We start from the raw sequence: 57,671 nt of genomic DNA on the forward strand, positions 1-57,671 counted from the left end.
GCCAGCCTCGCCACGGCGACCCGCGTCGCCGCGGAGGTGCGCGACGGGCACCTGCCGAGCCCGGTGCCGACGAACGCCAACGGCATCGACCTGGTGGAGGTGGTCGCGCCGGACGGCAGCGTCGTCGCCGGCAGCCCGGCGGCGCGCGGGCTCCGGCCGTTGAGCCCGTTACGCCCGTCCTCCGACACCCACGTCACCCAGACGACCACCTGCGCGATGCCCCACCGCGACTGCGTGTTCGTGACCGCCATACGGGTGTCCCCCCGGCCCGACTCGGTCGTCGTGTACGCGGGCCGCAGCGCCCCCGCGATCCTCACCACCCCGATCCCCGCCCTGGAGCTCCTCGTCTTCGCCGCGCTCCTCGCCGCGCTGTCCGGGTGGATCGCCTGGAGGGGGACGGGGCGGGCGCTGCGCCCCGTCGAGGCCATGAGGTCGGAGCTCGCCGAGATCACCCCGAAGAACACCGCGTCGAGGCTGCCCCAGCCGCCCGGCAACGACGAGATCGCCCGCCTCGCGAGAACGGCCAACGACGCCCTGACCAGGCTGGACGAATCGATCCAGAAGCAACGGCGGTTCGCCGCCGACGCCTCGCACGAGCTGCTCACCCCGATCGCCGGGATCCGCGCCCAGCTGGAGGGCGCGCGCCTGCATCCGGAGGACACCTGCGAGGCCCTCGACGCGGCGCTGCGCGACACCGAGCGGCTAGAGGGCATCGTCGGCGACCTTCTGCTGCTCGCACGCATCGGAACGGTCCCCGAGGCCGTTCGGGAGGAGGTCGACCTGGGCAGGCTGGTCGCCGACGAGGCGGAGCGGCGGGATCGGCGGGAGGGGCGGGAGGGCCCGCGGCGTGACCGGCTGCCCACGCACGTCGAGATCGAGCCGGGCGTATGGATCATGGGGCTGCGCGGGCAGCTGCGCCGGGTCGTCACGAACCTGCTGGACAACGCGGAGCGGCACGCGGTGACCGCGGTGTCCGTGGAGGTCACCCGCCGCGACCACGACGCCGTCCTGTGCGTGGTGAACGACGGCGACCCGATCCCCGAGGGGGACCGCGAGCGGATCTTCGAGAGGTTCTACCGGCGGGACGCCGCCCGAAGCCGGGTCCACGGCGGCAGCGGCCTCGGCCTCGCCATCGCCCGCGAGGTCGTCGAGGCGCACGACGGCACGATCGCCGTCGAGGACGGCGAGCCGGGTGTGCGGTTCGTGATCCGGCTGCCGCTCGCCGAGCCGCACGAAGTCACGCCCGGCGCGTGACGTCCGGCATGTGACACTCCACACGTGACGTGACACCGCCCGCGGCGGTCACGAAGCGGGGCATTCAGGGGCCTGCCGGACAGGGCCGCGGCGGCGACACCCAAAGTTAAGACCTGCGCCCATGCCTGTTCAACGGAGTTACCCCCGTGGGGCCATCCACCTGGCTAGGTTTCCGGGACACCCCGCCTCGGGGTCCCGTTGTCGCAGGTAGAGGAGTCACTCGTGCGAGTGCTGGCCGTTGTCCCCGCCCGCGGAGGTTCGGCGGGCGTTCCGCTGAAGAACCTGGAGAAGGTGGGCGGCATCCCGCTGGTCGCGCGAGCGGTCGAGGCATGCCTGCGCGCGGAGCTCGTGGACGAGGTCGTCGTCACCACCGACCACGACCGCATCGCCCAGGTCGCCGCCGACGCCGGCGCCCGGGTCGTCCGGCGCCCGGCCGACCTCAGCGGCCCGACCGCCTCCAGCGAGTCCGCCGTCCTGCACGCCCTCGGCGAGCTGGGCGAGGACCCGGAGGTCGTCGTGCTCGTGCAGTGCACCAGCGCGTTCATCGACCCTCGCGACATCGACGCGGCCGTCGCCAAGGTCCTGAACGGCGAGGCCGACTCGGTCTTCGCCGGGACCGAGACCTACGAGTTCGTCTGGAGCGCGGCGGGCGACGGGATCAACCACGACCCCTCCGTGCGGCCCCGCCGCCAGGACCGCGAGCCCGACTTCCGCGAGACCGGCGCCTTCTACGTCATGCGGACCGCCGGCCTGCGCGAGCACGGGCACCGCTTCTTCGGCACCGTGGCCGTGCAGCCCGTCCCGGCCCGGCACGCGGTGGAGATCGACACCCCCGAGGATCTCGAGATCGTCCGGGCCCTGGCGCCGTTCGTCGACGAGCCGCTCCCGATCGACGTCGACGCGGTCGTCACCGACTTCGACGGCGTCCACACCGACGACCGCGCGTTCGTCGACTCGGAAGGGCGCGAGATGGTCGCGGTCAGCCGCTCCGACGGCATGGGCGTGGCACTGCTCCGGCGGGCCGGGGTCAAGGTGCTCGTGCTGTCCACCGAGCGCAACCCGGTGGTCGCCGCCCGCGCCGGCAAGCTCGGCGTCCCGGTGGTGCAGGGGCTGGGGGCCAAGGACGCCGCGCTGCGCGACTGGCTGGCCGCGGAGGGCATCGACCCGGAGCGGGTCGCCTACGTGGGCAACGACGTCAACGACCTGTCCTGCATGGCGCTCGTGGGCTGGCCGGTGGCCGTCCCCGACGCGCACCCCCGGGTCCGCGCCGCCGCCCGCGTGGTGCTGTCGGCCCCCGGGGGCGCGGGAGCCGTACGGGAGCTGTCGGACCGTGTGCTCGCCGCGAGGCCCGCGGTCGCCGAGGCCGCCGAGGGCGCGCCGGTCGCCGCCCGCGGCCCGGTGCCGTCCGCGACGTTCCGGGCGCAGCCGGCGCCGGTGCGGATCGGCAGGTCGCTGGTCGGCCCCGGGCAGCCGGTCTACATGATCGCCGAGATCGGGATCAACCACAACGGCGACGTCGACATCGCCCGCAAGCTCATCGACGTGGCCGCCGAAGCCGGCTGCCAGGCGGTGAAGTTCCAGAAGCGCACGCCGGAGATCTGCGTGCCGATGGAGCAGCGCGGCCAGATCCGGCAGACGCCGTGGGGCGAGATGACGTACATGGAGTACAAGATCCGCACCGAGTTCGGCGCGGACGAGTACGGGCACATCGCGAAGTACTGCGAGGAGCGCGGCGTCGACTGGTTCGCCTCGCCGTGGGACGTCCCCTCCGTGGACTTCCTCGAGAGCATGGACGTCGTGGCCCACAAGGTGGCCTCGGCCTCGGTGACCGACCACGAGCTGCTGCGGGCCCTCGCGGCCACCCGCAAGCCGATCATCTTGTCGACCGGCATGTCGACGATGGAGGAGATCGACGCGGCGGTCGAGATCCTCGGCACCGAGCGGCTCGTGATGATGCACGCCACCTCGACCTACCCGCTCCCCCCGGAGGAGGCCAACCTCCGCATGATCGGCACGCTCCAGGAGCGTTACGGCGTGCCGGTCGGCTACTCCGGTCACGAGCGCGGCCTGCAGATCTCCCTGGCGGCGGTGACGCTGGGCGCGGTGACGGTCGAGCGGCACATCACGCTCGACCGCACGATGTGGGGCTCCGACCACGCCGCGTCGCTGGAGCCCAGCGGCGTGGAGCACCTGGTCCGCGACATCCGCATCATCGAGACCGCCCTCGGGGACGGCGTCAAGAAGGTCTTCCCCGGCGAGGAGGCCCCCCGGGCCCGCCTGCGCCGCGTCACCGCGTGAGCGTGGAGGGGTCGTGATCACACTCTCGGTGATCGTCCCGGTCAGGGACGGCGAGCCGTACCTGGCCGACGCCCTGGCGTCGCTGGTCCGCAACCGGACCCGGGACTTCCAGACGGAGGTCGTCGTCGTCGACGACGGGTCGGCCGACGCGACGCCGGAGGTGATCGAGGACTTCCGGCAGGACCTGCCGGGCCTCACGGTGGTGCGCAACCCGGTGCCGGTCGGGCTGGCCGACGCGCGCAACGTCGGCCTGAAGCTGGCCTCCGGCCGGTACGTGACGTTCCTGGACGGCGACGACTGGCTCGCGCCCGGCTACCTGTCCCGGCTGGTCGCGGCCATCGACGGGCTCGGGTGCGACTTCGTCCGCGTCGACCACGTCCAGGCCGAGGGCCGCAAGCGGGAGACGCACCGGGCGCCGGAGCCCCGGCGGAACGTCGTGCTGGACCCGCGTGGGGCGATCATGCCGGCCGGGGCCAAGACGATGGTCGACTACCCCTACGCGTGGGCCGGCGTCTACCGCAGGGAGCTGGGCGAGCTCCTCACGTTCCCGAGCGGCCTGCACACGGCCGAGGACCGCCCGTGGATCTGGCGGCTCCACCAGCGGGCGGCGTCGTTCGCCGCGGTCTCCCTCGCCGGGGTCTTCTACCGGCGGGGGGTCCCCGCGTCGCTGACCCAGATCGGCGACGAGCGGCAGCTGCACTTCTTCGACGCGTTCGACCTGGTCTTCGCGGAGGTGGAGGAGCAGTTCCGGCCCAAGGCCGTCCGCACCTTCCTCGCTCTGCTGGCCAACCACTGGGAGATGAGGGAGCGCTTCGCCCCCGCCATCTTGGCCGGTTTCGAGGCGCGGGGCAGGGCCGCCCTGGCCGCGCTGCCCGCCGGCCTCGCCGACGAGCTGATCGCCGGCTTCGAGCCCGATCGCCAGGCCCTGCTCCACCACCTGAAGGAGGGCCGGTGACCCAGGTGTTCCACGCCTCCAGGTTCTTCGGCGCCATGACGCTGGCCGCCGCCGTCGACGCGGGCGCTTTCGGCCCCGCCGACCGGCGGCGGCTGCTGCTCGTGTCCAACAACACCGACATCCCGGAGATCTCGGTCCCGCTCGACGAGACCCCCGGGTTCGCGGCGCTGCGGGACCGGTTCGACGACGTCAGGTCCTGGAACGAGATCATCGCGCCCCTGCATCCGTCCGACTGGAAGGCGCGGGCGATCGAGACGCCCATGCTCGGACGGCTGCTCCAGTCGCATCTGGGTGTCGGCGAGGTGGACGAGCTGGTGCTGGAGTCGGTGATCGTCTCCCCCGCCCGCACCCTGCCCGGGCTGTTCAAGGACTGCTCCCTCACGATCTACTCCGACGGCCTCATGGCCCACAGCCCGACCCGTGACGTGCTGCCCGGGGAGATCTCCGCGCGCATCACCCGGCTGATCCACCTGGACCTGGTCCCCGGGCTGACGCCGCTGCTGCTCACCGAGCACGGGGTGCCGGCCGAGGCGCTCCCGGTCGGGGCCTTCCGCCGGGTCGTCGACCAGGTCGCCACCGCCGAGCCCGGCGATGTCGCGGGGGACGCCGTCATCCTGGGGCAGTACCTGGCGTCGCTGGGCATCCTGACCGTGGAGGAGGAGGCCGGCCTGCACGCCGCGATGCTCGGCGCCCTCGTCGCCCGGGGACACCGGCGAGTCATCTTCAAGCCGCACCCGGCGGCCGGACGGCGGCAGAGCAACCGGCTCAAGCAGGTCGCCGCCGGGCTCGGCGCGGAGCTCGTCGTGGCCGCCGAGGACTCCGCCGCCGAGGTCCTGTTCGCCAAGGTACGGCCGGCCCTGGTGGTGAGCTGCTTCTCCACCGCGCTGGTGACGGCGCGCAGGTATTTCGGGCTGCCGGTGGCGACCATGGGCACCGAGCTGCTGCTCCAGCGGCTCACGCCGTACGAGAACAGCAACCGGATCCCCGTCACGATCATCGACGCGTCGCTGCCCAGGCTCGGGGCCGACGGCTCCCTGTCGGAGCCGCCGCCCGTCGACCTCGAGGCGCTGATCGACGCGGTCGCTTACTGCATGCAGAGCGCGGCCCATCCCGGCCTGCGCGAGACCGCGGCGGCCTACGTCCGCGACAACGGGCCGGAGCGCTACTTCAAGAAGCGCAGGCTGGAGGCGCTCGGCCTGGCCGGGCCCCCGCAGCCGCGCTCCGACTCGCGGCTGCGCCGCCTCATGTCCCGCTGAGGGTTCCCGGCGCGACGACCCCGGCACGGCGGCCGCGGCCGCCGTGCCGGGCCCACCAGAACGCCTTGAGGCCGGAACGCTTCGGGATCAGAACGCCTGCAGGTTAGGCCTTGAGGTCAGAACGCCTTGAGGTAGCGGCGCATCCGGCGCTTGGCGCGGTAGCCGTACCGGAGGACCTTGGGCGGCACCTCCAGGCGGAGCCGGGCGCGGCGGCGGGCCGCGGCGTGCTCGGGACCGTCGAGGAGGGACCGCGTCGGCTCCAGCGCGCCCTGCCGGGACCGCGTGACGAGCGCGGAGACCCTCTCGATCCAGTCGGTGGCCACGGCGTCGTGGAAGTAGTTGGCCTGGCACCACTCGGGGGCGGGCGTGCGGAAGTCGCCCTTGGCGAGGTCCTCCATCGTGCCGAGGCAGCCGCTCCCCTCGAACACCAGGTTGATCATCTCGGCGCTGACGCCGAAGTCGGACAGCACGAGCAGCGGCACGTGCTGGGCGATGGCCTCAAGGGCCGCCGTCGAGCTGACCGTGACGAACCCGGCGGCATGGGTGAGGTGCTCGTGCATCGGCCCGGCGGCGAAACGCACGGAGTCCGGGCGCACCCGGCCCTCGGCCGCCATCGACGTCCAGAGCCGCTCGTAGTGGTGACGCTCGTTGTGCGTCTGCCGCTCGGAGTCGCGGGCCCTCAGTTTGACGACCACGTCGAGGTCGGGCCGGGCCTCGCCGAGCGCGGCGAGCGCGAGGAGGATCTCCTCGCGCTCCTCGCGGCGGCGGGGCACCTTGGCCTGCGTGGCGAAGATCACCCGGTCGCGCGGCCCCTGAGCCGGGGCGCCGAGGTCGAGGTACGGCAGGCGGGCCAGGGCGACCGCGCCTCCCCCGCCGAGCTCCCTGCCGATGGCGGAGAACTCGGCGACCTCCCGGCCGCTGTGCACCACGAACAGGTGGCAGCCGCTGCGGTACAGCCACGCCTTCTCGGTTGCGGGCACCGAGATCCCCGGAAGGCCCGACACCATCACCGGGCGGGGGCGCAGGTCCGCGAGGATCTCCGCGGCCAGCGCGTCGACCACCGGGCCGGTGCAGGCGAGCAGCACGGCGTCGGGCCGGAACCGCTCGGCCGCCCTGCGGAGCTGGCGCGCCGACAGCACGGGGGGAAGCGCGTCTCCCGCCGGCCCCGCGCTGCGGGTGCCGCTCACCGCGGCGCCGAGCTGCCCCTCGGACGGCGCGATCGGCGTCCTGACGACGGCCAGGTCCGTCGTCCAGTCCGCCGGGAGCGCGTCCAGCAGGCCCGCGGCCCACTTCAGGTAAGAGTCGGAGTCGGCCACGGCGAGCAGGCGGGTCAAGGAGCGACCTTTCCAGGAGTGTCATGTGCGAACAGCTGTAAGTGGCTGCGGAGCGAGGGGGCCGCCGACGCGGTCCACCAGTCGTCCGGGACGTTCACGGTCTCCACCGAGACCCCGCGGGCCGACAGCAGGACGCGCAGCGACGTGACGGCCGTCGACGGCAGGCTCAGCACGCGCTGCTCCGCCCGCAGGTCGCGCAGCGTCATCTCGGCCGGGATGCCGGCGTCGTAGACCGTCAGCCCCTCGATCCCGCGTACGCGGTCCAGGTCCTTGGGGTCCTCCCGCCGGTGCGGGTAGTAGGCCACCGGCTCCTGTATCCGCTCCAGCCACCCGAGGTAGCGGTCACGGTGGATCAGCCCGTTGCGTACGAGGGAGGTGCCGAGCACCACCGTGCGCTCAAGCGGCGGCCGTGCGGCGGGCTGGGCGCGCAGCCAGGCGAAGTCGTGCCGGACGAGCCGGGCTCCGCTGCCCCCCACCGCCTCCTCCAGCTCCTCGGGGACGGGGAGCGCGGTGAAGATCGTCGGCTTCCTGGTGCGCAGGCGCAGCCCCGCGGCGGCGCCGAGCAGGAGGCGGCCGAGGCCGGCCTTCCCCCGGGCGCGAAGCAGCGGGCGGCGCGCCACGAGCAGCTCCAGAAGGCGGACCGTGGCCAGGCCGTCGTCCACCAGCACCGTGCGGCCGGGCACGGCCGTGACGAGCGCCAGCTGCACCCGGCCGGAGAACGCGTCCCCCACGGCCCAGGTGCGCGACGGCCTCGGCATGCGCTGCGACGGCTCGGCGAACGTCAGGCCCTCGGGCAGGCCCATCCGCTTGAGCTCGCGGCGGGTGAGCCGGAGAGCGGGCAACCCGGCACGCGGCACCACCTGCGTGGTGCCGCCGAGAAGCCCGGCGTGGTGCGCCTCTATGACGCACAAGAGCTGGAGCGGGGACTCCACCCACGCGACGGCCGACCCCTGCTCACCGGCGTGGCGCCGACCCTCGTTCTCCACGCCCCGTAAAGACACGTTCACGACGCGCTTACGATAGCCGCCGGAAACGTCCTGGGCGGGAACTCACGGTGAACAGACCCCGACAGGAGAGATCTGTCTCCTCCAGGGCAGCATGGGGGCATGGAAGTCATCACCTTGAACAACGGCGTGGAGATGCCCCAGCTGGGCTTCGGCGTGTGGCAGGTGCCGGACGGCGAGGCGGAGAAGGCCGTGACCACCGCTCTGGAGACCGGCTACCGGAGCATCGACACGGCCAAGCTCTACTACAACGAAGAAGGGGTGGGCCGCGCGATCCGCGCCTCCGGCCTCCCGCGTGAGGAGCTGTTCGTCACCACCAAGCTCTGGAACGACGAGCACGAGTACGACAAGGCGCTGCGGGCCTTCGACGAGAGCATGGAGCGGCTCGGCCTCGACGTGCTCGACCTCTATCTGATCCACTGGCCCGTCCCGTCGCGCGGCAAGTACGTCGACGCGTGGAAGGCGCTGGAGAAGCTGTACGCCGACGGGCGCGTGCGGGCCATCGGCGTCTCCAACTTCACGATCAAGACGCTGCAGCACCTGTTCGAGGAGACCGGCGTGGTGCCCGCGGTGAACCAGATCGAGCTGCACCCGCAGTTCCCGCAGAAGGACCTGCGCGACTTCCACGCCGAACACGGGATCGCGACCGAGGCGTGGAGCCCGCTCGGGCAGGGCCAGGGCCTGCTCGACCTGCCGGAGCTGGCCGAGATCGGGGCGGCCCACGGCAAGAGCCCGGCGCAGGTGGTGCTGCGCTGGCACTTGCAGCTGGGCAACGTCGTCATCCCGAAGTCGGTCACACCGGAGCGCATCGCCGAGAACATCGACGTCTTCGACTTCCGTCTGGACGACGCGGAGATGGCCGCCATCGACGCGCTGGACAACGGGCGCCGTCTCGGCCCCGACCCGGCGACCTTCGCCTGGATGGGCTAGCCCCGGCACGATTCGCGCTCACCCGGTCACGGAGGGTACGTTTCCCTCGCCGGGTGGGCGGCAATGATCCCTGCCGTGCTCCGACCGCAGAGATCCAGGCGATGGCGGGCAGGGCTCGCCATCGCGCTCACCGTCTGCCTTTCGCTGACGGGCGCCGCGCGGGGCGAGCCCGCCACGCCTCCCAGGCCGAACATCGTGCTGATCCTCGCCGACGACCTGGACACCACGGACCTGCGGCGGTTCCCCAACATCTGGAACCTGCTGGTCCGGCAGGGGGTCTCGTTCTCCCACTTCTTCGTCACCAACCCCTGGTGCTGCCCGTCGCGGTCGTCCCTCCTGCGGTCCCAGTACGTGCACAGCCATGAGGTGGAGAGCAACCGAGCGCCGACGGGCGGCTTCCCCAGGTTCCGGCTGATGGAGGGCTCGACGGTCGGCACCTGGATGCACGACGCCGGCTACCGCACCGGCCTGCTCGGCAAGTACCTCAACCAGTACCCCCTGGGCATGCCGCGCACCTATGTCCCCCCGGGGTGGGACGAGTGGGCGGTCCCCGTCACCCGCCTCTACCAGGAGTACGGCTACCGGCTCAACGAGAACGGCGCCGTCCGCAAGCACGGCGACGCCCCCGAGGACTACCTCGAGGACGTGCTGAGCGCCAGGGCCGGACGGTTCGTCTCCTCCGGCGGCGACCCGTTCTTCCTTTATCTCGCGCCGGTCGCGCCGCACCTGCCCGCCCACTACGCCCCCCGCCACGCGAAGGCGTTCACCGGCGAGCCCGCCCCGCGCACGGCGTCGTTCGACCAGGCGGACATGTCCGCGGAGCCGCTGTGGCTGCGTGAGCGGACACCGCTGTCACCGGCGGAGATCCGGCGGATCGACCGCGTTCATCAGGACCGGATGCGGGCCATGCTCGGCGTCGACGACATGGTCGGCGCGCTCGTCTCCTCGCTCGCCCGGTCAGGGCGTCTCGACGACACCTATATCTTCCTCACTTCGGACAACGGGTTCCATCTCGGCCAGCACCGGCTGCGGCCGGGCAAGACGACCCCGTTCGAGGAGGACATCCGGGTCCCGATGGTGGTCAGGGGGCCGGGCGTCCCGGCAGGCGGCACGATCAGGAGCCTCGCCTCGACCGTCGACCTCGCCCCCACGTTCGCCGACCTCGGCAGGGCCGTCACGCCGGCGTACGCCGAAGGGCGCTCGCTCGTGCCGCTCCTGCGGGGAGGCGCGACGCCGTGGCGCGACGCCCTCCTCGTGGAGTTCGTCCACGCCGCATACTCACCGTCGTGCCCGCCTACCTACAACCTGCTGCGGACCGACCGGTACAGCTACGTCGAGTACGCCACCGGGGAGCGGCAGCTGTACGACCTGTGGACCGATCCGGCGGAGCTGCGCAACGTCGTGGAGACCGCCGACCCGGCACTGGTCAGCGGGCTGTCCAGCCGCCTCGGGCTGCTGCACGCGTGCTCCGGCGCGACCTGCCGGGCCGCCGACGCGGCCCTGACGGAAGGCCTGTCGGCGGGCGTGACGACGGGCCTGGCGGCGCGTACCGCGACGCGCACCACGACCGGCACCACGACCGGCACCACGACCGGCACGGCGGGCCCGGCGGCGGGTCCGGCAGGGGCTCCGCCGCCGGGGCGCGGCTGACGTCTGTGGTCATCGTCCCACAGGGACGGAGGGCCTTAATCATTCCTCCCCTTATGTGAATGGGAGCGCTCCCAGGCCCGATACATGCCCTAGTGTACCTTTTGAGGCCTCTAACCACGCCGGGAGTAACAGTTAGGTTTCAGCATATTGACGCCCGCATTGCTGATAGAGGACCCTTCGTGGGAGCGCTCCCAACAGTGCGAAGCACTATGTAACAGTCACCTATCGCGGGCCGTGAAGTCGGGGACCGGCCTGGGATGCACCTCCCACGAGATTCGGGATACCACCTGAGAGGGGTCCGGAATGATTGACAACTCGCGCCGCGGCAGGATGCTCGCGGTCGCAGCGGTGGCGACGCTGGCCCTCGGCGTCACCGCAGCCTGTGGCTCGGACGACAAGCCCGAGACGCCTTCCGCAGGCGGGTCGTCGGCCGGGGCGGCTCCGGTCACCATCACGGTCCAGACGTTCGGCGGCGGCAAGAACTTCGGTTACGAGGAGGCCGTCAAGAAGTGGAACGACTCCCACACCGACATCAAGATCAAGAATGACAACCTGACCGACCAGTTCGAGCAGGTCTACTGGCCGCAGATGATCCAGTGGCTGCAGTCCGGCGCGGGCGCCGGGGACGTCGTCGGCATCGACGAGGGTGGTATGGGCCTCGCCAAGGCGCACCCCGAGTGGTGGGCCGACCTGGGCGAGCAGGGCCTGGACAAGCGCAAGGCCGACTTCGCCGCGTGGAAGTACGAGAACGGCGTCACGGGCGACGGCAAGCTGTTCGCCCTCGGCACCGACATCGGCGGCATGAGCCTGTGCTACCGCCGGGACCTGTTCGAGAAGGCGGGCCTGCCGGGCGACCGTGACGAGGTCAGCAAGCTCTGGCCCACGTGGGACGACTTCATCAAGATCGGCCAGAAGTTCCAGGCGAAGGTCAAGGACACCAAGTTCGTCGACGGCACCAACACCCTCTACAACGTGGTCCTGGTGCAGGAGGCCGCCAAGAACGGCAACGTCTCCTACTTCGACAAGGACAACAACCTGATCGTCGACAAGAACCCGGCGATCAAGAGCGCCTTCGACTTCTCGGTCAAGATCAGCCAGCAGGGCCTCACGGCCAAGCTGCGCAACTTCACCGACGAGTGGAAGACCGGCATGAAGAAGTCGCAGTTCGCGACGCTGGGCTGCCCCTCGTGGATGCTCGGCGTGGTCAGCGGCGACGACGCGGCCGGACCGGAGCTGAAGGGCAAGTGGGACGTCGCGGCGGTGCCCGGCGGCGGCGGCAACTGGGGCGGCTCGTGGCTCGCGGTGCCCAAGCAGTCGAAGCACCCGAAGGAGGCCGCGCAGGTCCTCGACTACCTGACCGGTAAGGAAGCCCAGGTCAGCGTCTTCAACTTCAGCGGCAACATGCCGAGCAACACGCAGGCTCAGCAGGACCCGGCGGTCCAGGGCGCCAAGAACGAGTACTTCAACGACGCCCCGGTCGGCGACATCTTCGCGAAGTCGGCCTCCTCGCTGCAGCCCGTCTTCCTCGGCATCAAGCACGCCCAGGTGAAGAACGCGGTGGAGTCGGTCATCTCGGCTCTCGACGACGGCTCGGTTCCCTACGGCCAGGCCTGGAAGAAGCTGGTCGACGACGCTGTGAAGGCAGCGGGCTGATCCTGACGCCCGCAAGTTGAGCACCGGTCCGCCGCAGCGGCACTCCCGCCGGCGGGCCGGTCGCCTGCTTCCGAAAGGTAACGCATGAGCCTGCACGTCGACGCGGGAGCGGCGACCCGGACGCCCGCCCCTCCCCCGAGGAGGCACGGCCGGGCCCGGTCCAACCGGTCCTTCCTGTCCTGGCTGGACCTGAAGGCGGCCCCCTACTTCCTCATCTCGCCGTACTACCTGCTCTTCCTGCTCTTCGGCATCTTCCCGCTCGGATTCACCCTCTGGTACTCGCTGTTCAAGTACGACCTCACCGGTATCAAAAAGTGGATCGGGATGGGGAACTACAGCGCGCTGCTGAGCGACAGCGCGTTCTGGAACGCGGTCGTCAACACGCTCGGCATGTTCGTCATCGCGACCGTGCCGCAGATCCTCCTGGCCCTGCTGCTGGCCAACGCGCTGAACAAGCGGATCAGGGGCCGGTTGTTCGTCCGGCTCGGCGTGCTGCTCCCCCTCGTCACCTCGGTCGTCGCGGTCGCGGTGGTCTTCACCCAGCTCTACGGCCGGGACTGGGGCCTGATCAACTGGATCCTGAGCTGGTTCGGCGTCGACCCGGTGAGCTGGAAGACCGAGCGCATCCCGTCCTGGCTGGCGATCTCCACCATGATCGACTGGCGGTGGACGGGGTACAACGCGATCATCTTCCTCGCCGGCATGCAGACCATCCCGAAGGACCTCTACGAGGCGGCGGCGATCGACGGCGCGTCCAGGCGGCGCCAGTTCTGGCGTATCACGGTGCCGATGCTGCGGCCCACGATGATCTTCGTGGTGCTGAACTCGACCATCGGCGGCCTCACGCTGTTCTCCGAGCCGACCACGTTCTACAACGGCAACGTCCACGGCGGCAGCAACAGCCAGTTCCAGACCGTCTCGATGTTCATCTTCGAGCAGGGCTTCCGGGAGTTCGACTACGGCTACGCGTCCGCGGCGGCCTGGCTGCTGTTCCTGATGATCCTCATCGGATCGCTCATCAACTTCCTGTTCATCCGCCGGATCGGGGGCAACAAGTGACCACGCTCTCCGCACCCGCCGACGCCCGGCGGCGTCGCGCGAAGGGGTCGGGAGGGGCCATAAGCCTCTGGACTCCCACACCCCTCACCAAGATCGTGCTCGTCGTCACGATCATCATCTCGGCCTTCCCGCTCTACTGGATGCTCGTCATCGCCTCGCGCACCAACCGCGAGGCCACCGACATCCCGCCGCCGTTCCTGCCGGGCGGCAACCTCGGGCAGAACATCCAGCGGGTGCTCAACAACCCCGACGCGCACTACCTGGCCGGCCTCACCAACTCGGTGATCATCTCCTCCGCGGTGACCATCTCGGTCGTGCTCATCTCGACCTTCGCCGGCTTCGCCTTCGCCCGCCTGCGTTTCAAGGGCGGCAAGTTCCTGCTGCTGCTGGTGCTGGTGACGATGATGGTCCCGCTGCAGCAGATGGGCGTCGTCCCGCTCTACCGCCTGATGGTGAGCCTCGAGTGGGTCGGGACTCTCAAGGCGGTGATCCTGCCGTACCTGCTCAACGGCTTCGGCGTCTTCCTCATGACGCAGTACACCGAGCAGGCCGTGCCGAACGAGCTGGTCGAGGCGGCCCGCGTCGACGGCGCCTCCACCCTGCGGATCTGGTGGAACGTCGTCCTGCCCGCCGTACGGCCGGGCATGGCGGTCCTCGGGATCAACACGTTCATGCTGACCTGGAACGACTTCCTGTGGCCGCTGCTCGTGCTGACCCCCGACAACCCGACCGTCCAGGTCGCGATCAACTCGCTCAACGCCAAGTACGGCACGGACTATGTGCTGATCTTCAGCGGGACGGCGATGTCGATCCTCCCGCTCATCGTCGTCTTCATCGCGTTCGGCCGACAGATCATCGGCGGACTCATGGAAGGTGCAGTCAAAGCGTGACCACGCAAAGCACTCGGCCCGAGACAGACACGCCCGGACTCAGATTCCCCACCGGGTTCGTCTGGGGCGCCGCCACCTCCGCGTACCAGATCGAGGGTTCGACCCTCGTGGACGGACGGGGCACGTCGATCTGGGACACCTTCTGCCGGCAGGACGGCCGTGTCGTCGGCGGGGACAACGCCGATCTCGCGATCGACCACTACAACCGTTACCGGGAGGACGTCAGGCTGATGGCCGACCTCGGCCTGACGGCCTACCGGTTCTCCGTCTCCTGGCCCCGCATCCAGCCCGACGGCTCCGGCGCGTACAACGCGAAGGGCCTCGACTTCTACAAGAGGCTCGTCGACGAGCTGCTCAGCTACGGCATCGACCCGTGGCTGACCCTCTACCACTGGGACCTGCCGCAGGCCCTCGAGGACGCCGGCGGCTGGCCCGCACGCGACACGTCGAAGCGCTTCGCCGACTTCGCCGCCACCGTGCACGCCGAGCTGGCCGACCGGGTCAAGAACTGGAGCACGGTCAACGAGCCCTGGTGCGCGGCGTTCCTCGGCTACGCCTCGGGCGAGCACGCCCCCGGCCGGCGCGAGCCTGCGGCGGCGCTGCGGGCGGCCCACCATCTCAACCTCGCCCACGGTCTCGCCGTGCAGGCCATGCGGGCGCAGAACCCGGACTCGCAGATCGGCGGGTGCGTCAACCTCTACGCGATCTCGCCGGCGAGCGACAGCGAGGCCGACCAGGACGCGGCCCGGCGCATCGACGGCCTGCAGAACCGGTTCTTCCTGGACGCGCTGCTGAAGGGCGCGTACCCGGAGGACGTCCTGGACGACCTGAGCCATCTGTCCGACATGTCGTTCATCCAGGACGGCGACATGAAGACGATCGCCGCGCCGCTCGACATGCTGCTGCTCAACTACTACAGCCGCTTCACGGTGTCCGGCGCGCCGGGAGGCGCCCTGTCGGCCGCCGCGGCCCCCACCGACTCCGGGTCGCCCTGGATCGGCAGCGAGCACATCGGCTTCGTCAACGGCGGCCGCCCGGTCACGGCGATGGGCTGGGAGATCGACGACACCGGCCTGTTCGAGGTGCTGAACCGGCTCGCCGACGAGTACCCGCCGATCCCTCTGTACATCTCGGAGAACGGCGCCGCCTTCGACGACGTCATCGGCGCGGACGGCACGATCCACGATCCCGAGCGGGTGGCCTACATCGAGGCCCACCTGCGCACCTGCCACGCGGCCATCGAGGCGGGCGTCCCGCTCCAGGGCTACTTCGCCTGGTCGCTGATGGACAATTTCGAGTGGGCGTGGGGATACGGCAAGCGCTTCGGCCTGGTCTACGTGGACTACGAGACCCAGGTCAGGACGATGAAGTCCAGTGCCCTCTGGTACGCCGACACCATCAGGCACGGCGGTCTCCTGGGTCGGGCACAATAAGCGCAGGCTCGATAAGGGGGCAGTATAGATGAACGGGGACCGCCGTTCCGGCGGGCGGCCGACTCTCGAAGCGGTCGCCGCTCGCGCCGGGGTCGGCCGCGGCACCGTTTCACGGGTGATCAACGGCTCGCCGAAGGTCAGCGACCGCGCCAGGGACGCCGTGCTGCTCGCGATCCAGGAGCTCGGCTACGTGCCCAACCGGGCGGCGCGCACCCTCGTCACCAACCGGACCGATACCATCGCGCTGGTGGTGTCGGAGTCCGAGCAGCGGTTCTTCGACGAGCCGTACTTCGCCGGCCTCATCCGCGGCATCGGCTCGGCCCTGTCGGAGACCGGGCTGCAGCTGATCTTGACGATGGCGCAGAACCGCCTGGAGCACGACGCGCTGGAGCACTACCTGACCGGGCAGCACGTGGACGGAGTCCTGCTGACCTCGGTGCACGGCGCCGACCCGCTCCCGGGCCGCCTGGAGGAGATGGGCGTGCCCACCGTGCTCGGTGGCCGTCCCGTCGGGCTGAATCCCTACAGCTACGTCGACATGGACAACCGCGCCGGCGCCCGCCAGGCGGTCAAGTACCTGCTGTCCAAGGGCAGGACGCGGATCGCGACGATCGCCGGCCCGCAGGACATGGGTGTGGGTGTCGACCGTCTCGCGGGCTACCGGGACGCCCTGCTCGCCACGGGGATGAGCGAGCGCGTGGTGTACGGGGACTTCTCCGAGGAGAGCGGCTCGGCGGCGATGCGCGAGCTGCTGGCCAGGCACCCCGACCTGGACGCCGTGTTCACGGCGTCCGACCCGATGGCGCTCGGCGCGCTGCGGGTGCTCAAGGAGCAGGGCAGGTCCGTGCCCGGCGAGGTCGCGGTGATCGGCTTCGAGGACTCGAAGGTGGCCCTGCACACCGACCCGCCGCTCACCAGCGTCCACCAGCCGACCGAGGCGATGGGGCGGCAGATGGTGCAGCTCCTGATCGCCCGGATCAACGGCGAACCGCTGGAGCAGCCGGTCGTCATCCTCGACACCCACCTGGTGATCCGCGCCTCCGCCTGAGCACTCCGGCAGGCGGCGGCGCGGACACCCAAGACCCCTCTGAGCTGGGCTGTCCTGATCTGTACGGAACTGTTCCGGACACTTCTGAAGCCTTGTGAGGGCTCCGAAAGGACCTGAATCCTCGTGGTGCCGCGTCACGCGCTCGCCGAGCGCCGACCCCACGGAGGTTCTTTCTGTGCCGATCACCCGGCTGGAAGCGACGAAGAGCCCTGCCGGTCCCCCGGACGACGGCCTGGAACTGCGGTTCAGCCTGCTGGGCCCGCTTCAGGTCACCCGGAACGGCAGTCTCGTTCCACTAGGATCACCCAAGCAGCGCGCCCTGCTGACCGCGCTGCTGCTCGAACCCAACCGCGTCGTATCGCTCGACCGGCTGGTCACGACGATGTGGGACGAGGAGCCGCCCCGCTCGGCCGTTGCCAACGTCCGCACCTACGTCAACCGGCTGCGCGGCAAGATCGGCCCGCATGACCGGCTGACGGCCCGGCCGCCCGGCTACCTCCTCGCCGTACGGGCCGGCGAGCTCGACGTCACCGAGTTCGCCGACGCCGTACGGGAGGGCAGGCGGGCGCTGTCCGGGGGGCGGCCTGAGGAGGCGCTGCGGCATCTGTCGTGGGCGCTCACGCAGTGGCGGGGCGCCCCGGCCGAGGACGTGCCCCGGACGGCGGCGCTCGGCCCGCGCCTGGACGCGATCGCCGAGCAGCGCTGCCTGGCTCTGGAGGCGCTCACGGAGGCGCGCCTCATGCTGGGCGAGCACGCGGAGGCCGTGGCGGAGCTCCGCGAGACGGTGGCCGCCTATCCCACCCGGGAACGGCTCTGGGGCAGGCTCATGCTCGCGTTGTACCGCACCGGCGACTCCGCGGCCGCTTTGGACGCCTACGGGCAGGCGCGGGCGTTCCTGGCGGAGGAGCTGGGCGTGGAGCCCGGGCCCGAGCTGGTCGCGTTGCACAGGGGCATACTGAACCGCGACCCCGCTCTCGGGGCGTTGCACGCGGCCCCCTCCTCACCCACGCCGACGACGGCGGTGCCGGCGGCGGCCGGGAGCCCCGGCCGCCTCGTGGGGCGGGACCTGCAGCTGAAGGGGCTCGTGGTGGCGATCACCGCCTCTCCCCCACGGACCGTCGCCGTGCACGGCCCGGCCGGGGTGGGCAAATCGGCCCTGGCCCGGCACGCCGTCCAGATGGCGGCGCCGGACTTCCCCGGCGGCCTGCTCCATGTCGATCTGCGTGCCCTCCCGCGGCCCGGAGCGTACGAGACGGTGGTGCGGCTGCTCGCCCTCCTGGACGTGGGGGACGACCGGGTCGCTCCGGGCCTGGACGACGCGGTCCACCAGTTCAGGACGGCCACGACGGCGGCGCGCGTGCTCGTCCTCCTCGACAACGTGACCGGCGAGGAGCAGCTGCGACCCCTGGTGGGCGGCTGCTCCGGCACCCAGTTCGTGATCACCAGCAGGACGGTGCTCGCGGCGCTCGACGACGTCGAGCACCTGCCGCTCGGCCCCCTGCCGGACGACGCGGCGCATGAGCTGCTGGCCCGGCTCTGCGGCCCGGAACGGGTCGACGCCGAGCACGCGAGGAGGGTGGCCCGGCTCTGCGACAACCTGCCGCTCGCGCTGCGGATCGCGGGCAAGCGGCTGGCCGTCAGGCGGGAGTGGACGCTCGCGGCGTTCGCCGACATGCTGGCCGACGAGGAGCACCGGCTCGACCTGCTCACCTGTGGCGACCTGTCGATCCGGCAGGCCCTCGACCTGGACTACCAGGCCCTGCGGCGGGGCGCGGGAGGGGCCGGCTGCGGCGCGCTCGCCCTGTTCCACCGCCTCGGCGAGGAGGGCATGGCCGACTGCGGGCCGGCGATCGCCGCCGATCTCCTCGGGTGCGACAGGCGCACGGCGGCGGCGGCGCTCGGCAGGCTGGCCGACCTGCGCCTGGTCGAGCCCCTCTCTCCCGGCCACTACCGGATGAACGGCCTCACCCGCCTGTACGCGGCCGAGATGGCCTCATGCCCGGGCGGGAGCCCGGAAGGGCGGGGAGACCACTGACATACGAGGGCGCGCCCCGGCCTGCGGGACGCGCCTGTCAGGTCAAGCGGGCTGCCGGGTCAGCACCATTGGGTCCAGCCGCTGCAGTAGAGGCCCCCGCCTGGGACCCCCTCGCCGGTACAGCAGGTGCGACGCCAACATCCGGCCCAGTCGTACGAACACCTCACGGCCGCCGCCTGAGTGGCCGGGACGAGGCGGGCGACCATCCGGTCCGCCAGCCGCTGAATCGTCTTCGTCATTCGGTTCCTCCTTCGCATGAGGGCGGAGCGCCCCGGACAGGAGGGCGCTCCGCCATTCGCTGGTTCAGCAGGTGTACTCCCAGCTGTAGCATTTCGAGTCGCAGCAAAGGCGGCGGGCACAGGTCCCTGAGTACATGTACCAGCAGGTCAACGCCTGGGCCTCGGTGGCCGGGACGAGGCGGGCGACCATGCGGTCCGCCAGCCGCTGAATCGTCTTCGTCATTCGGTTCCTCCTTTTGAACGATTGCTCATCCCCGACGTTAGGAGGGCCCTCGATCAGCGACATACCACCCGGATACACGGGCGCCTGTATCGGCGGAGCACGGCACCGGTGCCCGGGGTCTACGCGTCCAGACGGCGCAGCACGACACCCGTGATCCTGCTCTCGGGGAGGAAGCCCCAGTGCCGGGAGTCGGTGCTCCGCCGCGCGTTGTCGCCGAGGACGAGCAGCCGCCCCGGCGGCACCCGGGCCTCCCCCAGCGCCTCCAGCCCGGCGGGGACGGGATCACCGGCCATGGCCGCGACGCGCTTGATCACCAGATTCGTGCCGCCGTCCAGCAGGAACCCCTCGCCGGGGCCGACGCGGGAGATGACGACCACGTCTCCCGGCCGTACGCGCCGGCCGACCTGACGCGGCCGCAGCCGCCTCATGAGGACGCGGTCGCCCGGCCACAGGCCGGGCTCCATGCTCTCCCCGTGGACCTCGACGACGCGCAGCGTCCACCGGGCTCCGGCCACGGCGCCCGCGGCGGCGGCGGCCACGAGTGCGACAAGGATGAGCACGGGCGTCACAGGGACCCCGACAGCGACTCGGGCCGTTCCGGGACGGCGAACGCGTCCACGCTCTCCGGCTGCCGATAACCCCTGGCCTGGAGCTCGAACAGACGGGCGTAGACGCCGCCGCGCGCCAGCAGCCCGGCGTGCGTGCCCTCCTCCACGATCTCGCCCCCGTCGAGGACGACGAGGTGGTCGGCGTCGCGCACGGCCCCGAGCCGGTGGCTGATGAGCACGCTCGTGCGGCCGTGCCGGTGCTGCCGCAGCCCCTCGTGGATCTCGTGCTCGGCCTCGGCGTCCAGCCCGGAGCTGGGCTCGTCGAGGATCAGCAGATCACGCTCGCCCCGCAGGTAGGCGCGGGCGAGGGCGAGCCGCTGCCACTGCCCGCCCGACAGGTGGACGCCCGCCTCGGGCTCGCCGTCCTCGGAGGGCTCCCCGAAGATTCGCGACAGCAGGGTGTCGTAGCCGCGGGGCAGCCCGGCGACGGTGTCGTGGACACCCGCTCTGCGGGCCGCCGTCTCGATCCTCTCCCGGTCGCCCATCGCGGCGAGGTCGCCGAGGCCGATGTTGTCCGCCGCGCTCATGTCGTAGTGCATGTAGTCCTGGAAGACCGCCCCGATCCGGCCGCGCAGCTCCGCCGGGTCGAGCTCCCGCAGGTCCACCCCGTCCCACAGGACGGCGCCCCGCTCCGGGTCGTACATCCGGCACAGCAGCTTGACCAGGGTGCTCTTGCCCGCGCCGTTCTTCCCGACGAGCGCCACCGCGGCGCCGTGCGGGATGGTCAGGTTGACCCCGCGCAGTGCCCAGGGATGGCCGGGCGAGTAGCGGAACCACACGTCCCGCAGCTCGATCCCCTGGCGCAGCGGGCCAGCCCGCCGGGGCGCGGCCGGGACCGGCAGGTCCGGCTCGGCGTCCAGCACGGCGAGGTAGTGGCCGAACAGCAGGAGTTGCTGATGGGCCGTGACCCACTCGACGACGAGCCCGGCGGTCGCCGCCTGGACGCCGGCGACGGCGGCCACGAAGAGCGACACGTCGCCGACCCCGCCCCTGCCGCCGGCCGCGGCGACCAGCACCCACAGCAGGCCGCCGCCGGCCGCGAGCGCGGCCAGGATCGCGGTGCCGGCCTGGACGCGCAGCTCCCGGATGTCGGTGCGTCTCCGCTCGGAGTTCGCGCTCCGCCGCTCCGCGTTCATCAGCCGCCGCAGGTGCGCGCCGACGCCGAACAGCCGCAGCTCCTTGGCGGCCTGCACGTCGACCAGGAGCTGGGTGAAGAAGAACTCGCGGCGCTCGGCCGGGCCTATGCGCCACAGCATGTCGGCGCGCCGCCGGGACAGCCACAGCTCAGCCGCCAGCGTGGGCGCCGCGGCGCCGACCACGGCCAGGGCCGTCCACGGGCTGATCGTGAGGAGGGAGACGAGGAACCCCGCCCCCGTCACGGCCGTCCGCACGACGCCGAGCGCCGCGGAGACCACCAGGCCCGGGGTGGACCCGCCGTACTGCTGGGCCATCCGGAGCCGGTCGAGGAAGGCGGGGTCCTCGAACCTGGCGAGGCCGACGAACCGCTCCGCGGAGTGGAAGAGCCTGTCCTGGGCGACCAGGCCGACCCTGCGCCCTGTCTCGTCCCTCACGTACTGGATGAGCTGCGGCCCGAGAGCCGCCAGCACTCCGCACGCGGCGAGCGCGGCGCCCAGGGCGGCGGCCGCCGCGACCCTGGGGTGCCCCCCGGCGATCTCGTCGAGCACCAGCTTGGTGAGCCAGGCGATCGCCACCGGCAGGGCGGCCGTCAGCAGGGTGAGCGCGGCGAAGGCGGCGGTCAGCCCCCTGCACGCCCGCCAGGCCATCCCGAGGGCGATGACCGCGGCACGCGCCCCCGCGCGGCCCCGAATGTCGCCTGTCACGCGTTCGCGGGGATCTCGCCGAGATCCTCCAGGGCCGTCCCGCTGGCGACCACCTTGCGCCCGTCCACCACGGCGAAGGAGGGGAACGCCTCGACCTGCAACGCCTTCGTCAGGCCGGTGCCGAACTCCTCGACGATCACCAGGGCGACCGGCTCCAGAGCCCGCCGCTGGGCCGCGACCTCCTCCTGCGTGCCGACGAGCACGGCCAGCACGTTGTCACGGCCTCCCGGGAAGGAGCGCGCGCGGCCAGCGAACAGCGGCAGGCCCTCATGGCAGGCGGGGCAGTCCGGGGAGAAGACGCCGACCAGGGTCGGCTCGCCCATGGTCCAGTCGGAGACGTAGACGCCGTCGGCGGTCACGACGGAGAAGCCGCCGATCTCCGCCCCCGGCGGGAGCACGGGCGGCGGGAACGTCGACGGTCTCCCCGACAGCATCTGGTCGTGCAGCCGCAGACGGCGGATCACCCCGATGGTGAACACCAGGTCGATCAGGCACAGGACGCCGACACCCAGGACGAGCGCGATCAGGAACGGCATGAAGGACTACCTCCGTCAGGGGGGACTCGTGAAGAGGCCGGCGATGTCGCCGGCCGCGGACAGCAGGACGGCCGCCGCCCCGGCCGCCAGGGCGACCGCGGCGAGGCCGGCCGGCCCGAGGTCCGCCGGCACGCCCGCGGTCCCGGCCTGGACGGCCCCCGCCGACGCCGCGGCGATGAGCGCCGCGTTGCGCACGAGATGACCGGGACCCACAGGGGCGGTGGATGCGCCGAAGCAGCGGCAGGGGACCCGCCGTCCGCGCCGCAGGGCGAGGACGATGGCCGCGGTGAAGGCGGCGAGGAGCCCGAGCGCGGTGACGAAGCCGGCCGTCACCGTGGGCCGCCAGGCCAGCAGCGGCGCGACGGCGACCTCGGCGGCGACGACGAGCGCCGCGGCGGGACGGGCGGGCAGGCGGGGCGCGAGGGCGCGGGTCGCCGCCGTGAACTCCTCGTAGGCCGCCCGCCCGCGCAGCTTGCTCACGGCGGACGTGACGAAGACGATCCCGACGAGCAGCCGGCAGACGGCGAAGACGTAGTCCATGGGCGCCTCCTCCACGGCCGGGCGAGCGGGTCGCCACCACGGTAGGAACAGCCCGGCGAAGCCGGGTATACGCCGGCTACACGTGGCGATGTATCGGCGACGCACGCGGCCTTGCGGTGACGTGTGATCTCGCCCTAGGGTTTCACTCGCCTCCTTCATGGGAGCGCTCCCAGAGGCGAGAGGAGAGCCACTCCGTGGCCCTTACGTCAGCCCTCGGCCGCCCGGCCCCGCACGGCGTCGCGGACGAGGACCTGGAGCGCATGCTCCTCATCCGGCACTTCGAGCGGGCCCTGCTGCGCCTGTTCGAAGAGGGGCTGGTCAACGGGACGACCCACACCTGCCTCGGCCAGGAGTACATCCCTGTCGCCGTCAGCGCACTGCTCGGCGAGCAGGACTTCGTCTTCAGCAACCACCGGGGTCACGGGCACTTCCTCGCCAGGTACGGCGACGCGCACGGGCTGCTCGCGGAGATCATGGGCCGTGAGGGAGCGCTGTGCAACGGCGTCGGCGGCAGCCAGCACATCTATCACCGGCGCTTCCTGTCCACCGGCGTCCAGGGCGAGAGCCTCCCGGTGGCCGTCGGGGTCGCCCTCCGTCTCAAGCGGCTCGGTCAGGGCGCGCTCGCCTGCGCGTACATCGGGGACGGCACGTGGGGTGAGGGCTCCGTCTACGAGGCCCTCAACATGGCGCAGCTCTGGCGGTTGCCGCTGCTGGTCGTGGTCGAGAACAACGGCATCGCCCAGTCGACCCCGACCGCCACGCAGATGGCCGGGACGATCGCCGGGCGGGCCGCGGCGTTCGGGGTCATCCACCACCATGTCGCCACCACCGACATCGACGTGATCCGCGGCGATCTCGCGCCGTTGATCACGTGTGTCCGCGAGGAGTCGCGCCCGGTGGTCGTGGAGTTCGCCACGCATCGCGCCGGGCCCCACAGCAAGGGCGACGACACCCGGTCCCCCGGTGAGATCGCGCTCGCCCGGGCCGGCGACTGGTACGACCGGTACGCCGCCGGCCACCCCGAGCGGTTCGCCAGGATCGACGCCGAGCAGGGTGAGCTGGTCGCCCGGATCGCGGACGAGGTGGCCGCCCGCCCGCCGTCGTCCTGGGACCGGCGATGACGGCCCCCGGCGAGACGGCTCTCGGCGCGACAGGCCTTGGCGAGCCCGCTCCGGACGGGACGGCCTCCGGCGTCGCAGGCCCCGTGCGGGTGGCCGAGCACCTCAACCAGGCCCTGCACGGCCTGCTCGCCGCCGATCCCGGCCTCCACCTTCTCGGCGAGGACGTCACCGACCCGTACGGCGGCGCCTTCAAGATCACCAAGGGCCTGTCGACCGCGTACGGCGACCGCGTCAGGTCCACGCCGCTCAGCGAGGGCGGGATCGTCGGCGTCGGGGCGGGTCTCGCCCTGGCCGGGGACAGGGCGATCGTCGAGATCATGTTCGGCGACTTCGTCGCCCTGGCGTTCGACCAGCTGCTCAACTTCGCCAGCAAGTCGACCGCGATGTACGGCAGGCCGGTGGACCTGCCGCTCGTGGTCCGCTGCCCGTCGGGCGGCCGCCGCGGCTACGGCCCGACCCACAGCCAGAGCCCGCAGAAGCACCTCGTCGGCGTTCCGGGGCTGTCGCTGTTCGAGCTGACGCCGTTCCACGACGCGGGCCGGTTGTTCGGCCACATGCTGTCGCTGGCCCGCCCGTGCGTGCTGTTCGAGGACAAGGTCCTCTACACCCGGCGGATGTGCCGCGACGGCGTGGTGGACGACCTGTTCGGCTACGAGCTCGTGGGAGACGCCCCCGGCTGGGCCGTCGTACGGGCCGACGGCCTGACGGACCACGACGCGGTCGTCGTCGCTCCCGGCGGCCTCACCGACCGGGCCCTGGCGGCCATGCGTGAGCTGCTGCTGGAGCACGAGGTGGCCTGCGCCCTTCTGGTGCCCGCCGCGATCTACCCCCTCGACCTCGGGCCGGTCCTGCCGTACCTCGCCTCGGCCCGCGCGATCTGCGTCGCGGAGGACGGCACGGCGGGCGGCACCTGGGGCGCCGAAGTGGCCCGTCTGCTGTATCCCGCGCTGTGGGGCTCGCTCGACCGGCCCATCGCGCTCGTCAGCGGCGCCGACTCGATCATCCCGTCCGCGCCGCACCTGGAGCGCGAGGTCACCGTGCAGGACACCACCATCCGCGACGCCGTGCTGGCGGCCCTCGGCTCCTGACATGTGGCGGCACATGTGGCGGCGCGGTCGTCTAACCGATGGCGGCGTCGACCACGAGCCTTTCCACCTCCGGCAGGAAGGCGCCGAGGTCGGCGGGGGCGACGTACCGGGTGTCGGCGGTGACCATGAGGCGCAGCCGGCCGGGCTCGCCGGTCACGTGGACGCAGAACCGGCAGTTGAGGTCGTCCAGCCCGCTTTCCGGCCCGTGCTCCGTGAGCGGGAGCGCCGCCCGGATGTCCCCGGCGTCCGCCAGTTCACCGGCCGGGGTGACGCCGTCCACCGGCCGCTGGTCGTTGAAGCAGCACAGCGGGTCGGCGCCCGCGAGGCGGCGGTTCAGCTCCGCCTGGTCGTAGTACGCGTGCCGGTAGGCCCGCAGGGCCGCCCCGCGGGCCGTCGTCATCAGGTCGTGGAACGGCCGGTCGAGGTCGCCGGGTGTCAGGGCGAACAGCCCGAGCTGGGCGAGCGAGGTCACCAGATCCCTGTCCCCGGGGCGGAAGCGGTTGTTGACGAGCGGCGTCATCGCGGCGGCGGGCCGCCCGGCGACCAGCCCCGATCGCGCGCACGCCGCCGTCAGCAGGACCGTCGAGGTGCTCACGCCGTAGCGGGCGGCGAGGACGCGGCTCGCCCGGTCGAGCGCGGGCGACACCAGCGCCGCCCTCTGGTAGCGGAACCCCGCGGCGGCGTCTCCCCTGCCGACATCCCGGCCGTCCTCCGCGACGGGGCCTGTGCCGGTGTTCCCGTGGCCGTTCCCCCTGGCGCTCCCGGCGGTGTCGGCGGGGATGTCGAACAGGGGGCCGCCGAGGTCGCGCATGTGGTGCTCCCAGAAGTCCACGGCCCGGTCGCTCCGCGACTTGTCCTCGGCGTCCTGGCGCGCCACCAGGTCCCTGAGCTGGGCGGGCCTGCCCGGCACGGCGCCACGGAGGAGGGCCAGCCGCAGGTCCCGCGCGACGACGTCCCCGGCGTGCCCGTCGGCCGCGACATGGCAGAACGTGAGGACCACGTGCCGGGCGGCGCCGTCCCGCGTCACCACGCCGGCCCTCAGCGGCCAGTCCTCCGCCGGCTCGAACCGGATCCCGGCCAGCCGCTCCGCGAGCCGCCCCGCGCTCTCCTCCGCCTCGTCGGCGACCTCCACCGGGATCGCGCCCGCCGATCCCACCACCTGGTACGGCTCCCCGCCGCCGTCGAGGCGCACCCGTGTGCGCAGGGAGTCGTGCCGGGCGGCGACCATGGCGACCGCGCGGGCCACCGCCTCCGGGGGGAGGGCTCCGGCGCCCTTCGGCACCGGGACGGTCCTGGTGAAGTTGAAGTACCGGTCGCCGGGCGGGCCGACCTGCCGCATCGCCCCCCAGATGGACCGCTGGCCCCAGGCGAGCGGCCCCGCCCATTCGGGGAGGGGCGACTCGAACGCGGCCCCCGTGATCACGCCGCCCGCTCGCTCACGTAGCGGGCGAGATCCGCCAGGCTTCCCAGATTGTCGACGTACCCGTTGAGGTCCACCTCCAGGCCGAACTCGTCCTCGATCGCGTCGAGGAGCCGGAGCTGAGCCAGGGAGGTGACGCCGAGCGCCGCGAGCGAGCAGTCGGCCGCCGAGATCTCCGCGGCGGAGATCTCCCCGTCGCACGCCTCCGAGATCATCGCCGCCAGCCGTGCGCTGAGATCGGCATGGGTGGTCATGACGCCTCCTGGAGTTCGGTGATCGCCTCGACGACTCCGGCGATCGTGGGGGTGTCGAAGAAGACGTCGATGTCCAGCTCGACGCCGTACCGCTTCCGTACCCGCGCGACGATCTGCATGATCGCGATCGAGTGGCCACCGAGGTCGAACAGGTCCTCGTCCGGCCCGATCTCGTCGATTCTGAGCACGTCGCACCAGATGCGCGTCACCTCGCCGGTGAGGTCGTGATCGGCCGGGCCCGCCTCTCCCCGCTCGGCCGGCGGGGTGATCAGGGGCACGGGAGGCGCCACCGCCTGTACGACCGGCCGGGGCAGCCGCAACTCTGCCAGCGGCGTGTCCGCCCCGGCCGCCTGCTCCACGACCGCGCTCAGCGCCCGGGCGACGAGCTCCGCGTCCCCGGCCGTCACCGCCCGGGGGTTGTAGCGGAGGTACGCGTCCACGGAGCCGGGACCCTCGACGGCCTGCAGGTGCAGCGCGCCCCGGACGCCGCCGGCCCACGCCGCCCAGTCGACGGCGGCGGAGAGCCCCGGGAATTCCGGGACCTCTCCACGGCGGCGGTAGCTGAACGACACCGGAGCGAGGGACGCCCGGGGCGAGACGCCGCCCACGGCGAGGGGCAGCGGCACCTCGCGGAAGCCGTACACGGCCCGCAGCTCGGCCCGGACGGCGCCGGCCAGCTCCCGGAGCGTGCCCGCGGGGCGGGTGACGACGGGCAGCTCGTTGACGAAGAGCCCGACGATCCGCTCGGTCTCCGGACGCCGGGTGGACAGGTCGGCCGCCACCGTGACCTCGTCCGCGCCGTAGGCGTGCAGGACCGCGTGCATCGCCGTCATCAGCAGCTCGAACGTCGTGACTCCGAGCTCCCCCGCGCGGGCGGCCGTCCCCGGCGGCAGTGACAAGGCGATGGAGTTGCCGGGCCCTGCCCGGCGGGGCGCCGCCGCGAAACCGCCGGGCAGCGGCACACCGTCGGGGTCGTGCCAGCGTGGCGCCCAGAACCGGGCGGCCGCCTCCCTGGCCGCCTCCACCCGCTCACGCTCGGCCCGGACGACCTCCGCGAGCGACGGACAGCCCGGCGGGGTCTCGGAGGGCGTGGCCTCTCCGCGGACGCGGGCCGCGTACTCGGCGGCGAGGGCGGCGACGACCAGATCCTTGGAGACGCCGTCGAAGACGAGGTGGTGGGCGACGAACACCAGCAGGTGCCGATCGGGGCCGAGCGCGGCCAGGCGGAACCGGGCGAGCGGCCCGCGAGCGATGTCGAACGGACGGCACGCCTCCGCCTCGACGAGTTTGTCCGGGTCCTCCCCCGGCGGCGGGTCGCCGTGGTCGACCGCCGGACGGGTGGCCGCCTCCGTCACGACCACCTCCCCGCCGGACTCCCGGAGCGCGTGACCCAGCGCCTCGTGCCGGTCGAGCACGGCGGCACAGGCGCCCAGCATGGCCGGGACGTCCAGCGGTCCCTCCAGAGTGAGAGGGAGCGGCATGTGGTACGTGCTCCCTGCTCCGGCGAGCTCGGTGATCCACATGCCCTGCTGGGCGTAGGACGCCGGATGCGACCGCTCCGGGGACGGCGGGCGGGATCCGATGCCGGCCCCGGACCGGGGCGCCGAGTGGGACATGTCAGCCGTCTCCTTGTGTCCGCGGCCCCGGAAGGGCGCCGTCCGCCGTGCCAACCGCCGTGCCAACAGGGCCAACCGCAGGGGCCGTCGCAGGGCCGACCGCCGTGCCGGCCCCTGCACCGACTGCTGAGCCGTCCGCCGTGCCGGCCGGTGCGCCGTCCCCCGTTCCCGCATCCGGCTGGATGGTCATCCCGGCGGCCAGCTCACGTTTCAGCACCTTCCCGCCCGTGTTGCGGGGCAGCGCGTCGAGGAAGGCGAACCGCGCGGGGATCTCGTGGCGGGCGAGCCGCGCGGCCAGGAAGCCCCGGAGCTCGGCGGAGGTCACCGGCTCGCGCAGCACGACGGCCGCCGCGACGGCCTTCCCGAGAGCCGGGTGCGGCACGCCGAACGCCGCGGCCTCGGCGACGGCCGGGTGCTCGTACATCGCCGCTTCCACCTGCAGCGTCGAGACCTTGAACGCCCCGCTCTTGATCACGTCGGACTCGCGGTCCACCAGGTAGAGGTAGCCGTCCTCGTCGACGTAGCCGAGGTCGCCCATCCTGACCCAGCCGGCCCGGAAGGTCTCGTCGCTGGCCTGCCGGTCGCCGTAGTAGACCCGCTGCTGTGCGGGCGAACGCAGCCAGACCTCGCCCGTACGCCCGGGGGGCAGCGGCTCGCCGTCCTCACCTGCCACCCGGATGGCGCATCCGGCGGCCGGACGGCCGAGCGCCCCCGGGCGGCCGGGATCGAAGACCATGATCGTTTGCGCGGGGGCCGCCTCGGTCGAGGTGTAGTAGTTGGTGATCATGGCGTTCGGGAAGGCCTGGGCGAGCTCGGCAGCCACGGCGGGCGGCAGCGGCGCGGCGGCCGACCCGAGCAGCAGCACGCTGGACATGTCGTGGCGCAGCGCGATGCCCGAGCTCAGCAGCTCACGCGCCATGGCGGGCACGAGGAAGACCGTGCCCGCCCGGTGCCGCTCGATCAGCTTGCCGAAACGCGCGGGCGTGAACGCCGGCAGAGTCAGCACGGCGGGCTTGGCGTCCAGCGCGGTGATCAGCATCATCTGGCCCGCGTTGGTCCCGATCGGGAAGGCGTGCAGGAGGTGCCGGGAGTGCGCGAACGGCCGCATCCGCCGCTCCGGGACACAGCCGAAGGTGAGGTTGGCGTGCGTGGCCGCCACGCCCTTCGGCGTCCCGGTCGTGCCGGACGTGTAGAGGATCTGGGCCAGGTCCCCCGGCCGCACCTGGACCTCCGGAAGCGGCCCGCCCGAGCCGCCGGGTCCGTCGATCTCCCCGGCCGCGATGACCGTGACGCCGTCGGGCGCCTCGGCCGCCAGCACCTTCGGCGCCCCCGTTCCGTGCACGAGCGCCGCGGCCGAACAGTGCCCGGCCATGCCGCGCAGGGCGGGCGGCGCCAGCCGGTCCGACAACGGGACGGCCACCGCGCCCGCCTTCTGCACGGCGCAGTACGCGACGGCGAACTCGATCCACTCACGGGGCTCGAACAGCAGCCCGACCCGGTCCCCCGGCCTGACGCCCCGGCCGGCCAGCGCCGTGGCGGCGGCATCCGACCTGCCGTCCCACTCGGCCAGCGTCATCGACCCGTGGCCCTCCACGACGAGCGCCACCTTGCCGGGCTCCGCGGCGGCCCGCCGCGCCAGAAGCTCCGGCACCGTGAGCGGCCCGGCGGGCGCCTCGCCCCGACGGCGCCCCGCACCGCCGTCAGGACGCCCGGCGGCGGCGGTCACCGCTCCTGCCTCAGGCTGCGCGGACGCATGTCGGTCCAGACCTCGTCGATGTGGGCGAGGCACTCCTCGCGGCTGCCCGCGAACCCCTCGGGCCGCCAGCCGTCGGGAACGGCCCGGTCGGCGGGCCACAGGGAGTACTGCTCCTCGTCGTTGACGACGACACGGTGGCTGCTCATCAGGTCTCCTTGTCCGCACTGTTCCCGTTGTCCGCACTGTTCCCGTTGTCCGCATTGGTTCCGGCCGCCGAGCGCGTGGGCTCGGGACGGCCGTCCGGTGTCCTGGCGCGGAGTGACTCCACGCCCACGAGGTCGTCGGGAAGCGCGTCCGGCATCTCGTCGTCGAACCGCGCCAGGACCGGGACGCGCAGCGCGGCCAGCGCGGTCGCCGCCATGCCGACGGCGAGGCAGACGTAGAGGAAGCCGATGCCCCGGCCCGGGCCGGCGCCGATGACCGCGCCGACCGTACCCGACAGCGCGCCGCCCCGGGCGAGCAGCGGCTCCAGCAGCGCCGAGCCGTACGGCGCGACGAGCCCGAAGCCGATCGGCAGCGTGGACCAGGCGATCAGCGTGTTGAGCGCGATGACCCGCCCGTGGAACCGCTGTGGCACCTTGACCTGGATGATCGTGGCGTATATGCCGTTCAGCAGGGTCAGCCCGAGCGACATCCCGAACGCGCCGGCCGCGATGACGGCGAGATTCGCCCGCGCCCCCGTCAGCAGGCAGAACGCGGCGAGCACCAGTGTGGAAAGGAGCACGCCGCGCAGGCGGCGGTGCCGGGGGCCGCCCCAGACGATCATCAGCAGCCCGCCGGTGAACACTCCGGCGCCGCCCGCGAAGGCCACCCGGCCGACGTCGGCGAGCGTCGCCTGCGCCAGCACCAGCGGCGACAGCATGAGGAACAGCGGCGACAGGAAGATGTTCAGCACGGCGAAATAGACCAGCATGCCGCGGAACGGCCGCCGGTCCCAGACGAGGCGGAAGCCGCCCTTGATCTCCTCCAGCACCGTCTCCCTGCGCCGCCAGGCCATCGCGGCCGGGAAGCGCACCAGCAGCACGGTGAGGAACGCGACCGTGTAGCTGGCCACGTCGAAGACGAGGATGCCCTCCAGCCCGACCGCGGCCATCAGCCCCACCGCCACGAGGGGCACCACGAGCTGCGCGACGCCGAAGGCCGTCTGCACGACGCCGTTGGCATGCCCGAGGTAGCGCTTGGGCACGAGCTGCGGGACGGCCGAGCCGTACGCGAGACGCTGGAAGGTCAGCGCGAGCGACAGGCACACGAGCAGCGGGTAGATGTGCCAGATGTGCAGGTTGCCGGTCCACAGCAGTGTTCCCAGCGCGAGCTGGGTGAGGCCGGCCGCGCCGTCGCCGGCGAGCATGACCCGGCGGCGGTCGTACCGGTCGACGATCGCCCCCGCGAGGGGTGCGACCAGCATTCCGGGCACCAGGCCGAGCACGGCGAACAGCGCGAAGCTCACCAGCGACCCGGTGGTCAGGTAGATCCACAGCGGGATGGCGAACTCGGTGAGGGCCGACCCGGTGATGGAGACGAGCTGGCCGGCGGCGACCACGAGAAAGCGCCGCATGCTGGGCGGAGGGCCGGAGCGCGTGAGCACCGGAGCGCCGGGGGCGGCGCGGGAGACGCCGTGCAGCCACCACGTCGCGCCCTCCCGGCGTTCGTACGGCGTGGTCTCGCCGTTCTCGACGGCCGGGTGGATCTCCGTGACGATTCTGGCCAGCTCGTCCGCGCGGTACTTCATGGAGAAGTGCCCGGCCTCGTCGAGCACGACGGCGGCCGTCACACCCGCGACCTGGTGCCATTCGCGGTACCGCTCCTGGTAGAACTCGGTCGCCGGGTCGCGCTCCCCCACGACCGAGATGACCGGAGCGGAGACGACCGGAGCGCGAGGCGGCCCGGCGCCGTCGCCATGCCCGGCGCCGTCGCCATGCTCGGTGCCCCCAGCGTGCTCGGCGCTTGCGGGGCGTTCGCTCGCGGCGTGTTCGGCGAACAGCCGGGTGAAGTAGCGCTCGGCGTCCTTCGTGCCCTCCCTGCGATTGCGGATGATCAGCTTGAGCTGGTCGGGGTCGAACTCCTCGGCGTCCATGCCCGACGCGGTCAGCGCGTTGGCCATGGCCTGGTCCCCGCGGAGCCGGTCCATCCAGTCGGCGAGACGGGCCATGCCGCCGCCGGGCCGGGCGAACGGGAAGCTGCCGCCCAGGTAGACGGCCTCGACCCGGCGTCCGGCGGCTTCCAGCCTCCTGGTGATCTCGACCGTGATCATCACGCCGAGCCCGCAGTGGCCGTAGAGGACGAGCGGGCCGTGGACGGTCTCCAGGATCTCCTGGACGCAGCGGGAGGCCAGCTCCTCCAGCGGCACCGGCTCTTCACCCAGCTCGTGCCCGGGGACGGCTATGGAGTGCAGCGCCCACCCTTCGGGCAGCGCGTCGGCCAGCGGCTTGTAGATCAGCGCGTTCCCGCCGCCGTACGGCGCGCAGACGATCGACGCCGTGGCCGGGCGGTCGGGGGTGAGCCGGTGCAGCAGCCCGCCGGAGCTCCCGGCTCCGGACTCCAGCAGCAGGGCGAGCTCCCGCACCGTACGGTGCCGGAACAGGTCCATGACCGTGACGGGACGGTCCGGCACCAGCCTGCGCAGCCGCGCGACGACCCGCATTGCGAGCAGGGAGTGGCCCCCGGCGTCGAAGAAGTTGTCGAGCGCCCCCACGCGCTCGACGTCGAGGACCTCGGCCCATATGCCGGCGACGTCCGTCTCCATCGGCGTCCCGGGAGCCACGTACCCCTCGCCGGACGCCGCACCGGGATCGGGCAGCGCCACTCGGTCGACCTTGCCGTGGGACTTCAGCGGCAGCCGGTCGAGCCGGACGAACTTCGCGGGGATCATGTATTCGGGGAGCCGCTCGCGCAGGCCGCCCCGCAGGTCCTCGTCGGGAGGGACGTCCCCGGTCAGGTAGGCGACGAGCCGGCCGCCCCTCAGATCGGCGGCGGCCTGGGTGACGCCGGGCAGCCCGGCCAGGACCGACTCGACCTCGCCGAGCTCCACCCGGTATCCCCGGATCTTCACCTGGAGGTCACGGCGGCCGAGGAACTGCAGGTCGCCGCCGGGGAGCCACCGGCCCATGTCGCCGGTGCGGTACATCCTGCCGCCCGGCTCGCCGTACGGGTCAGGGAGGAACCGGTCGGCGGTCATGCCGGGCCGCCCCAGATAGCCGCGCGCGAGGCGCCCGCCGCCGAGGTGGATCTCCCCGGCCACGCCCGGCGGGACGGGCCGCAGCCGCTCGTCGAGCACGTACACCCGCGCTCCCGGCAGGGGCCGGCCGATCGGCAGCGTGGCCCCGCCGGCCGCCTCGTCCCCGGTGGCCGGGTCGACGGCGAGGGTGGTGACGCCGACGGTCGCCTCGGTCGGTCCGTAGTGGTTGGCGACCGCGCACCCGCCGGCCGACTCTCCCGCCGAGGCCAGGTCGCGCGCCCACTCCCAGCCCGACGCCTCGCCGCCGAGGAGCAGCAGCCGCCGGGGCAGCAGGTCCCCCGGCTCGGCCTCCGCGAGCAGGGCGGCGAGATGCGACGGGGTGATCTTGAGGTAGTCGATGTCACGGAGCCGGCCGGCCAGATCGGGCGCGGACGTCCGCGAGGGGATGAGGTGCAGCCGGCCGCCGGTCATCAGCGACAGGTAGAAGACGGTCACCCCGAAGTCGAACGCGAGCGACTGGAGCAGGGCGAACGACGCTCCCTCGGGCACGTCGAACCGCGCCCGGACCCCGGCGAGGTACGCCACGACCTCCCGGTGCTGCACCGCCACGCCTTTGGGGCGGCCGGTGGTGCCGGAGGTGTAGACGACGTACGCCAGGTTCTCCGGCCGTACGTCCACCGCGACGGCGTCCTCCCCGCCGTCGCCGTCTTCCAGGTCGAGCGGGTCCACGACGGCGAGGCCCCGGGTGAACGGGAGGCGGGCGGCCAGCTCGGGCGTGGTGACGATCACCCGCGCGCCCGCGTCGGCCACCATGTACGCCAGCCGTTCCTCGGGCTGCTCGGGGTCGAGCGGCACGTAGGCGCCGCCGGACCGCAGGACGCCGATCACGGCCTGGGCCAGCTCGACCGACTGTTCCAGGCAGATCGCCACCCGGTCGTCGGGCCGCACCCCCAGGCCGCGCAGGCGCGCGCCGAGCCGGGACGACGCCCGGTCCAGCTCCGCGTACGTCATCGAACGGCCGCCGCACACGACGGCCGTCGCCCCGGGCGCGGCGGCGGGCAGCTCGTGCAGCAGTGCCGCGGCGGGAGCCGGGGCGTTGTCCGGCGTGCCGAACCCGAGGACCTGGCGCTCCTCCTCCGGGGAGATCATGGCGAGCGTGGAGACCGGGGCCGACGGGTCCGCGGTGATCGATCGCAGCAGGATCTCCAGGTGCCGCGCCATCCGCTCGATCGTCGCCGGGAGGAACAGCGCGGTCCGGTACGCGAACGCGCCGATCAGCCCGCCGGGGGTCTCGGTCAGGTAGAGCGCCAGGTCGAAGCGGGTCGCCGACGTCTCGAAGGGGAACCCCGACACCGCCGGGTCGCGTCTGCCGTCGTAGTTCTGCAGGGACAGCAGCACCTGGAAGACCGGCGAGCGGCTGACGTCGCGCTCGACGCCGAGCTCGTTGACGAGCTGGTCGAACGGCAGCTCCTGGTGGGCGTAGGCGTCGAGCGCGGTCTCCCGCACGCGGGCCAGCAGCTCGGTGAAGGAGGGGTCGCCCGCCATCCGCGCCCGCATGGGCAGGGTGTTGACGAACAGCCCCACCAGGTTCTCCAGCTCAGGGAACGGCCGTCCGCTGACCGGGGAACCCACGGCGAAGTCCGTCTGCCCGCTGTAGCGGGCCAGGAGCACCTGGAAGGCCGCGAGCAGCGCCATGTACGGCGTCGCGTCGCATGAGGCGGCGAGCGCCGAGACGGTCGCGCTCAGCTCGGCGTCCATCGTGAACGCGTGGCCCGCTCCCGCGAAGTCCTGCTCGGCGGGCCGGGGCCGGTCGGCGGGCAGATCGAGCGGCTCGATCCCGGCCAGCGTCTCACGCCAGTAGGCCACGTCGCGCTCGTGGGCCGGCCCCGCCGCCCGTTCCCGGTGCCACGCCGCGTAGTCGCCGTACTGGACCGGCAGCGAGGGCAGCTCGGGCCGCCCGCCCGACAGGTGCGCGTCGTGGAGCGCCAGGATCTCGCGGAGCAGGATCTCGCACGACCAGCCGTCGGTGACCATGTGGTGCGCGCACAGCACGAGCACGTGATCGTCCTCGCTCAGCCGTACGGCCAGCACACGCAGCAGCGGCCCGGTGACGAGGTCGAACGGGCGGCCGATCTCCTCCTGGACGGCCCGTCTCGCCCGGCTCTCCCGCTCGGCGGCGCCCGCCTCGGCGTCGACGGCGACCCGGCGAAGCTCGACGGCGGGATCGCCGTCGACCACGACCTCGGGACGCCCGTCGTCGGTGGTGACGAACCGCATGCGCAGGCTCTCGTGGCGCGCCACGACGTCACGCAGAGCGAGGCGCAGCGCGTGGTCGTCGAGGCGCCGCCGCACGCGCACCGAGAGCGGCACGACGTACGCGGCCGTCCCCGGGAGGTACTGCTCCAGGAACCACAGCCGCTCCTGGGCGTGCGAGAGCGGCGGCGCCGTGCCCGGGGGGCGCGGGCCGATCGTGGTCGCGCTCGTGCGGCGGCGCAGCCGCTGGGCCAGCAGCGCCTGCTTGGCCGAGGAGAGCCCGGCGCCACCGCCGGCCGCCGTGCCGGGAGCGTTCCCGCCCGCGCCAGGGGCCGTAGCGGGGGACGCGGCACCGCTCACGTCCGCGGGCGCCAGGGCGTGCGGGGCGGCCGGTGTCGCGGCCTCCGCGTGTGTGTCCGTCATGGCGTCCCCATCGGGTCCAGGAGGAGCCGTGCCTCCTCGTCGGTCATCTCCGCCAGCTCGGCCATCAGCAGCTCCTCGACGGCTGCGGCCAGATCCGCCGCCGTACGGCGCGCGAACAGCGTGCGGATCGGCACGTCGACCTCGGCGAGCGCGCGCAGCCGTGCCGCGACCCGGACGGCGAGCAGCGAGTGGCCGCCGAGGCGGAAGAAGTCGTCGAACGCCCCCACCCGGTCGATCCCCAGCACCTCCGCCCACACGTCGGCGACGAGCGCCTCGGCGTCGGTGCGCGGCGCCACGAACTCCCGCTCCCGCTCCGGCCCGGGATCGGGCAGGGCCCGGCGGTCGACCTTCCCGCCCGCCGTGCGGGGCAGCGCGTCCATCCGTACGAACACGTCCGGCACCATGTACGGCGGGAGCGCGGCGGCGGCATGGGCGCGCAGGCCGTCGGTGGCGGCCGCGCCGGCGACGTAGGCGACGAGGATCTCGCCTGCTGCCACGACGGCCGCCTCCGTGACGTCCGGGTGGGACAGCAGCCGCGCCTCGACCTCCCCCGGCTCGATCCTGAAGCCGCGGACCTTCACCTGCTCGTCGAGCCGCCCGAGAAATTCCAGCCGCCCGCCGGGCAGCCACCGCACACGGTCGCCGGTCCGGTACAGGCGCCGTCCCGGCTCGCCGTACGGATCGGGGACGAACCGCTCGGCGGTGAGCGCGGGCCGCCCGGCGTAGCCGCGCGCCACCCCGGCGCCGCCGATGTGCAGGTCGCCGGGGGCGCCGGGAGGCACCGGCCGGCCGTGCTCGCCGAGCACGTGGGCGGTGGTCCCGGCGACGGGCCTGCCGATGGGGGGCCGGCCGCCGGCCTCCACGTCGCCGGTGGTCGCGATGATGGTCGTCTCGGTCGGGCCGTAGGTGTTGACCAGGCGGACCCGGCCGCCGAACCGCTCTCGCCAGCGCGCCACCTGGTCGGCTCGCGCCTGCTCCCCGCCGATGACGACCAGCCGCAGCGCCGGTGGCCAGGCGATCTCGCCGGCCATGTCCACGAGGCGGTGCCAGTAGGCCGTGGGCAGGTCGAGCACGGTGACGCGGCTCCCGGCGGGCGAGGCGAGGTGGTCCGGCAGGGTGACGGCTCCGCCGGGCAGCATGACGACGGTCGCGCCCGCCGCGAGGGCCGGGAAGATCTCCTCGGCGTGGGTGTCGAAGCTCGGCGAGGCGAACTGGACGACCCTGTCGCCGGGGCGCAGGCCGTAGGCGTCGCGCATCCACGCCACCCGGGCGGCCAGGCCGCCGTGCTCCACGACGACCCCCTTGGGCGCGCCGGTCGAGCCGGAGGTGTGGATCAGGTACGCCGCTCCGAGCGGATGGGGGGGCCGGAACTCCACCGGCTCGGCGTCCGGAGGCGTGACGGGGTCCACGATCGGCACGGTGGACGGAAGCGGCGTGCCCGCGCGGGCGACGACGGCCGTCGCGCCGGCGTCGGCGATCAGGTGGGCGAGCCGCTCGGCCGGGTAGCCGGGATCGAGCGGCAGGTACGCCGCGCCCGCGTGCCATGCGGCGAGCAGCGCGACGGCCCTGTCGGCCGAGGGGCCGAGGCAGACGCCCACGACGTCGTGCCCGGTCAGCCGTGCCGCGAGCGTCCTGGCCCGCCGGTCCAGCTCGGTGTGGCTCAGGCGCTCTTCGCCGCACTCCACGGCCGTCGCCCCTGGATCGCGGGCCGCCGCCGCGGCGACCATCTCGGGCACGCTTGCCGTGGCCGGGGCGGCGGGGCCGCGCGACAACTCCTCCAGGTGGGCCGTGTCAGCCGGCGTCAGCACCGGCAGGCCGGACACGCGGGTGCCGGGATCGTCGGGCAGCGCCCGGAGCAGGAGCTCGAAACGGGCGGCGATCGCCTCGACCGTGGCGGCGGACAGCACACCGGTGTCGTGGCCGAACCTGAGACTGAGGCCGCCGTCGTGCCGCCACACATCCAGCATCAGGTCGAGCTTCGCCTGCGCGAAGCCGTCGGGGAACAACTCGGCCCGCAGATCCGCGAAGGAGCGGCGGGCGCCGCCCGTCCCCGTGTGGGTGTCCTGGCTGTGCAGGATCAGCATGGTCTGGAAGAGCGGCGTCCTGCCGGTGTCGCGCTCGACGTCCAGCTCGGCCAGCAGCGCCTCGAACGGGAGCTCCTGGTGGCCGAACGCGTCAAGGACCGACTTCCGCGTACGGCGGAGCAGCTCGCCGACGGTCGGGTCGCCGCCGAGCTCGGACCGCAGGACGAGGGTGTTGGTGAGGTAGCCGACCAGCGGTTCCAGCTCCGGGAGGTCGCGCCCGGCGGTCGGCGACCCGACCGCGAAGTCGTCCCGGCCCGTGTGGGCGGCGAGCAGCACCTGGTAGGCCGCGAGGAGCACCATGAACAGCGTCGCGCCCTGCTCGCGCCCGGCCGCCTCCAGCCTGTCCGCCAGGCCGGCCGGCAGGTGCATGTGGTGGAACGCGCCCCGCCCCGCCCCGCGGCCGCCGTCCTTCCCTCCGATGGGGGCGTCCGGGACGAAGTCGGCGGGAAGCTCAAGCGGGGGCACCCCGTCGAGCCTGTCGCGCCAGTAGGCGAGCGCGTCCTCCGTCCGCCGCGCCCGCTGCCAGGCGGCGACGTCGCCGTACTGCACAGCGAGCGGCGGCGGGCCTTCATCCGGCCCGGCGACGTAGAGGGCGGCGAGGTCATCGAAGATGACGTTCAGCGACCATCCGTCGCCCGCGATGTGGTGCGCCACCACGCACAGCACGTGGTCGTCCGGGGCGAGCCGCACGACGCTCACCCGCAGCGGCGGGGCGGCGGCCAGGTCGAACGGCGCGTTGACCCGCTCGGCCACCAGCGCCTCGGCCTGCGCCTCGCCGGACGCCGCGGTCCACTCGACCGCGACGGGCGCGGGGGGCTCGACCGTGGCGAGCGGCCTGCCCTCGTCGTCGGGATAGCGGGTGCGCAGCGTCTCGTGCCGGACCACCAGGCCGTCGAACGCCCGGCCGAGCGCCTCCCGGTCCAGGAGGCCGCGCAGGCGGCGGACCAGGAAGATGTTGTAGGACGCGTCGGCGGGGTCGAGGCGGTGCAGGAACCACAGGCGCTCCTGCGCGGCGGACAGCGGCGGCGCCGTCCCCTCCGGTCGCGGCGCCGGCCGGCCCTCTTCGCCCGTCGCCCGGTCCCAGCCATACTGGCCGGCGAGGACCCGGGCGAAGCCCTCGACGTCCGGGTGGGCGAACAACTCGCGCACCGGGACGGCGGCACCGAGCCGGGCGACCACCCGGGTCGCGAGCAGCGAGTGGCCGCCGAGCGAGAAGAAGTCGTCCTCGGCGGTGACGTCACCGACGCCGAGCACGTCGGCGAACACCTCGGCCACCCGGCGCTCGGCGGGGGTGTCCGGCCGCCGTCCCGATCCGCCGCCCGACGGCCCGTACGCGGGCGACCCGGTGGGACTCGGCGGCTCCGGGAGCGCCCTGCGGTCCACCTTCCCGTTGGGGGTGAGCGGCAGCGCGTCCATCGGCACGAGGACCGACGGCACCATCCATGCCGGGAGGCGGGCGGCGAGGGCGTCGCGGTCCGCCTCGCCGACCACGTAGGCGACCAGCCGCTCGCCGCGGACCGCGACGACGGCCTGCCGTACCAGCGGCTGCGACTCCAGAGCCGCCTCTATCTCGCCCGGCTCGATCCGGTGGCCGCGCAGCTTCACCTGGTCGTCGGCCCGCCCCAGGTAGTCGAGCGTGCCGTCGGGCCGTGCCCGCACGACGTCGCCGGTCCGGTAGAGGCGGCCGCCGGGCGGCCCGAAGGGGTCGGGGACGAACCGCTCCGCGGTGAGCGCGGGCCGCCCGAGGTAACCGTCGGCGACGCCAAGGCCGCCGATCAGCAGCTCGCCGGGAACGCCCAGGGGGACCAGTGCGAACCGGTCGTCGGTCACGTACACCTGCGTGTTGCCGATGGGCCGTCCGATGGAGACGGAGGCGAACCGCTCCGGCACCTCCCAGGCCGTGGACCAGATCGTCGTCTCGGTCGGCCCGTAGACGTTCAGCAGACGGCGTACGCGCGGCCGGAGGTCACGGGCGAGCGGCGGCGGCAGCGCCTCTCCGCCGACGAGCGCGGTCACCAGGCCGTCCGGCGGGCCGGAGGCGGCGAACCCGGCGTCGAGGAGCACCCGCCATCCCGAAGGGGTCGCCTGCACGTGGGTCACCCCGGATCTCTCGACGAGCCGGGTGAGGGCGACGCCGTCGCGGGCCGCATCCGGGCCGGCCATCACGATCCGCCCGCCGGTGACGAGGGGCAGGTAGAGCTCAAGCCCCGAGATGTCGAAGGACAGCGAGGTGAGCGACAGCCAGACGTCGGACGGCCCGGAGCCGATCAGCCGTCCCATGGCGGTGAGGAAGTTGAGCAGCGCGCGGTGCGGCACGACCACGCCCTTGGGGCGGCCGGTCGAGCCTGACGTGTAGAGCACGTATGCGGGGTCGGCGGGGCCGGGCGGCGTCGGGCGGACGCCGTCCGCAGGCTCGTCCCCGGGCACGCCCCCAGGCATGTCCCCCGGCATGTCCCCGTCCTCCGCGTCGTCCTCGGCGAGCGTGAGGACCAGGGGCCCGCCCGGCCGTCCGGGCGGGCCGGCGGGGAGCGTCCGGTCGCGGTGGTCCACCAGCACGTGGCGGGCTCCGGAGTCGGCGAGCAGCAGGGCGAGGCGCGCCTCGGGATATCCGGGGTCGAGCGGCAGGTAGGCGGCTCCCACCTTCATCGTGCCGAGCAGCCCGGCAAGGGTGAGCGGGGAGCGCTCGGCGAGCACCGCGACGACCGCCCCCCGCCCGGCTCCGGCCGCCGCCAACCGCCGTGCGACGCGGTCGGCGGCGGCGTCCAGTTCGGCGTACGTGAGGCGGTGCGGCCCGCTCTCCACCGCCACCGCGCCCGGAGTCTCCCGCGCCCGCGCCTCGAACAGCGCGAGCGCCGTCGGCTCTTCCGGCAGCGGCATGGCCGTGTCGTTCCACCGCCCGACCAGCAGGTCGCGCTCCGCGCCCGCGACGGGGAGCAGCCCCGACAGCCGCGTCCCCGGCTCGGCGACGGCCTGCTCCAAAACGCGCAGCAGGGCCGTGCCGTAGCCGGCGGCGGTCGCGGCGTCGAACAGGTCGCTGTTGTAGGTCAGCACCAGCCGCCGCTCGTCGTCCTCGCCGAAGACGCCGAGGAGGAGGTCGGTCTGGACGTGGTGATATTCGGCGTCGATCAGCTCGGCCCGCACGCCGGGCAGGCGGATCAGCGTCTCCCCCGTCTCGTGCAGGATGAGCACGGTCTGGAACACAGGTGTGCGGCTGAGGTCGCGCTCGACCTGGATCTCCCTGAGGATCCGCTCGAACGGCACGTCGCGGTGCCGGTAGGCCTGGAGGGTGGTGGAGCGCGCCCGCTTGAGCATCTCCCGGAAGGTGGGGTCGCCGGACACGTCGCCGCGCAGCGCCAGCGCGCCGGCGAACAATCCGACCAGCCGCTCGTGCTCGACGAGGTCGCGGCCGGCGGTGGCCGTCCCGACGCACAGGTCGTGCTGCCCGCTGTATCGGGCGAGCACCGCCTGGTAGGCCGCCAGGAAAACCATGAACAGGGTGCATCGCTCGCCGGCGGCGAGGCGGCGCACCTCGCGCGTCAGTTCCGGCGGCAGCGGAAGGACGAGGTGACCGCTGGCGGTGGTCCGCACGGCGGGGCGCGGCCGATCGGCCGGCAGGTCCAGGACGGGGGTGCCCGACAGCCGCTTCTTCCAGTACTCGAGCGACTCGGCGTCCACCTCCGGGCGGTGGCCGGCGACGTCGAGGAAGCGGGCGGCCGGCGGTGGGAGGGGTGACGGCTTGCCCTCCGTGTGCGCGGCGTAGAGCTCCGCGACCTCCTCAAGGATCACGTTGAGCGACCAGCCGTCGCAGATGATGTGGTGGAGGACCACACACAGGACGTGCTCCCGCTCGGAGACGCGGATCAGCGCGACCCGCAGGAGGGGGCCCTCCGCCAGGTCGAAAGGGCGGTTGGTCCGCTCTCCGACCAGCCGCGCGACGTCCTGCGGCCCGGCGGTCAGGTGCTCGACCCGGAAACGGCCCGGCGCGCCGACGAGTTGCACGGGCCGTCCACCGTCCTGCGGGGACCCGTGCTCGGGGAAGCGCGCACGCAGAGACTCGTGCCGGTCGGCCACGTCCCCGAAGGCACGGTCGAGCGCGGCCACGTCGAGCGGGCCGTACAGGCGGGAGGTGTTGAAGATGTGGTTGGACGGATCGCCGGGTTGCAGGCGGTCCAGAAACCACATGCGCTCCTGGGCGGCAGAGAGCGGATGCGCGTCGTACTGACCCATTGCGTCGATACCCCTGTCAGGCGGGTGGATCGCGTTGGACGGGTGGGCTGCCGGGATGGTGGTGGGCAGTGCCGCAGGGGTGGGCGCGACTCGTGCCAGGGAAGTGGTGCGAGAGACTGGTGGGAACGCTCCCACTTCGCAATCAGGCTAGAGATTACGAACGGTTCACGTCAAGATGTCTACTACGTTTCTGTCTTTATACCGCTTGACGTGCATTTATGCATTTTTATCCGCATATGTAGCGGATTGGAATTGACGACAAGTGTTGACAGCCGTGAGAGCGCTTCCTACGCTCTTGGGAGCGCTCCCACGGCGCTATCGCCCTGGAGGCCATCGTGACCGACATCCGGGTGCCGAAGCTCAACAACAACGACACGCGTTACGTGCTCGTCGAGTGGCTCGCCAAGGACGGCGAGCGAGTGAGCGGAGGAGACGCCCTCGCCGTACTGGAGACCTCCAAAGCGGCGGAGGAGATCGTCGCGGAGGAGGGCGGAGTGCTGCGGCGCCTGCTCGACGAGGGCGGCGACTGCGTTCCCGGCCAGGTGATCGCCAGGCTCCACGCCACCGGTGAGGAGCACGCACGCGAGGCGGCTCCCGGCCCCGGAGCGGACGCCCCGGTCATGGACGGGATCACGCCTCCCGGGATCGTGGTGACGGCCCCGGCGAGGGACCTGGCCCGCGAGCTCGGCGTCGGCGACGATCTGCTGCGGGCGCTGGGCAAGAAGATCATCCGCAGCGAGGACGTGCGGAGGCTGGCCGCCGGCGAGGGACGGGCGAACCCCGGTCCCGTACCGGCCGGGCACACGGGCGCCGAGCCAGAGGGAACCCCCGGCCCGGCACCGGCGCGACACGCGGACGCCGAGGCGGGGGAAGCCCCCGGCCCGGCACAGGAACGACACGCGGACCGCGGCGAGGGTCCGCGTGAGGAGGCCGGGGACGGCGAGGTGGTCGCCCTCAGCAGGGCGCAGCGGCTGACCGGAGACGTGGTCGCCAGGTCGCATCAGACCATCCCGGCGGCCTTCACTGCCGTGAAGGTGGACGCGGGCCCCGCGCTCGCATCCGGGCGGGTGCTCACGCGGCGCGAGCGGGCCCTGATCGGGCTGCCCGAGTTGCTGGTGAAGGCGGTCGCCGGGCTCCGGGAGGAGTTCCCGCTGTTCTTCGCCTCCCTGGTGGCACCCGGCCGCGTACGGCACGCCGCGGGCGCCCATGTGGGCGTGACCATCGACCTGGGCGAGGGCCTGTTCGTCCCGGTCGTGCGCGACGCGGACCGCAAGACGCTCGGCGAGATCGGCCGGGAGCTCACGGCGTTCAAGATGACCGCCCTCACGGGACGGTTCCGCGAGGACGACCTGAGCGGCGCGGCGATCGTCGTCACCCTGCACACCGACGAGGCCGTGACCTTCGCCGTGCCGATCGTCTTCCCCGGTCACACCTGCGCGCTGTCCCTCACCTCGCCTCAGCCGGAGGTGGTGGCGACCCGGGACGGCTACACCACGCGGCAGATCGTCCATCTCGGCGTGGCCTTCGACCACCGGGTGGTCAACGGCCGCGACGCCGCGCTCTTCCTCGGCGCTCTCAAACGAGCGCTCGAGACACCCACGACGCCGACACTAGGAGACACATGAACGCCCTGCGGTTCCCCGACGACTTCGTGTGGGGGGCGGCGACCTCCGCCTATCAGGTTGAGGGCGCCACCACGGAGGACGGCCGGGGCGTGTCCGTCTGGGACACATTCGCGGCCGTCCCGGGCAACGTCAAGGACGGCGACACCGGGGATCCGGGGGCCGATCAGTACCACCGGTACCCCGAGGACATCGAGCTGATCGCCGACCTGGGCCTGTCGAGCTACCGGTTCTCGATCGCGTGGCCCCGGATCCAGCCGACGGGCTCGGGCAAGCCCAACCAGAAGGGCATCGACTTCTACCGGCGTCTCGTGGAAGGCCTGGTCGAGCGGGGCATCCGGCCGATGGCCACGCTGTTCCACTGGGACCTGCCCCAGGAGCTGCAGGACCGGGGCGGCTGGGAGAACCGGGACACGGCGGCCCGCTTCGCGGACTACGCGGAGATCATGTTCGACGCCCTGCACATCAGGGACTGGCTCACCATCAACGAGCCCAAGACCGTCGTCGACTGCGGCTACCGGTTCGGTTCGCACGCGCCCGGGTTCGAGGACGACGCCCGCGCCTTCGTCGCCTGCCACCACCTGCTGCTGGCCCACGGCCTGGCCACGCGGATCTCGCATGAGCGGCACCCCGGACGGCGGATCGGCCCGGCCCTGAACCTGCACCCCACCTACCCGGTGGACGACACGCAGGAGGCCCGGCAGGCGGCGCGGCTCCAGGACGGCGTGGAGAACCGCCTCTACCTCGACCCGATCTTCAAGGGCTTCTACCCCGAGGACACGCTGCGGTGGATCTCCGAGCGCAGCCCGATGCGTGATCACATCCTCGAAGGCGACCTCGCCACGATCAGCGAGCCCATCGACATCCTCGGCGTGCAGTACTACACGCCGATCTACGTGAACGGCGACATGGAGCGGGTGCACGTCCACCCCCGGGCCCAGGCGGAGTGGCTGGAGATCTACCCCGAGGGCTTCTACGACATCCTGGTCCGGCTGAAGACCGACTACCCCGGCGTCCCCCTGGTCATCACCGAGAACGGCCTGCCGACCACCGACGAGCCCGGGCCGGACGACCGCGTCCGCGACGTGGGCCGCATCGAGTACCTGCGGGACCACCTCTCCGCCATGCACCGGGCGATGAAGGAGGGGGCCCAGGTCGAGGGATACCACGTGTGGTCACTGCTCGACAATTTCGAATGGGCCGAGGGCTACAGCCAGCGATTCGGCATCGTGTACGTGGATTACTCCACCCAGCGGCGCATTCCGAAGGACAGCGCGCTGTGGTACCGCGACGTCGTGAAGAGCGGCGAGCTGAGATAATCACAGGGAGCGTTCCCTGCGAATACGTGGAATCGCGCCGGCACGCCGCCGGAGCCCGCGCGGGCCGTTCTGAGACAGCCCGCGCGGCGCCTTTTCCACCTCACGGGCCGAGCTCACGCACTCCCCCGATCCGCACCACGTCGATGCCTCGCGAGCCATGCCTGGCGGCGGTCCCGGCGAGCGTGCTTGATCGGGTCTTGCGAGCCGCGCCTCGTCGTGGTCCTCGCCGGCCATGCCTGGCGGCGGTCCCGGCGATCGCTCGATCGTGGTCATGAGAAGCCGGAGCGAAGCGCGTACCGCCGCACGCGCCGGTCCGTTCGTTCACACGGCGGCCGCGCATCCGGACCGGCGCGAGGCGCTCCCGCCGTGGGGGCACCACGCCTCGGCCTCCTCCACGGTCGCCGGCCTCCCCCGCTCCGCGGCGGCGCCGTGAACGGCCTGGCCCTCAACGAGGGGGGGACGCCGATCCTCCCGGAGGAGAGGACGGTATTGTTCTCCGAGTGCGCCCCGGAAATAGGGCGGCGGTCGCGTGAGCGTGAAAAGCGTTCCGGCCGTCGCGCTGAAACTTTCATTTTGCACCGATACGACGACGCTCGTGTCCGCGCAATTTATGATCGGGATCCGGTGTCGAATTGGCGCCATGATGCCGATCTCGCCGCAATTCCAGGGATCAGTTGACTGCTCACACGGAAAGCCTTAACTTAGCCCGCTGTGGGAGCGCTCCCATAGACATGGAACCCGGCCGAGATCAGGGCCGGTGAGCTGGGATGAGGTCCCGGCATACCGTGATATGACATCACCTCTTTACGTCGCGTCAGCGAGAGGAATCCCCCGTGCCGGATCACATACTTCTCGGTGGTGGCTACGAGGCCGCCGTCAGCGAGCGGGGCGGAGCCCTGCGCGCTCTGCGTCACGCCGGCCGCGACCTGATCACGAGCTGGCCTGAGGGCGGCCCCGTCCCCTATTACAGCGGCACCGTCCTCGCCCCCTGGCCCAACCGGGTCGTCGGGGGCACGTACGTGTTCGGCGGGGAGCGCCACCGCCTCCCCGTCAACGAGCCCGACCGGGGCCACGCGCTGCACGGCCTCGTCTCGGACAGCAGCTGGGACGTGGCCGAGGTGCTCTCGGTCGAGGACGACCACGGGCACGTGCGGCAGACACGCGTCATCGAGCCGGTCGAGGGCTACCCCTTCCGGATCGCGCTCGAGGTGCGGCACGCGGTCTCCGCCGACGGCCTGGCGACCACCCTGACCGCCCAGAACATCGGGGACTCCCCCGCGCCCTACGGCTGCGGGCCCCATCCGTGGCTCCTGGCCGGCGCCGACGTCACCGGCTACGAGCTGGAGCTGCCCGCCGCCGGCGTGCTGCTCACCGACGCGTCGCTGGCCCCGACGGAGCTGGTGGACGTCACGGCCACGCCGTACGACTTCAGAACGCCGCGGGTGATCGGCGACACCGCGATCGACCACGCCTTCACCGCGGTCACGGCGGGGCGGGTGCGGGTGCGCGGGCCGGAGGGCGGGGTCGAGATCACCTGGGACCCCGCCGTCATGCCGTGGGTCCAGGTCTGCACCGGCACGGGGCTCGGCCATCGGGGGTTGGCCGTGGAGCCCATGACCTGTCCGCCCGACGCCTTCAATTCGGGGACCGATCTGATCGTTCTGCAGCCGGGGGACAAGCACGAGGCCACGTGGACCATCGCGGCCACCTCTCCCACACAGGACTAGACATATGGACAGCAGGACGAAGAGGCAGCTCTCCCCTGCCGAGCTGGACGCGCTCGCCCTCGACGCGCTGGGCGCGGGGGTGCTGTCGGCCGAGGAGCTCCCGGACGGCTTCGCCAACGCCGTCTGGCGGCTCGACCTCGAAGATGGGCGCCAGGTCGTGCTCAAGGTCGGCCCGCCTCCGGACCTGCGGCTGCTGACCTACGAGCGGCAGCTGCTGCGCACCGAGGCGATGGTCTACCACCTGGCCGCCCCGGCGGGCATCCCCATGCCCGCGCTGCTGCACGTCGCCTTCGACGACCCCGGCATCGGCGGCGACTACCTGATCCTGTCCGCGCTCGACGGCACTCCGTGGAACAGGGCCGAACTCAGCCCCGCCGAGGAGAGCGCGATCCGGTTCGAGGTGGGCCGCCATCTCGCCCTCCTCCACTCGATCCCCAGCACCGACGTCTTCGGATACCCCTACGCGGGCCTGACCGGCCCGAGCTGGCGGGACGCGTTCCTCGTGATGATGGGCGCGATGCTCGACGACGCCGTCTACTACAGCACCCCGCTGCCGGTGTCGATCGTGGAGATCGCCGGGCTCGTGCACCGGAACGCCGCGGTTCTCGACGAGGTCCGCACACCGTCGCTCGTCCACTTCGACGTCTGGCCGGGCAACGTGTTCCTGACCGCGGACCGGCGCGTGCAGGGGCTGATCGACCACGAGAGGGCCTTCTGGGGCGATCCGCTGGCCGACTTCGTCACCCCGACGATCTTCGGAGCGCTCGCCGGCGACGACCCGATGCTGGCCGGCTACCGCAGCGCGGGCGGGGTCGCGAACCTCACCGGTCCGGCGGAGACGAGGCTGGCCCTCTACCGGCTCTACCTCTACCTGATCCTTCTCGTGGAGAACGGCCCGAGGCGGTATCCCGAGGAGTCCTACGCCCGCATCCGCGACCTCGCGACACGCTCGCTCCTGGGCTGCCTGGAGGTCCTGCGCTCCCGCCATCCGGGCGCCGGTGTGCGCGTCTGACCCCGCACAGCGTCGAAGGGGTGTCCCGTGCTCGGGGCACCCCTTCCGCGTCTCGGCGGGTGACGACTCGTACGCGCCCCGGACGCCGGGGCGGGCGGCTCAGGCCTCGAGAGTGAGGGCCGGGGAGCCGCAGCCGTTGCCGGTGTGCGGCTCGGAGTCGCCGGTGGCGGCCACGGCGGCCGGCGCACCCACGGTGAGCGACGCCACGAGCGACGTGACCATCGCCGCCGACAGCAGGCGCAGCCCGCGCCGGGACGGGACGTGAGCACTCACAGGTGACCCCCAGAATCCGACATCAATGATCATAACCGTACCGCCCCTCCCCCTCTCCGGGAAGACCCATTCATGGGGCTGGAGCTTCCGTCCCCGGCGTGAGACAATTTCAGCGGGTGATGAATTATGTCGGAGACAGAGACCACGCGCACGACGACCTGCGTAATCGCGGGCGGCGGCCCGGCGGGGGCGATGCTCGGGCTCATGCTGGCCCGCGCCGGGGTCGACGTGACCCTCCTGGAGAAGCACGCCGACTTCCTGCGGGACTTCAGGGGCGACACCATCCATCCGTCGACACTGCAGGTGCTCGACGAGCTCGGCCTGGCCGAGGCGTTCCACCGGCTGCCGCACCACAAGGCGTACACGTTCACCGCCATGACGGACCGCGGCGAGGTGCGGCTGGCCGACCTGCGCAAGCTTCCCGGGAAGTACCGGTACATCGCGTTCGTGCCGCAGTGGGAGTTCCTCAACATGATCACCGCGGAGGCGCGGAAGTACCCGAACTTTCACCTCCTCATGAACGCGCCGGTGACCGACCTCGTCCGGCGGGACGGCGCGATCCGTGGGGTGCGCTACCGGGGTGAGGACGGCCAGGAGCACGAGATCCGCGCCGAGCTGACCGTGGCCGCCGACGGGCGGGGCTCCGACGTGCGCCGGGCCGCCGGTCTGGAGCCCAAGGAGTTCGGCGCGCCGATGGACGTCGTCTGGTTCCGGCTGCCCAGGGAGGCCGGGGACCCGGATGACCCCTTCCTGCGGCTGTCGGCCGGTTACATCATGGTGGCGATCAACCGGACCACCTACTGGCAGCTCGCGTACGTCATCCCCAAGGGCGGCTTCGGCAAGCTCAGGGCCCGGGGAGCCGGCGAGCTGCGGCGGACGGTGAAGGGGCTGCTGCCGTTCCTCGACGGCCGGGTGTCCGGCCTGCGGGACTTCGACGAGGTCGGAGTGCTCCAGGTGGCGGTCAACCGCCTCTCCCGCTGGCACCTGCCGGGGCTGCTCTTCATCGGGGACGCCGCCCACGCGATGTCGCCGATCTTCGGTGTCGGCATCAACCTCGCCGTGCACGACGCGGTGGCGGCCGCCAACATCGTCGGGCCGGCGCTGCTGCGGGGCGAGGCCCCCGAGGAACTGCTGGCCCGCGTGCGCCGCCGCCGGTGGGCGCCGACAATGATCACCCAGGCCGTGCAGCGGGTGGTGCAGCGCCTGGTGATCGGCCGGGCCCTGAAGGGACGGCGCGCGCCGGCGCCGCCCGACGTGTCGCGGCTTCCGGTGATCAGCGGGCTGGCTCGCCGTTTCATCGGTCTCGGCGTGCTTCCCGAGCACGTACGGCTCCCGCTGTCGAAAACAGGATCTCAGCACGTGGACAGGTGAGGGGCAACAGGGGACGCGGTGCAATAACCTTGGATGCCGTGAGCGCATTCAACTTCGACACGTGGCGTGACCTCCCCGCGGCGCAGCAGCCCGACTGGCCTGACCGCGGTGAGCTCGACAAGGTCGTCGCCGAGCTGGCGGGCCTGCCCCCGCTGGTGTTCGCGGGCGAATGCGACCAGCTGAAGGAGAACCTGGCCGCGGTCGCCCGCGGCGAGGCCTTCGTGCTGCAGGGCGGCGACTGCGCGGAGACGTTCGCGGGCGCCACCGCCGACAACGTGCGCAACAAGCTGAAGACGCTGCTGCAGATGGCGATCGTCCTCACCTACGCGGGGCGCGTCCCGGTGGTGAAGATCGGCCGGCTGGCGGGGCAGTTCGCCAAGCCGCGTTCCAAGGGCACCGAGGTCCGCGACGGCGCGGAGCTGCCGGCCTACCGCGGCGACATGGTCAACGGCTTCGACTTCACGCCGGAGTCGCGGCGTCCCGACCCCAACCGGCTGCTCCGGGCCTACCACTCCTCCGCCGTCACGCTGAACCTCGCGCGGGCGTTCACCAAGGGCGGCTACGCCGACCTGCGCCAGGTGCACGCGTGGAACCAGGACTTCGTGGCCGAGTCTCCCGCCGGGCGGCGCTACGAGCAGCTCGCCCGGGAGATCGACCAGGCGCTCGCGTTCATGCGGGCCTGCCGGGCCAACCCCGAGGAGTTCCACACCGTCGAGTTCTACTCCTCCCACGAGGCCCTGATCCTCGACTACGACCACGCGCTGACGAGAATCGACTCCCGCACCGGCCTGCCGTACGACGTGTCGGCGCACATGGTCTGGATCGGCGAGCGCACGCGCCAGCTCGACGGCGCCCACGTGGAGTTCTTCAGCCACATCCGCAACCCCATCGGCGTGAAGCTCGGGCCGACCACCACGCCGGAAGAGGCGCTCACGCTCATCGACAAGCTCAACCCGGAGAACGAGCCCGGCCGGCTGACCTTCATCAGCCGCATGGGCGCGGGCAAGGTCCGCGACGCGCTGCCCACACTGGTCGAGAAGGTCGCCGCGAGCGGCGCCACGGTCGCCTGGATCTGCGACCCGATGCACGGCAACACCTTCGAGGCCCCGAGCGGACACAAGACCCGCCGGCTCGACGACGTCCTGGACGAGGTGGCCGGCTTCTTCGAGGTGCACCACGCGCTCGGCACGCACCCCGGCGGCATCCACATCGAGTTCACCGGCGACGACGTGACCGAGTGCGTCGGCGGCGGGCACGGGCTCGTGGAGGAGGACCTCGGGCTGCGCTACGAGACGGCCTGCGACCCCCGGCTCAACCGGGGCCAGTCGCTCGATCTCGCCTTCCGGGTCGCCGAGCTCTACCGGTCGAGCTGACGCTCCCAGCCCGCGACGCGTGAGGGCCCCCGGCCCTCACGGGAAGGATGCGGCCGACGGCGGCCCTTCACGGCGGGGTCCGGCCGGCGGCGCTCAGGGGAGCCGATCCCTCACAGCGGGAATCCGGCCGGCGGCGGCGCGGGAGGCCGCGCCGCCCGCGCGCCCGCCGTCTCCTAACTCTTGCTCTCGGCCTCGATCTCGGCGCGGACCGCGTCCATGTCGAGGGCCCGCAGCTGCCTGATCAGGTCGTCGAGCGCCGGGGCCGGGAGGGCGCCCGGCTGGGCGAAGACCACGATGCCGTCGCGGATCGCCATGATCGTGGGGATCGCGGTGATCTCGAATCCCTCCGACAGCGCCGGCTGCGCCTCAGTGTCGATCTTCCCGAACGTGATGTCCTCATGCGATTCGGACGCCTTTTCGAAGATCGGGGCGAAGGAGCGGCACGGGCCACACCATGACGCCCAGAAGTCGAGCAGTACGATGCCCTTGTCGGCGATGTCGTTGAAGTTCTTCTCGGTTACCTCGATGGTCGCCACGGGCGACTCCTTTCATCCGGTCTTCAGCGGGCATAACCAGTCGCACAATGCCAGAATTCCGATCGCGGTGATCCCGGCCTGATCGGGCAATGGAACCTCCTTCTCGAAAGGAGCGCCAGATGACGACGCAGGCCGTACGGCCGAGCCCGGTGCGGAGGCGTACCGGCACCCGTCTCGCGTCGTGGATGTCCAGCACCGACCACAAGATCATCGGGCACATGTACCTCGTCGCCTCGTTCCTCTTCTTCCTCGTCGGCGGAGGAGAGGCGCTGGTCATCCGTGCGGAGCTGGCACGGCCGGGGATGCAACTGGTGTCGCCTCAGGTCTACAACGAGTTGTTCACCCTGCACGGCACGAACATGCTGCTGCTGTTCGCGACCCCCCTGTTCGCCGGGTTCGCCAATGAGATCATGCCTTTGCAGATCGGCGCGCCGGACGTGGCGTTCCCCAGGCTGAACATGGTGAGCTTCTGGCTGTTCCTGTTCGGCGGGCTGATGGTGCTCAGCAGCGTCTTCGTCGGCGGGCCGCCCAGCTTCGGCTGGACCGCCTACACCCCGCTGTCCACCGCGACCTACGAGCCGCAGCTCGGCGGCGACCTGTGGTGCATGGGCCTGGCCCTGGCCGGGCTCGGCACGATCCTGGGAGCGGTCAACTTCATCACGACGGTCATCACGATGCGCGCCCCCGGCATGACGATGTTCCGGATGCCGATCTTCACGTGGAACGTGTTCTTCACCTCGATCCTCGTGCTGCTGGCGTTCCCCGTGCTCGCCGCCGGCCTGCTGGCGCTGGAGGCCGACCGCAAGCTCGGCACGCACATCTTCGCCCCCCAGACGGGCGGCCCGATGCTGTGGCAGCACCTGTTCTGGTTCTTCGGCCATCCCGAGGTCTACATCATCGCGCTGCCGTTCTTCGGGATCGTCACAGAGGTCATCCCGGTGTTCAGCCGCAAGCCGCTGTTCGGGTACGTCGGCATGGTGGGCGCGACGATCGCGATCACCGCGCTGTCCGTGACGGTCTGGGCGCACCACATGTTCGCCACGGGACAGGTGCTGCTGCCGTTCTTCTCGCTCATGACGTTCCTCATCGCGGTGCCCACGGGGGTGAAGTTCTTCAACTGGACGGGCACGATGTGGCGGGGACATCTCACCTTCGAGTCGCCGATGCTCTTCGCCGTGGGGTTCCTCGTGACGTTCCTGCTCGGCGGCCTCACGGGGGTGATCCTGGCGTCGCCGCCGCTGGACTTCCACGTGACCGACAGCTACTTCGTCGTGGCGCACTTCCACTACGTGGTGTTCGGCACGGTGGTGTTCGCCATGTTCAGCGGGTTCTACTTCTGGTGGCCCAAGTTCACCGGGAAGATGCTCAACGACCGGCTGGGGAAGATCCACTTCTGGATGCTCTTCATCGGCTTCCACATGACGTTCCTGGTGCAGCACTGGCTCGGGGTCATCGGCATGCCGCGCCGGTACGCCGACTACTCGCCGCGTGACGGGTTCACGACCCTCAACGAGATCTCCAGCGCGGGCGCCCTTCTGCTCGGCCTGTCGACGCTGCCGTTCCTCTACAACGTCTGGTGGGCCGTACGCCACGCGGAGCGGGTCACGGTCGACGACCCGTGGGGCCACGGCAACTCGCTGGAGTGGGCGACGTCCTGCCCGCCCCCGCGCCACAACTTCGTGTCCATCCCGCCGATCCGGTCCGAGCGGCCCGCCTTCGATCTCCGCTATCCCCGGCTGGGCGGCAAGCCGGGCGAGCCTCCGGAGACCAAGAGGGACATATTCGACCCGCAGGGCTGACGAACTCCACGCCGTGAGCGATCGATTTGCCCGCTTCTGATGCCGGGAGCCGGGTCAGGCGGCCCCGGGACGATGATCCCGGGGCCGCCTGGCGGCGTGGTCAGGTCAGCCCTTGCCTCCCGGCAGGTTCAGCCCGATCAGCAGCGGGTCGTGGTCGGAGGAGCGGAACGCGTCCGGCGCGTACAGGGCCGGCGGGTTGAACTCGCTGTTGTAGTCGAGGATCCGGGCCTCGTCGGCGTTGACGTGCCAGATGGTCGCCCCGGTGATCCGCTTGACGAGCTGGGAGCCCGCCATGGCGTGGTCGAGCTCTCCGGACAGGCCGTCGAACAGGTAGCTGTACCGCTGGAAGGCGGGGATGAACCGCTTGGAGACGCTGGTCAGGCCACCCGCCTCCAGCGTGTGGATCGGGTCCTCCTCGCCGTACGCGTTGAGGTCGCCCACCACGAGCGGGTTGGGCAGGTCCATGGACGTGATCAGCCCGAGGACGGCCTTGGCCTGGCGGACCCGCTCGTCGTTGAAGCAGCTCTGGCCGTCGCCCTGGTCGAGGTCCGGCCCGGTGGCGCCGTCGCAGCCCTTCGACTTGAAGTGGTTGACGAACAGCGTGAACGGCTGGCCGCCCTGCACCCGGCGGAACGTCTGGATGAGCGGCGGCCGCCGGAACACGGGGTCGGTGGACGACCGGGTCTCCCCGACGGGCTCGACCTTGGCCGGCTTGTAGATGGCCGCCACGTGGATGGCGTCGGTGCCCGGATAGGGGTGGCCCAGCGCCTTGTAGGTGCCCGCGCCGACCTTGGCGTTCAGCGCGTCCACGATCGCCTGCAGGGCGGTCTGGCCGTTGTTCTCGACCTCCATGAGGCCGACGACGTCGGCGTTGAGGCCCTTCAGCGTGGAGACGATCTTGGCGAGCTGGCGCTGCTGCTCCTCGGCGGTGTTGGCGCCCCGCGAGTTCAGCGTGGTGAACCAGTTCAGCGTGTTGAGGCTGGCGACGCGCACGTTGCCGCCCACGGGAAGCGGGACCGGCAGCCTCGGGTTGGTCCGGAGGAAGTGGATCGGACGGGTGGGCTCCAGGCGGTACACGTCGAAGCCGTAGGTCAGGACGCCGGTGATCCCGAGGGCGGTGTCGCCGGCCCGGACGACCGCCGGATCGGTGTACGGGATGTCCGCCGGGTTCTGGACGCCGGACCCGTCGTCGATCAGCAGCGAGCGGCGGGCATTGAGCGCCGGGTCCACCCCGGGCCGGTCGGTCGGCTGGAAGAGGCGGCCTTCCGAGGAGACCGTGACCTCGCCGTACCGGCCGAGGTTGTAGTGCTCGCTCAGGGTCAGCGGCTCGGGGAACGTGACGAGCACGTTCTCGAACGGCTCGAACGTGGCCCCGGCGGGCCTCGGCAGGCTGTAGGCGGCCGGCTTGATCGTGCCCGTGCCGCAGACGTCGACCGCGGTGACCGGGGACAGCTCGGTGAGGCCGTTGAACTCGGTCACCTTGCCGGTGACGAGCACCTTGTCGCCGGCCTTGACGTCCTTGAACGAGGACCGGGCGAAGGCGAACAGGCCGTCGGAGGTGGCGGGGTCGGCGTCCGGGGTCGGGTCCTGGAAGTAGAAGCCGCTGAGCTGGTCGCTCTCCTGGAAGTCTCCCGTCACCACGCCCTCGACCCGGACGGTCTGCCCGGCGAGCGGCGACGCGGCGCCGCTGCCCTGCACGTCGGCGATCTGCCGGTCCGCGGGCACGTCACAGGGCGCCGCCGTCGGAGTCGGGCTGGGAGTCGGAGTCGCAGTCGGGGTCGGAGTCGGGGACTGCGACGGCGACGCGCTCGGCGACGGGCTGGTGGAGGGCGACGGGCTCGCGCCTCCGCAGGGAGCGGGCGTGGTGGCCGTCGTGCGGGGCGCGGGCGCGCCCGCCGTGAAGTCGGCGGCGTTGTCGTCGGTGTCGGCGCAGCCGCCGTCCCCGCGCAGGCCCGATGTGGTGTTGCTCAGCGCCGGGGCCGCGGCGCCCTCGAAGTAGTTGACGGTGCCGTAGCCGACGAGGTCCGCGATCTGGGCCGCCTGCTCCGCCGTACACGGAGTGGAACCGCCGTTGCAGGCGAGGCCGCCGGTCGAGCGGACCAGGGCGACCTTCCCCGCCGTGGCGCTCAGGCTGAGGTTCCCCGTCGTGTCCGCCGGGGGCAGCGACCCGCTCGGCGTCGTGCCGGCCGCGAGCTGGACGAGGTGATACTGCCCAGGAGCCAGCGAACCCGCCAGGTCGACCTTGTTGGACGAGAACGGGCCGGTGCCGGTCGCGCTGGCGTACTGCAACGACCAGCCGTCCAGCGAGACCGTGGCCGCGCTCCGGTTGAACAGCTCGACGTAGTCGTTGGTGAAGGGCGCACCCGAGTTGCCGCCCCCGCCGTACACCTGGCTGATCACCACGGTGCCCGGTTCGGCGGAAGCGGGAGTCAGCGAGACCGCGGTGATCCCGGCGGCCACGAGGACCGTCACCACGAGTGCGGCGACGGCGCGGAGGCTCCCACGAGACGCGGAGAACCGTGCCGCCGGAGGGTCCCCGGAATGGTCATGGGCAGATACACGGGATGAAGCACGCATGACCCGGACTTTAGGGGCAAGCGGCTGTCAGGCCCTCGCTTATGGGTGTCTAGAGAATGAAATTGTATGAATTTGACGACTACGTGGTTGACCGCGGATCGCTTTCTGCCGTTCCGCCCTGGTTCATCCCGCCGAACCGCGTCCCGCGCGCGCCGCCCATCGGCCCCCTCGGTCCGGTCAGGCGCGGGAGCCGGCCAGGACGCCGCCGAGCGGCCGCTCGTGGGCCATCCCCGGGAGCACCACCACGACGGGGCAGTGGGCGCGCATCAGGCAGGCCGAGACCACCGGATTGATCACGGGGTACGGCTCGGACTCGGCCTCGCGGGCCCCGAGGACCAGCAGGTCGGCGTCGGCGGTCTCGCGGAGCAGCACCTGCGCGGGCGAGCCCTCGACGACGGTCGGCGAGACATGACGGCCCCCGAGCTCGCGGACCGCTCGCTGCGCCACCTCGAGCGCCACCTGGCGCTCGTCGTCCCTAGAGGTGCGGCTCGAGAGGGGGGCGTAATGCGCGTGCAACCCGCCCGACCACTCCCAGGCGTACACCGCCTCGACCCGCGCCCCGCGCAGCAGCCCCTCGGCCGCCGCCCAGTGCAGCGCGGCCTGCGATGCCATCGACCCGTTGATTCCCACGACGATCTTCGGCTGGTTCACGTCCCGCCTCGCTCTCCGCTCCAAGTCTCGCGTATCCGGGTTAATACGGTGTTGCCGGGGCGAAACGTCCAGGCGACAGGGTTCACGTGACCCGTCTACCCCGGAAGCACCACCTGTCCCCCTCGCCTCGGAGGCAGGCGACCGATGTAAGAGGTGGAGCTCCCACCTGAGGACAGGGTATCCACGAACCGAAGCCGTCCCGTCCCACCGCGGCCGATTCAGGAATTGTTCCCCGGCCCTGTCGCCGCGAGACCTCACTTGGCCACTTGCCGTCCCAACGCTTGCCTTCCCTCGGCTGTCCTCCTCGACGTGTTCACCACATCACACCCTGCCTCCCGGAGGGCAGGGCCGTACGGCCCCGGCCGCCGCGGCGGAGGTCACCTGGGGGGGCCTGCGGCCCCGGCCGGCCAGACCCCGGCCCTCCGGGGGTGGTCAGGGATCCCCCTGATGCGGCCCCGGCGAGCGCGGCCGTAGGCTGACCGCGGCACGGGGAGGAGCGATGGCGAGCGTGGGTCCGATAGACGAGTACGTCGCCGCGCTGCGCGCCTCCCTCCGGGGGCCCGGCGGCGCGAAGCGGGACCTCCTCACGGAGGCACGCGACAGCCTGCTCGACGCCGCGGAGGCGTTCGAGGGCGACGGGCACGACAGGGAGGCCGCGGAGCGCCTGGCCGTGGAGGAGTTCGGCGCGGTCGGCGCGATCGCCCCCGGCTACCAGGAGGAGCTGGCGGTCGGACAGGGCCGCCGCACGGCCGCGCTGCTGTTCATCGGCGCGCCGATGACCGCGTTCCTGTGGGCCGTGATCTGGAAGTTCTTCCCCGAGTCGGCCTCGACGGCGGCCATACCCCAGCCCGGCTGGTTCTCCCCTCTCGCCCGGGCCGTGGACTCCGTCCAGCTCGGTGCGGGCGTGATCGGCGCCGTCGCGCTGCTGGTCCTCGGCAGAGGGCTGCGCGTCGTCCCGCGGCCCGCGCTGGTCACCCGCTGGATGGGACTGTTCGTCTGGCTGCAGTTCCCGATCATGCTCCTGATGTGCCTCGGCCTGACCATCGGCGCACGGGGTCCGGAGGGCTTCTCCGAGTACGCCCCCGGCGTGGTGCTGAGCTATGCGAGCTACGCCTTCTGGGCCTGGCAGCTGCACAGCGCCGCCCGCTGCCTCGTCGCGACCCGGCGGCCGGCGGTCACCTCAGCGGGTCCAGCACGCTTCCTATCAC

41 protein-coding genes (3 of these 41 running past the window's edge) are annotated in these 57,671 nt (G+C 72.3%); 22 read left to right on the plus strand and 19 right to left on the minus strand.

All coding sequences use genetic code 11. The annotated features are described in order from the left end of the window. The 4 genes from AB0B72_RS12445 to AB0B72_RS12460 all read left to right on the plus strand — a co-directional run. Nucleotides 1-1,254: the 3' portion of an ATP-binding protein gene (locus tag AB0B72_RS12445; protein WP_367738707.1), read on the plus strand. The gene continues 144 nt to the left of window position 1, outside the view; only the last 1,254 of its 1,398 coding nucleotides appear in the window; its start codon lies beyond the left edge, outside the window; its stop codon occupies nucleotides 1,252-1,254. Between the two features lie 222 nt (nucleotides 1,255-1,476). Then, nucleotides 1,477-3,552, plus strand: coding sequence for an N-acetylneuraminate synthase family protein (locus AB0B72_RS12450; protein WP_367738708.1), 2,076 nt, complete (start codon nucleotides 1,477-1,479; stop codon nucleotides 3,550-3,552). A 13-nt stretch (nucleotides 3,553-3,565) separates the two neighbouring features. After that, nucleotides 3,566-4,507, plus strand: coding sequence for a glycosyltransferase family 2 protein (locus AB0B72_RS12455; RefSeq protein WP_367738709.1), 942 nt, complete (start codon nucleotides 3,566-3,568; stop codon nucleotides 4,505-4,507). After that, nucleotides 4,504-5,763 (plus strand): polysialyltransferase family glycosyltransferase, encoded by a 1,260-nt coding sequence (locus AB0B72_RS12460; RefSeq protein WP_367738710.1) that lies wholly within the window; start codon nucleotides 4,504-4,506, stop codon nucleotides 5,761-5,763. The genes AB0B72_RS12455 and AB0B72_RS12460 overlap by 4 nt, the downstream gene beginning before the upstream one ends. 116 nt (nucleotides 5,764-5,879) lie before the next feature. Here AB0B72_RS12460 and AB0B72_RS12465 read toward each other — a convergent pair whose 3' ends face one another. Then, on the minus strand, nucleotides 5,880-7,097 hold the full coding sequence (locus AB0B72_RS12465; protein ID WP_367738711.1) for a DUF6716 putative glycosyltransferase: 1,218 nt from the start codon (nucleotides 7,095-7,097) through the stop codon (nucleotides 5,880-5,882). Continuing rightward, entirely contained in the window at nucleotides 7,094-8,104 is a 1,011-nt protein-coding gene (locus AB0B72_RS12470) for a hypothetical protein (protein WP_367738712.1), read from the minus strand. Before AB0B72_RS12470 ends, AB0B72_RS12465 begins: the two co-directional genes overlap by 4 nt. 99 nt (nucleotides 8,105-8,203) lie before the next feature. On the opposite strand from AB0B72_RS12470, the gene AB0B72_RS12475 reads away from it, so the two are divergent. The 8 genes from AB0B72_RS12475 to AB0B72_RS12510 all read left to right on the plus strand — a co-directional run bounded on the left by AB0B72_RS12475 (nucleotide 8,204) and on the right by AB0B72_RS12510 (nucleotide 18,799). Further along, nucleotides 8,204-9,031, plus strand: coding sequence for an aldo/keto reductase (locus tag AB0B72_RS12475; protein ID WP_367738713.1), 828 nt, complete (start codon nucleotides 8,204-8,206; stop codon nucleotides 9,029-9,031). 75 nt (nucleotides 9,032-9,106) lie between these two features. Further along, on the plus strand, nucleotides 9,107-10,681 hold the full coding sequence (locus tag AB0B72_RS12480) for a sulfatase (RefSeq protein WP_367738714.1): 1,575 nt from the start codon (nucleotides 9,107-9,109) through the stop codon (nucleotides 10,679-10,681). Nucleotides 10,682-10,984: 303 nt separating this feature from the next. Further along, complete coding sequence (locus AB0B72_RS12485; RefSeq protein WP_367738715.1) at nucleotides 10,985-12,334, plus strand: extracellular solute-binding protein; 1,350 nt, start codon at nucleotides 10,985-10,987, stop codon at nucleotides 12,332-12,334. 84 nt (nucleotides 12,335-12,418) lie between these two features. After that, nucleotides 12,419-13,393, plus strand: a complete 975-nt coding sequence (locus AB0B72_RS12490) for a carbohydrate ABC transporter permease (RefSeq protein ID WP_367738716.1) — start codon at nucleotides 12,419-12,421, stop codon at nucleotides 13,391-13,393. Then, nucleotides 13,390-14,283: a carbohydrate ABC transporter permease gene (locus AB0B72_RS12495; RefSeq protein WP_367738717.1), complete on the plus strand. Its 894-nt coding sequence runs from the start codon at nucleotides 13,390-13,392 to the stop codon at nucleotides 14,281-14,283. The genes AB0B72_RS12490 and AB0B72_RS12495 overlap by 4 nt, the downstream gene beginning before the upstream one ends. Next, nucleotides 14,280-15,716 (plus strand): GH1 family beta-glucosidase, encoded by a 1,437-nt coding sequence (locus tag AB0B72_RS12500; protein ID WP_367738718.1) that lies wholly within the window; start codon nucleotides 14,280-14,282, stop codon nucleotides 15,714-15,716. Before AB0B72_RS12495 ends, AB0B72_RS12500 begins: the two co-directional genes overlap by 4 nt. Before the next feature lie 28 nt (nucleotides 15,717-15,744). Continuing rightward, a complete protein-coding gene (locus AB0B72_RS12505; protein WP_367738719.1) occupies nucleotides 15,745-16,764 on the plus strand; it encodes a LacI family DNA-binding transcriptional regulator in 1,020 nt (339 codons plus the stop codon). A 175-nt stretch (nucleotides 16,765-16,939) separates the two neighbouring features. Next, the gene (locus tag AB0B72_RS12510) at nucleotides 16,940-18,799 is read left to right on the plus strand and encodes a BTAD domain-containing putative transcriptional regulator (RefSeq protein ID WP_367738720.1); all 1,860 of its coding nucleotides are present in this window, start codon (nucleotides 16,940-16,942) and stop codon (nucleotides 18,797-18,799) included. A 303-nt stretch (nucleotides 18,800-19,102) separates the two neighbouring features. Here the strand turns inward: AB0B72_RS12510 and AB0B72_RS12515 are convergent, their stop codons facing one another. From AB0B72_RS12515 to AB0B72_RS12535, 5 genes are all read right to left on the minus strand, one after another. Further along, entirely contained in the window at nucleotides 19,103-19,261 is a 159-nt protein-coding gene (locus tag AB0B72_RS12515; protein ID WP_367738721.1) for a hypothetical protein, read from the minus strand. 119 nt (nucleotides 19,262-19,380) lie between these two features. After that, nucleotides 19,381-19,821, minus strand: coding sequence for a S26 family signal peptidase (locus tag AB0B72_RS12520; RefSeq protein WP_367738722.1), 441 nt, complete (start codon nucleotides 19,819-19,821; stop codon nucleotides 19,381-19,383). A 5-nt stretch (nucleotides 19,822-19,826) separates the two neighbouring features. Next, complete coding sequence (locus tag AB0B72_RS12525) at nucleotides 19,827-21,710, minus strand: ABC transporter ATP-binding protein (RefSeq protein ID WP_367738723.1); 1,884 nt, start codon at nucleotides 21,708-21,710, stop codon at nucleotides 19,827-19,829. Continuing rightward, nucleotides 21,707-22,246: a hypothetical protein gene (locus AB0B72_RS12530; protein ID WP_367738724.1), complete on the minus strand. Its 540-nt coding sequence runs from the start codon at nucleotides 22,244-22,246 to the stop codon at nucleotides 21,707-21,709. The genes AB0B72_RS12525 and AB0B72_RS12530 overlap by 4 nt, the downstream gene beginning before the upstream one ends. A 15-nt stretch (nucleotides 22,247-22,261) precedes the next feature. After that, complete coding sequence (locus AB0B72_RS12535; protein WP_367738725.1) at nucleotides 22,262-22,786, minus strand: MauE/DoxX family redox-associated membrane protein; 525 nt, start codon at nucleotides 22,784-22,786, stop codon at nucleotides 22,262-22,264. A 194-nt stretch (nucleotides 22,787-22,980) separates the two neighbouring features. On the opposite strand from AB0B72_RS12535, the gene AB0B72_RS12540 reads away from it, so the two are divergent. Together AB0B72_RS12540 and AB0B72_RS12545 are read left to right on the plus strand one after the other, a co-directional pair. Further along, the gene (locus AB0B72_RS12540) at nucleotides 22,981-23,907 is read left to right on the plus strand and encodes a thiamine pyrophosphate-dependent dehydrogenase E1 component subunit alpha (RefSeq protein ID WP_367738726.1); all 927 of its coding nucleotides are present in this window, start codon (nucleotides 22,981-22,983) and stop codon (nucleotides 23,905-23,907) included. Beyond that, nucleotides 23,904-24,995 (plus strand): alpha-ketoacid dehydrogenase subunit beta, encoded by a 1,092-nt coding sequence (locus tag AB0B72_RS12545; protein ID WP_367738727.1) that lies wholly within the window; start codon nucleotides 23,904-23,906, stop codon nucleotides 24,993-24,995. The genes AB0B72_RS12540 and AB0B72_RS12545 overlap by 4 nt, the downstream gene beginning before the upstream one ends. Before the next feature lie 31 nt (nucleotides 24,996-25,026). Here AB0B72_RS12545 and AB0B72_RS12550 read toward each other — a convergent pair whose 3' ends face one another. Genes AB0B72_RS12550 through AB0B72_RS12580 form a run of 7 tightly spaced genes read right to left on the minus strand, consistent with a single transcriptional unit; the run spans nucleotide 25,027 to nucleotide 42,203 of the window. Then, nucleotides 25,027-26,418 (minus strand): condensation domain-containing protein, encoded by a 1,392-nt coding sequence (locus AB0B72_RS12550; protein ID WP_367738728.1) that lies wholly within the window; start codon nucleotides 26,416-26,418, stop codon nucleotides 25,027-25,029. After that, complete coding sequence (locus AB0B72_RS12555) at nucleotides 26,415-26,669, minus strand: acyl carrier protein (protein WP_367738729.1); 255 nt, start codon at nucleotides 26,667-26,669, stop codon at nucleotides 26,415-26,417. The genes AB0B72_RS12550 and AB0B72_RS12555 overlap by 4 nt, the downstream gene beginning before the upstream one ends. Beyond that, nucleotides 26,666-28,285, minus strand: coding sequence for a condensation domain-containing protein (locus tag AB0B72_RS12560; protein ID WP_367738730.1), 1,620 nt, complete (start codon nucleotides 28,283-28,285; stop codon nucleotides 26,666-26,668). Before AB0B72_RS12560 ends, AB0B72_RS12555 begins: the two co-directional genes overlap by 4 nt. A 1-nt stretch (nucleotide 28,286) precedes the next feature. Continuing rightward, the gene (locus AB0B72_RS12565) at nucleotides 28,287-30,011 is read right to left on the minus strand and encodes a class I adenylate-forming enzyme family protein (RefSeq protein ID WP_367738731.1); all 1,725 of its coding nucleotides are present in this window, start codon (nucleotides 30,009-30,011) and stop codon (nucleotides 28,287-28,289) included. Continuing rightward, entirely contained in the window at nucleotides 30,008-30,187 is a 180-nt protein-coding gene (locus tag AB0B72_RS12570) for an MbtH family protein (protein ID WP_367738732.1), read from the minus strand. The genes AB0B72_RS12565 and AB0B72_RS12570 overlap by 4 nt, the downstream gene beginning before the upstream one ends. Beyond that, the gene (locus tag AB0B72_RS12575; protein ID WP_367738733.1) at nucleotides 30,187-35,892 is read right to left on the minus strand and encodes an amino acid adenylation domain-containing protein; all 5,706 of its coding nucleotides are present in this window, start codon (nucleotides 35,890-35,892) and stop codon (nucleotides 30,187-30,189) included. Before AB0B72_RS12575 ends, AB0B72_RS12570 begins: the two co-directional genes overlap by 1 nt. Next, complete coding sequence (locus AB0B72_RS12580) at nucleotides 35,889-42,203, minus strand: amino acid adenylation domain-containing protein (protein WP_367738734.1); 6,315 nt, start codon at nucleotides 42,201-42,203, stop codon at nucleotides 35,889-35,891. Before AB0B72_RS12580 ends, AB0B72_RS12575 begins: the two co-directional genes overlap by 4 nt. A gap of 335 nt (nucleotides 42,204-42,538) precedes the next feature. On the opposite strand from AB0B72_RS12580, the gene AB0B72_RS12585 reads away from it, so the two are divergent. The 4 genes from AB0B72_RS12585 to AB0B72_RS12600 all read left to right on the plus strand — a co-directional run bounded on the left by AB0B72_RS12585 (nucleotide 42,539) and on the right by AB0B72_RS12600 (nucleotide 47,883). Beyond that, nucleotides 42,539-43,828, plus strand: coding sequence for a 2-oxo acid dehydrogenase subunit E2 (locus tag AB0B72_RS12585; RefSeq protein ID WP_367738735.1), 1,290 nt, complete (start codon nucleotides 42,539-42,541; stop codon nucleotides 43,826-43,828). Beyond that, nucleotides 43,825-45,144: a GH1 family beta-glucosidase gene (locus AB0B72_RS12590; protein ID WP_367738736.1), complete on the plus strand. Its 1,320-nt coding sequence runs from the start codon at nucleotides 43,825-43,827 to the stop codon at nucleotides 45,142-45,144. The genes AB0B72_RS12585 and AB0B72_RS12590 overlap by 4 nt, the downstream gene beginning before the upstream one ends. Nucleotides 45,145-45,977: 833 nt before the next feature. Then, the gene (locus AB0B72_RS12595) at nucleotides 45,978-46,871 is read left to right on the plus strand and encodes an aldose 1-epimerase family protein (protein ID WP_367738738.1); all 894 of its coding nucleotides are present in this window, start codon (nucleotides 45,978-45,980) and stop codon (nucleotides 46,869-46,871) included. Between the two features lie 4 nt (nucleotides 46,872-46,875). Continuing rightward, on the plus strand, nucleotides 46,876-47,883 hold the full coding sequence (locus tag AB0B72_RS12600; RefSeq protein ID WP_367738739.1) for a phosphotransferase family protein: 1,008 nt from the start codon (nucleotides 46,876-46,878) through the stop codon (nucleotides 47,881-47,883). A gap of 99 nt (nucleotides 47,884-47,982) precedes the next feature. Here AB0B72_RS12600 and AB0B72_RS12605 read toward each other — a convergent pair whose 3' ends face one another. Next, the gene (locus AB0B72_RS12605) at nucleotides 47,983-48,156 is read right to left on the minus strand and encodes a hypothetical protein (protein ID WP_367738740.1); all 174 of its coding nucleotides are present in this window, start codon (nucleotides 48,154-48,156) and stop codon (nucleotides 47,983-47,985) included. 126 nt (nucleotides 48,157-48,282) lie between these two features. Here AB0B72_RS12605 and AB0B72_RS12610 point away from each other — a divergent pair, with 126 nt between their 5' ends. Beyond that, the gene (locus tag AB0B72_RS12610; RefSeq protein ID WP_367738741.1) at nucleotides 48,283-49,527 is read left to right on the plus strand and encodes an FAD-dependent oxidoreductase; all 1,245 of its coding nucleotides are present in this window, start codon (nucleotides 48,283-48,285) and stop codon (nucleotides 49,525-49,527) included. A 38-nt stretch (nucleotides 49,528-49,565) separates the two neighbouring features. After that, a complete protein-coding gene (locus tag AB0B72_RS12615; protein ID WP_367738742.1) occupies nucleotides 49,566-50,900 on the plus strand; it encodes a class II 3-deoxy-7-phosphoheptulonate synthase in 1,335 nt (444 codons plus the stop codon). 173 nt (nucleotides 50,901-51,073) lie between these two features. Here the strand turns inward: AB0B72_RS12615 and AB0B72_RS12620 are convergent, their stop codons facing one another. Next, nucleotides 51,074-51,436 (minus strand): thioredoxin family protein, encoded by a 363-nt coding sequence (locus AB0B72_RS12620; protein WP_367738743.1) that lies wholly within the window; start codon nucleotides 51,434-51,436, stop codon nucleotides 51,074-51,076. A 119-nt stretch (nucleotides 51,437-51,555) separates the two neighbouring features. Here AB0B72_RS12620 and ctaD point away from each other — a divergent pair, with 119 nt between their 5' ends. After that, nucleotides 51,556-53,235 carry a cytochrome c oxidase subunit I gene (gene ctaD / locus AB0B72_RS12625; protein ID WP_367738744.1) on the plus strand — a complete coding sequence of 560 codons (1,680 nt, stop codon included), beginning with the start codon at nucleotides 51,556-51,558 and terminating at the stop codon, nucleotides 53,233-53,235. 105 nt (nucleotides 53,236-53,340) lie between these two features. Here ctaD and AB0B72_RS12630 read toward each other — a convergent pair whose 3' ends face one another. Beyond that, a complete protein-coding gene (locus AB0B72_RS12630; RefSeq protein WP_367738745.1) occupies nucleotides 53,341-55,812 on the minus strand; it encodes an ExeM/NucH family extracellular endonuclease in 2,472 nt (823 codons plus the stop codon). Nucleotides 55,813-55,989: 177 nt separating this feature from the next. Then, a complete protein-coding gene (locus AB0B72_RS12635; protein WP_367738746.1) occupies nucleotides 55,990-56,463 on the minus strand; it encodes a universal stress protein in 474 nt (157 codons plus the stop codon). Between the two features lie 499 nt (nucleotides 56,464-56,962). Between AB0B72_RS12635 and AB0B72_RS12640 the strand changes: the two genes are divergently transcribed. Continuing rightward, on the plus strand, nucleotides 56,963-57,671 hold the 5' portion of the coding sequence (locus tag AB0B72_RS12640) for a permease prefix domain 1-containing protein (RefSeq protein WP_367738747.1). Its footprint extends 8 nt past the window's final position; only the first 709 of its 717 coding nucleotides appear in the window; its start codon is at nucleotides 56,963-56,965; the stop codon falls past the right edge of the window. Then, a protein-coding gene (locus AB0B72_RS12645) for a PadR family transcriptional regulator (protein ID WP_367738748.1) crosses the window boundary here: on the minus strand, nucleotides 57,639-57,671 show its 3' portion. It continues 291 nt past the right edge of the window; 33 of the gene's 324 nt are visible here — the last part of the coding sequence; the start codon falls outside the window, past its right edge — the gene reads right to left on this strand; its stop codon occupies nucleotides 57,639-57,641. The genes AB0B72_RS12640 and AB0B72_RS12645 overlap by 41 nt on opposite strands.

Origin of the sequence: Microbispora sp. NPDC049125 (assembly GCF_040802045.1) — a bacterium.
Lineage (GTDB): Bacteria > Actinomycetota > Actinomycetes > Streptosporangiales > Streptosporangiaceae > Microbispora.

Excerpts from the sequence above, each read along its gene's own strand:
- AB0B72_RS12610 (WP_367738741.1), top strand. The coding sequence starts at position 48,283 with ATGTCGGAGACAGAGACCACGCGCACGACGACCTGCGTAATCGCGGGC.
- AB0B72_RS12570 (WP_367738732.1), bottom strand. The coding sequence starts at position 30,187 with ATGAGCAGCCACCGTGTCGTCGTCAACGACGAGGAGCAGTACTCCCTG.
- AB0B72_RS12560 (WP_367738730.1), bottom strand. The coding sequence starts at position 28,285 with ATGTCCCACTCGGCGCCCCGGTCCGGGGCCGGCATCGGATCCCGCCCG.
- AB0B72_RS12575 (WP_367738733.1), bottom strand. The coding sequence starts at position 35,892 with ATGACGGACACACACGCGGAGGCCGCGACACCGGCCGCCCCGCACGCC.
- AB0B72_RS12505 (WP_367738719.1), top strand. The coding sequence starts at position 15,745 with ATGAACGGGGACCGCCGTTCCGGCGGGCGGCCGACTCTCGAAGCGGTC.
- AB0B72_RS12600 (WP_367738739.1), top strand. The coding sequence starts at position 46,876 with ATGGACAGCAGGACGAAGAGGCAGCTCTCCCCTGCCGAGCTGGACGCG.
- AB0B72_RS12485 (WP_367738715.1), top strand. The coding sequence starts at position 10,985 with ATGATTGACAACTCGCGCCGCGGCAGGATGCTCGCGGTCGCAGCGGTG.
- AB0B72_RS12490 (WP_367738716.1), top strand. The coding sequence starts at position 12,419 with ATGAGCCTGCACGTCGACGCGGGAGCGGCGACCCGGACGCCCGCCCCT.
- AB0B72_RS12555 (WP_367738729.1), bottom strand. The coding sequence starts at position 26,669 with ATGACCACCCATGCCGATCTCAGCGCACGGCTGGCGGCGATGATCTCG.
- ctaD (WP_367738744.1), top strand. The coding sequence starts at position 51,556 with ATGACGACGCAGGCCGTACGGCCGAGCCCGGTGCGGAGGCGTACCGGC.
- AB0B72_RS12515 (WP_367738721.1), bottom strand. The coding sequence starts at position 19,261 with ATGACGAAGACGATTCAGCGGCTGGCGGACCGCATGGTCGCCCGCCTC.
- AB0B72_RS12530 (WP_367738724.1), bottom strand. The coding sequence starts at position 22,246 with ATGCCGTTCCTGATCGCGCTCGTCCTGGGTGTCGGCGTCCTGTGCCTG.
- AB0B72_RS12545 (WP_367738727.1), top strand. The coding sequence starts at position 23,904 with ATGACGGCCCCCGGCGAGACGGCTCTCGGCGCGACAGGCCTTGGCGAG.
- AB0B72_RS12590 (WP_367738736.1), top strand. The coding sequence starts at position 43,825 with ATGAACGCCCTGCGGTTCCCCGACGACTTCGTGTGGGGGGCGGCGACC.
- AB0B72_RS12535 (WP_367738725.1), bottom strand. The coding sequence starts at position 22,786 with ATGGACTACGTCTTCGCCGTCTGCCGGCTGCTCGTCGGGATCGTCTTC.
- AB0B72_RS12475 (WP_367738713.1), top strand. The coding sequence starts at position 8,204 with ATGGAAGTCATCACCTTGAACAACGGCGTGGAGATGCCCCAGCTGGGC.
- AB0B72_RS12630 (WP_367738745.1), bottom strand. The coding sequence starts at position 55,812 with ATGCGTGCTTCATCCCGTGTATCTGCCCATGACCATTCCGGGGACCCT.
- AB0B72_RS12580 (WP_367738734.1), bottom strand. The coding sequence starts at position 42,203 with ATGGGTCAGTACGACGCGCATCCGCTCTCTGCCGCCCAGGAGCGCATG.